The 57671-nt window shown below is 70.9% G+C and carries 48 protein-coding genes and 1 tRNA gene (2 of these 49 running past the window's edge); 33 read left to right on the forward strand and 16 right to left on the reverse strand.

Going from position 1 to position 57671, the window contains the following annotated elements; genetic code table 11:
- Positions 1-2503, forward strand: the 3' portion of a protein-coding gene (gene uvrA / locus NQO67_RS25495; RefSeq protein ID WP_255952583.1) for an excinuclease ABC subunit UvrA. Its footprint begins 410 nt before the window's first position; only the last 2503 of its 2913 coding nucleotides appear in the window; its start codon lies off the left edge, out of view; it ends in the stop codon at positions 2501-2503.
- Positions 2504-2576: 73 nt separating this feature from the next.
- Here the strand turns inward: uvrA and NQO67_RS25500 are convergent, their stop codons facing one another.
- Complete coding sequence (locus NQO67_RS25500; protein WP_255952584.1) at positions 2577-3911, reverse strand: MFS transporter; 1335 nt, start codon at positions 3909-3911, stop codon at positions 2577-2579.
- A gap of 111 nt (positions 3912-4022) precedes the next feature.
- On the opposite strand from NQO67_RS25500, the gene NQO67_RS25505 reads away from it, so the two are divergent.
- Complete coding sequence (locus tag NQO67_RS25505; protein WP_255952585.1) at positions 4023-4334, forward strand: ArsR/SmtB family transcription factor; 312 nt, start codon at positions 4023-4025, stop codon at positions 4332-4334.
- 289 nt (positions 4335-4623) lie between these two features.
- Here the strand turns inward: NQO67_RS25505 and NQO67_RS25510 are convergent, their stop codons facing one another.
- Positions 4624-5550, reverse strand: coding sequence for a carbohydrate kinase family protein (locus NQO67_RS25510; RefSeq protein ID WP_255952586.1), 927 nt, complete (start codon positions 5548-5550; stop codon positions 4624-4626).
- 183 nt (positions 5551-5733) lie between these two features.
- Positions 5734-6681 carry a helix-turn-helix domain-containing protein gene (locus NQO67_RS25515; RefSeq protein WP_255952587.1) on the reverse strand — a complete coding sequence of 316 codons (948 nt, stop codon included), beginning with the start codon at positions 6679-6681 and terminating at the stop codon, positions 5734-5736.
- 617 nt (positions 6682-7298) lie between these two features.
- On the opposite strand from NQO67_RS25515, the gene uvrC reads away from it, so the two are divergent.
- The 9 genes from uvrC to NQO67_RS25560 all read left to right on the forward strand — a co-directional run bounded on the left by uvrC (position 7299) and on the right by NQO67_RS25560 (position 17564).
- Entirely contained in the window at positions 7299-9626 is a 2328-nt protein-coding gene (gene uvrC, locus NQO67_RS25520) for an excinuclease ABC subunit UvrC (protein WP_255952588.1), read from the forward strand.
- Positions 9623-10702, forward strand: a complete 1080-nt coding sequence (gene rapZ, locus NQO67_RS25525; protein ID WP_255952589.1) for an RNase adapter RapZ — start codon at positions 9623-9625, stop codon at positions 10700-10702. Before uvrC ends, rapZ begins: the two co-directional genes overlap by 4 nt.
- Positions 10699-11808: a gluconeogenesis factor YvcK family protein gene (locus tag NQO67_RS25530; protein WP_255952590.1), complete on the forward strand. Its 1110-nt coding sequence runs from the start codon at positions 10699-10701 to the stop codon at positions 11806-11808. The genes rapZ and NQO67_RS25530 overlap by 4 nt, the downstream gene beginning before the upstream one ends.
- Positions 11799-12788, forward strand: a complete 990-nt coding sequence (gene whiA / locus NQO67_RS25535; RefSeq protein ID WP_255952591.1) for a DNA-binding protein WhiA — start codon at positions 11799-11801, stop codon at positions 12786-12788. The genes NQO67_RS25530 and whiA overlap by 10 nt, the downstream gene beginning before the upstream one ends.
- Positions 12789-13299: 511 nt before the next feature.
- Positions 13300-14304 (forward strand): type I glyceraldehyde-3-phosphate dehydrogenase, encoded by a 1005-nt coding sequence (gene gap, locus NQO67_RS25540; protein WP_255952592.1) that lies wholly within the window; start codon positions 13300-13302, stop codon positions 14302-14304.
- A 253-nt stretch (positions 14305-14557) separates the two neighbouring features.
- Complete coding sequence (locus NQO67_RS25545) at positions 14558-15769, forward strand: phosphoglycerate kinase (RefSeq protein ID WP_255952593.1); 1212 nt, start codon at positions 14558-14560, stop codon at positions 15767-15769.
- Positions 15770-15777: 8 nt separating this feature from the next.
- Positions 15778-16563, forward strand: coding sequence for a triose-phosphate isomerase (gene tpiA / locus NQO67_RS25550; protein ID WP_255952594.1), 786 nt, complete (start codon positions 15778-15780; stop codon positions 16561-16563).
- 213 nt (positions 16564-16776) lie between these two features.
- Complete coding sequence (gene secG / locus NQO67_RS25555) at positions 16777-17001, forward strand: preprotein translocase subunit SecG (protein ID WP_255952596.1); 225 nt, start codon at positions 16777-16779, stop codon at positions 16999-17001.
- 227 nt (positions 17002-17228) lie between these two features.
- Positions 17229-17564: an RNA polymerase-binding protein RbpA gene (locus tag NQO67_RS25560; RefSeq protein ID WP_119105043.1), complete on the forward strand. Its 336-nt coding sequence runs from the start codon at positions 17229-17231 to the stop codon at positions 17562-17564.
- Between the two features lie 194 nt (positions 17565-17758).
- Here the strand turns inward: NQO67_RS25560 and NQO67_RS25565 are convergent, their stop codons facing one another.
- Positions 17759-19003, reverse strand: coding sequence for a chitinase (locus NQO67_RS25565; RefSeq protein WP_255952597.1), 1245 nt, complete (start codon positions 19001-19003; stop codon positions 17759-17761).
- A gap of 385 nt (positions 19004-19388) precedes the next feature.
- Between NQO67_RS25565 and pgi the strand changes: the two genes are divergently transcribed.
- On the forward strand, positions 19389-21041 hold the full coding sequence (pgi, locus tag NQO67_RS25570) for a glucose-6-phosphate isomerase (RefSeq protein ID WP_255952598.1): 1653 nt from the start codon (positions 19389-19391) through the stop codon (positions 21039-21041).
- A gap of 205 nt (positions 21042-21246) precedes the next feature.
- Positions 21247-22443, forward strand: coding sequence for an exo-alpha-sialidase (locus NQO67_RS25575; protein WP_255952599.1), 1197 nt, complete (start codon positions 21247-21249; stop codon positions 22441-22443).
- Between the two features lie 823 nt (positions 22444-23266).
- Here the strand turns inward: NQO67_RS25575 and pgl are convergent.
- From pgl to tkt, 5 genes are all read right to left on the reverse strand, one after another.
- Positions 23267-24052 carry a 6-phosphogluconolactonase gene (gene pgl, locus NQO67_RS25580; RefSeq protein WP_255952600.1) on the reverse strand — a complete coding sequence of 262 codons (786 nt, stop codon included), beginning with the start codon at positions 24050-24052 and terminating at the stop codon, positions 23267-23269.
- The gene (opcA, locus tag NQO67_RS25585; RefSeq protein WP_255952601.1) at positions 24049-25125 is read right to left on the reverse strand and encodes a glucose-6-phosphate dehydrogenase assembly protein OpcA; all 1077 of its coding nucleotides are present in this window, start codon (positions 25123-25125) and stop codon (positions 24049-24051) included. Before opcA ends, pgl begins: the two co-directional genes overlap by 4 nt.
- Positions 25122-26678, reverse strand: coding sequence for a glucose-6-phosphate dehydrogenase (gene zwf / locus NQO67_RS25590; protein ID WP_255952602.1), 1557 nt, complete (start codon positions 26676-26678; stop codon positions 25122-25124). Before zwf ends, opcA begins: the two co-directional genes overlap by 4 nt.
- Before the next feature lie 5 nt (positions 26679-26683).
- Entirely contained in the window at positions 26684-27802 is a 1119-nt protein-coding gene (gene tal / locus NQO67_RS25595; protein WP_255952603.1) for a transaldolase, read from the reverse strand.
- A gap of 82 nt (positions 27803-27884) precedes the next feature.
- The gene (tkt, locus tag NQO67_RS25600; protein ID WP_255952604.1) at positions 27885-29987 is read right to left on the reverse strand and encodes a transketolase; all 2103 of its coding nucleotides are present in this window, start codon (positions 29985-29987) and stop codon (positions 27885-27887) included.
- A 357-nt stretch (positions 29988-30344) separates the two neighbouring features.
- Here tkt and NQO67_RS25605 point away from each other — a divergent pair, with 357 nt between their 5' ends.
- Together NQO67_RS25605 and NQO67_RS25610 are read left to right on the forward strand one after the other, a co-directional pair.
- Entirely contained in the window at positions 30345-31334 is a 990-nt protein-coding gene (locus tag NQO67_RS25605; RefSeq protein WP_374119094.1) for a heme o synthase, read from the forward strand.
- Between the two features lie 102 nt (positions 31335-31436).
- Positions 31437-31823, forward strand: a complete 387-nt coding sequence (locus NQO67_RS25610) for a hypothetical protein (RefSeq protein ID WP_255952606.1) — start codon at positions 31437-31439, stop codon at positions 31821-31823.
- A gap of 164 nt (positions 31824-31987) precedes the next feature.
- Here the strand turns inward: NQO67_RS25610 and NQO67_RS25615 are convergent, their stop codons facing one another.
- The 3 genes from NQO67_RS25615 to NQO67_RS25625 form a co-directional block, all read right to left on the reverse strand.
- Complete coding sequence (locus NQO67_RS25615) at positions 31988-32983, reverse strand: COX15/CtaA family protein (RefSeq protein ID WP_255952607.1); 996 nt, start codon at positions 32981-32983, stop codon at positions 31988-31990.
- 119 nt (positions 32984-33102) lie between these two features.
- Positions 33103-33870, reverse strand: coding sequence for an ABC transporter permease (locus tag NQO67_RS25620; protein WP_255952608.1), 768 nt, complete (start codon positions 33868-33870; stop codon positions 33103-33105).
- Positions 33871-33964: 94 nt separating this feature from the next.
- A complete protein-coding gene (locus tag NQO67_RS25625; RefSeq protein ID WP_255952609.1) occupies positions 33965-34888 on the reverse strand; it encodes an ABC transporter ATP-binding protein in 924 nt (307 codons plus the stop codon).
- Between the two features lie 226 nt (positions 34889-35114).
- Here NQO67_RS25625 and NQO67_RS25630 point away from each other — a divergent pair, with 226 nt between their 5' ends.
- From NQO67_RS25630 to dapD, 10 genes are all read left to right on the forward strand, one after another.
- A complete protein-coding gene (locus NQO67_RS25630) occupies positions 35115-35894 on the forward strand; it encodes a helix-turn-helix transcriptional regulator (protein WP_255952610.1) in 780 nt (259 codons plus the stop codon).
- Positions 35891-37312, forward strand: coding sequence for a Fe-S cluster assembly protein SufB (gene sufB, locus NQO67_RS25635; protein WP_255952611.1), 1422 nt, complete (start codon positions 35891-35893; stop codon positions 37310-37312). Before NQO67_RS25630 ends, sufB begins: the two co-directional genes overlap by 4 nt.
- Before the next feature lie 203 nt (positions 37313-37515).
- Positions 37516-38757 (forward strand): Fe-S cluster assembly protein SufD, encoded by a 1242-nt coding sequence (gene sufD / locus NQO67_RS25640; RefSeq protein WP_374119095.1) that lies wholly within the window; start codon positions 37516-37518, stop codon positions 38755-38757.
- Entirely contained in the window at positions 38754-39086 is a 333-nt protein-coding gene (locus tag NQO67_RS25645) for a non-heme iron oxygenase ferredoxin subunit (protein WP_255952612.1), read from the forward strand. The genes sufD and NQO67_RS25645 overlap by 4 nt, the downstream gene beginning before the upstream one ends.
- 6 nt (positions 39087-39092) lie before the next feature.
- Complete coding sequence (sufC, locus tag NQO67_RS25650; protein ID WP_255952613.1) at positions 39093-39857, forward strand: Fe-S cluster assembly ATPase SufC; 765 nt, start codon at positions 39093-39095, stop codon at positions 39855-39857.
- A gap of 11 nt (positions 39858-39868) precedes the next feature.
- Positions 39869-41137: a cysteine desulfurase gene (locus NQO67_RS25655; RefSeq protein ID WP_255952706.1), complete on the forward strand. Its 1269-nt coding sequence runs from the start codon at positions 39869-39871 to the stop codon at positions 41135-41137.
- 15 nt (positions 41138-41152) lie between these two features.
- Positions 41153-41629, forward strand: coding sequence for a Fe-S cluster assembly sulfur transfer protein SufU (gene sufU / locus NQO67_RS25660; RefSeq protein ID WP_255952614.1), 477 nt, complete (start codon positions 41153-41155; stop codon positions 41627-41629).
- Positions 41626-41964, forward strand: coding sequence for a metal-sulfur cluster assembly factor (locus NQO67_RS25665; protein WP_255952615.1), 339 nt, complete (start codon positions 41626-41628; stop codon positions 41962-41964). The genes sufU and NQO67_RS25665 overlap by 4 nt, the downstream gene beginning before the upstream one ends.
- A gap of 235 nt (positions 41965-42199) precedes the next feature.
- Positions 42200-42520, forward strand: a complete 321-nt coding sequence (locus NQO67_RS25670) for a DMT family transporter (protein ID WP_255952616.1) — start codon at positions 42200-42202, stop codon at positions 42518-42520.
- 117 nt (positions 42521-42637) lie between these two features.
- Positions 42638-43627: a 2,3,4,5-tetrahydropyridine-2,6-dicarboxylate N-succinyltransferase gene (dapD, locus tag NQO67_RS25675; protein ID WP_255952617.1), complete on the forward strand. Its 990-nt coding sequence runs from the start codon at positions 42638-42640 to the stop codon at positions 43625-43627.
- Positions 43628-43753: 126 nt separating this feature from the next.
- On the opposite strand, the gene NQO67_RS25680 is transcribed toward dapD, so the two are convergent.
- Positions 43754-44548, reverse strand: coding sequence for a maleylpyruvate isomerase N-terminal domain-containing protein (locus tag NQO67_RS25680; protein ID WP_255952618.1), 795 nt, complete (start codon positions 44546-44548; stop codon positions 43754-43756).
- Positions 44549-44690: 142 nt separating this feature from the next.
- Between NQO67_RS25680 and lipB the strand changes: the two genes are divergently transcribed.
- Entirely contained in the window at positions 44691-45476 is a 786-nt protein-coding gene (gene lipB, locus NQO67_RS25685) for a lipoyl(octanoyl) transferase LipB (RefSeq protein ID WP_255952619.1), read from the forward strand.
- 244 nt (positions 45477-45720) lie between these two features.
- Here the strand turns inward: lipB and NQO67_RS25690 are convergent, their stop codons facing one another.
- Positions 45721-46416, reverse strand: a complete 696-nt coding sequence (locus NQO67_RS25690; protein WP_255952620.1) for a hypothetical protein — start codon at positions 46414-46416, stop codon at positions 45721-45723.
- Positions 46417-46719: 303 nt separating this feature from the next.
- On the opposite strand from NQO67_RS25690, the gene NQO67_RS25695 reads away from it, so the two are divergent.
- Together NQO67_RS25695 and NQO67_RS25700 are read left to right on the forward strand one after the other, a co-directional pair.
- Positions 46720-47463 carry an ArsR/SmtB family transcription factor gene (locus NQO67_RS25695; RefSeq protein ID WP_255952621.1) on the forward strand — a complete coding sequence of 248 codons (744 nt, stop codon included), beginning with the start codon at positions 46720-46722 and terminating at the stop codon, positions 47461-47463.
- A 60-nt stretch (positions 47464-47523) separates the two neighbouring features.
- On the forward strand, positions 47524-48255 hold the full coding sequence (locus NQO67_RS25700; protein ID WP_255952622.1) for an SRPBCC family protein: 732 nt from the start codon (positions 47524-47526) through the stop codon (positions 48253-48255).
- A 56-nt stretch (positions 48256-48311) separates the two neighbouring features.
- On the opposite strand, the gene NQO67_RS25705 is transcribed toward NQO67_RS25700, so the two are convergent.
- Positions 48312-50234 (reverse strand): DUF8508 domain-containing protein, encoded by a 1923-nt coding sequence (locus NQO67_RS25705; RefSeq protein ID WP_255952623.1) that lies wholly within the window; start codon positions 50232-50234, stop codon positions 48312-48314.
- 286 nt (positions 50235-50520) lie between these two features.
- Between NQO67_RS25705 and NQO67_RS25710 the strand changes: the two genes are divergently transcribed.
- The 4 genes from NQO67_RS25710 to NQO67_RS25725 all read left to right on the forward strand — a co-directional run bounded on the left by NQO67_RS25710 (position 50521) and on the right by NQO67_RS25725 (position 56094).
- Positions 50521-52095, forward strand: coding sequence for a hypothetical protein (locus NQO67_RS25710; protein WP_255952624.1), 1575 nt, complete (start codon positions 50521-50523; stop codon positions 52093-52095).
- Between the two features lie 373 nt (positions 52096-52468).
- A complete protein-coding gene (locus NQO67_RS25715; RefSeq protein ID WP_255952707.1) occupies positions 52469-53917 on the forward strand; it encodes an alkaline phosphatase PhoX in 1449 nt (482 codons plus the stop codon).
- A gap of 99 nt (positions 53918-54016) precedes the next feature.
- Positions 54017-54112 (forward strand) — tRNA-Lys (locus NQO67_RS25720).
- A gap of 365 nt (positions 54113-54477) precedes the next feature.
- Positions 54478-56094, forward strand: coding sequence for a TROVE domain-containing protein (locus NQO67_RS25725; protein WP_255952625.1), 1617 nt, complete (start codon positions 54478-54480; stop codon positions 56092-56094).
- Between the two features lie 55 nt (positions 56095-56149).
- Here NQO67_RS25725 and cax read toward each other — a convergent pair whose 3' ends face one another.
- Complete coding sequence (cax, locus tag NQO67_RS25730) at positions 56150-57283, reverse strand: calcium/proton exchanger (protein WP_255952626.1); 1134 nt, start codon at positions 57281-57283, stop codon at positions 56150-56152.
- Positions 57284-57646: 363 nt separating this feature from the next.
- Between cax and rph the strand changes: the two genes are divergently transcribed.
- Positions 57647-57671, forward strand: partial view of a rifamycin-inactivating phosphotransferase gene (rph, locus tag NQO67_RS25735; RefSeq protein WP_255952708.1) — the 5' portion only. 2597 nt of this gene lie beyond the right edge of the window; 25 of the gene's 2622 nt are visible here — the first part of the coding sequence; the start codon lies at positions 57647-57649; the stop codon falls past the right edge of the window.

Consider the following 57671-nt stretch of genomic DNA (forward strand, 5'->3'; position numbering starts at 1 on the left):
CGACAAGGTTCTGGAACTGCCCGAGGGCAGCCGCTTCCAGGTCCTCTCACCGCTGGTGCGGGAGCGCAAGGGCGAATTCGTCGACCTCTTCTCCGACCTCCAGACCAAGGGCTACAGCCGTGCTCGGGTCGACGGCACGACCATCCAGCTCAGCGACCCGCCCAAGCTGAAGAAGCAGGAGAAGCACACCATCGAGGTGGTCGTCGACCGCCTCACCGTCAAGGACGGCGCCAAGCGCCGCCTCACCGACTCGGTGGAGACCGCGCTGGGCCTGTCCGGCGGCATGGTCGTGCTCGACTTCGTCGACCTGCCGGAGGACGACCCCGAGCGCGAGCGGATGTACTCGGAGCACCTCTACTGCCCGTACGACGACCTCTCCTTCGAGGAGCTGGAGCCCCGCTCCTTCTCCTTCAACTCGCCCTTCGGCGCCTGCCCGGACTGCACCGGTATCGGCACCCGCATGGAGGTCGACCCCGAGCTGATCGTCCCGGACGAGGAGAAGTCGCTCGACGAGGGTGCCATCCACCCGTGGTCGCACGGTCACACCAAGGAGTACTTCGGCCGTCTCGTCTCGGCCCTGGCCGACGCGCTCGGCTTCCGCACCGACATCCCCTTCGGTGGCCTGCCGCAGCGTGCCAAGAAGGCCCTGCTGAACGGCCACAAGACCCAGATAGAGGTCCGCTACCGCAACCGCTACGGGCGCGAGCGGGTCTACACCACCCCCTTCGAAGGCGCTGTGCCCTTCGTCAAGCGGCGGCACAGCGAGGCGGAGAGCGACGCCAGCCGCGAGCGCTTCGAGGGCTATATGCGCGAGGTGCCGTGCCCCACCTGCGAGGGCACCCGCCTCAAGCCGATCGTCCTCGCGGTGACGATCATGGGGAAGTCCATCGCCGAGATCTCCGCCATGTCGATCAGCGACTGCGCGGAGTTCCTCGCCAAGCTCACCCTGAACGCCCGCGACAAGAAGATCGCCGAGCGCGTCCTCAAGGAGGTCAACGAGCGCCTGCGCTTCCTCGTCGACGTCGGCCTGGACTACCTGTCGCTGAACCGCGCGGCCGGTACGCTCTCCGGCGGCGAGGCCCAGCGCATCCGGCTGGCCACCCAGATCGGCTCCGGCCTGGTCGGTGTCCTCTACGTCCTGGACGAGCCGTCGATCGGGCTGCACCAGCGCGACAACCACCGGCTCATCGAGACCCTCGTCCGCCTGCGCGACATGGGCAACACGCTGATCGTCGTCGAGCACGACGAGGACACCATCAAGGTCGCCGACTGGGTCGTCGACATCGGCCCCGGCGCGGGCGAGCACGGGGGCAAGGTCGTCCACAGCGGCCCGTTGAAGAAGCTGCTGGAGAACAAGCAGTCCATCACCGGTGCCTATCTGAACGGCGAGCGGTCGATCCCGCTGCCCGCGATGCGGCGGCCCGTGGACCCCTCGCGCCGGCTCATCGTGCGCGGCGCCCGGGAGAACAACCTCCAGGACATCGACGCCGGCTTCCCGCTGGGTGTCTTCACCGCCGTCACAGGAGTCTCAGGATCCGGCAAGTCCACGCTGGTCAACGACATCCTCTACACCCACCTCGCCCGCGAGCTGAACGGCGCCCGCAACGTCCCGGGCCGGCACACCCGCGTCGACGGCGACGACCTGGTCGACAAGGTGGTGCACGTCGACCAGTCACCCATCGGCCGCACCCCGCGGTCGAACCCGGCCACGTACACCGGGGTCTTCGACCACGTCCGCAGGCTCTTCGCGGAGACCACCGAGGCGAAGGTGCGGGGCTACCAGCCGGGCCGGTTCTCGTTCAACGTGAAGGGCGGCCGCTGCGAGAACTGCTCCGGCGACGGCACCATCAAGATCGAGATGAACTTCCTCCCGGACGTCTACGTCCCCTGCGAGGTCTGCCACGGCGCCCGGTACAACCGGGAGACCCTGGAGGTCCACTACAAGGGCAAGAACATCGCCGAGGTGCTCGACATGCCCATCGAGGAGGCGCTGGACTTCTTCGAGGCGGTCCCCGCGATCGCCCGCCACCTGAAGACCCTGGATGACGTCGGCCTCGGCTACGTCCGCCTGGGCCAGCCGGCGCCCACCCTGTCCGGTGGCGAGGCCCAGCGGGTGAAGCTCTCCAGCGAGCTGCAGAAGCGCTCCACCGGCCGGACCGTCTACGTGCTCGACGAGCCCACGACCGGCCTGCACTTCGAGGACATCAGCAAGCTCATCTCCGTGCTGTCCGGCCTGGTCGACAAGGGCAACACGGTGATCGTCATCGAGCACAACCTCGATGTGATCAAGACTGCCGACTGGGTCGTCGACCTGGGTCCCGAGGGCGGCAGCGGTGGCGGCCTGATCATCGCCGAGGGCACTCCGGAGGACGTTGCCGGCATCCCCGCCAGCCACACCGGCAAGTTCCTCCGCGACATCCTCGACCCGGAGCAGATCAGCGACGCCACACGGGCCACCACGAAGAAGGCTGCCCGCAAGCGGACGGCGACCCGCAAGGCGTAGATCCGCACGGCACGGCAGGAAGCGGCCCGCCGCGGGGAGCGGTCGATCCCGGTGCAGCCTTCAGCCGTCGGGCTCAGACGTCGGACGGCACGGGAGATTCGGCGTCGGATGCCCTCTCCCGAGCTGGCGAGCGGGAATCGGCGGCGCGGGGGCCCGCGGCCACCACCGGCGTGGGCGCGGCGGGGGCCTGTGCGGCGCGGCGCAGCGCGGCGGTGGTGAGCAGCACCGACAGCAGCGCCAGCGCGGTGACGGTAGCGGCGTAGCCGACGGCTGTGGCGCGTAGCCCGGCAGCCGGTACCGCGAGCCCGGCTGCGACGGCCGGGACGCTGTTGGCCAGGTAGCAGACGACGTAGACCGAGGCGAAGAGCTGGGCGCGCCTGTCATGTGCGGTCTGCGCCAGCATGCGAAGGGCGCCGAGGAAGGCGGTTCCGAAGCCGGATCCGGCGACGGCGGTCGCGGCGAACAGCAGGGCCATGGACGGGGCGAGGAGCGCCGGCAGGGTCAGGGCGGTGCCGGCGGCCAGAGCCGTGGAGCCGAAGAGCATCATCCGCAGCGGGGTGAGGCCACGCAGCAGGACGCAGGCGACGGCGGCCGCTCCGGGAAGGAGGGCCACGACGAGCCCGGCGACGAGGTGGTTGCCGGTGTGGAGGATGTCGGCGGTGAGCGAGGAGCCCAGGGAGAGATAGAGGCCGCCTATCGCCCAGCTCGCGATCATGGAGGGTACGGCGGTCCCGAAGGCTTTGCGGTCGGCCTGCGGGACCGACACCCGGGGGCGCAGCGAGGCCAGCGCACCGGGGCGGCGCGGTGAGGTCTCGGGCACCAGCAGCACCGCCATGGCCAGGGCCACGGAGACGACCGTGAGCAGGCTGAAGAGCACGATGTGCGGGGACGGGGCGTACTGCGTGAGCGCTCCGCCGGCCAGGGCGCCGGCGGCCAGGCCGACGGTCGTGCCGGCGATGTTGAGCAGCGAGCCGAGCCGCGACCCCGGGCGTTGCAGGTCGATCAGTCCGGCGCTGATCGCTCCCAGGGCGGCGCCGGTGGCGAGGCCTTGCAGGGCCCGTCCGGCGACCAGCTGTCCCTCTCCTCGGGCGGTCAGCAGTACGGCCATCGCCGCGGCTTCGCCGAGGATGGCGGCGGCCAGGACCGGGCGGCGGCCGAGGTGATCGGAGAGGCCTCCGGCGACCAGCAGCGCGCTCAGCAGGCCCAGGGCGTAGACGGCGAAGACGATGGTGACGGAAGCGGGCGACAGGCCCCACTGCCGGGCGTACTCGGAGTAGAGCGGGGAGGGTGCGCTACTGGCTGCCATGAGCATGATCTGAGCGGTGCCGAGCAGCCAGAAGCCCGCTGCGGGCGAGAGGGTGGGCCCTCGGCCGGCGGAGATCGAAGTGGGCGGGAAAGGGGTGGGCATGAGGGGGCTCCCACAGGAAAGTTCCAAGAAACTCGAACGATGAGAACGTACGCCAGTCTCGCGCAAAGTTCCAAAAAATTCGAACCGTAACTGTTCCAGTACCCTCGAACCGTGAGTGGATCGACGCGCGAGTTCGCCCACCCCGAACCCGCCCACCTGGAACTGACCGCCGTGCTCTTCGCACTGAGCGACCCCGCCCGGCTGGAACTGGTGCGGCGGCTCGCCGACCGCGGCCCCCTGGAGGTGGCCGAGTGCCAGCCCGAGTCCGGGCCGGTGCCGAAGTCGACGCTCTCCCACCACCTGAAGACGCTGCGCGAGGCAGGCGTCGTCCGCAATGTCCCCCAGGGCCGCCAGCGCCTGGTCAGCCTGCGCCGCGACGACCTCGACACCCGCTTCCCGGGCCTCCTGGACGCCGTCCTCTAGGTCCTGTCGTCAAACTCCCGTCGTTGCCCGAAGGGCGGTCCGGCGGCGTCAGGTGCGTGCTCTGGGGGTCCCCCCTGCTCGAAGAGCTTGGGGGAGTGCCGGGCGCGAGTCCGCGTACGCATGGGGGCACCTCCCACGCCGTTCAGGCAGTGGGGGAGTACGTGGGCTTGTGCCCGGTGCGGCGAGAGTGCGTGCATGACGCCGCCGGGCAGACGGGAGTTTGACGACAGGGCCTAGCGCCCCACCCCACCGCCCCGGGGCCACGCGGCGGGTGGGGGCACCGTAACGGTCACACGCCCGCCTGCGCGGGTCCCGCTGCCACCTCCGACGCCAGTGGCGGCTGTGCGCCGGCCCGGGAGCAGGTGATCGCGGCAGCGCGCGCGGCGTAGCCGAGGACGTCGCGCCAGACGGCCTCGCCCAGCGCGCCCGCGGCGTCGACGGACAGCGCGCCGTGCGCGTCGAGCCGGTGCAGCAGGGCGGCGTTCACGGTGTCCCCGGCGCCGATCGTGTCCACGACCGTCACCTGCTCACCGGGGACCGACCACTCCCCGTTCCGTGTCAGCACGGTCAGCCCGTCGCCGCCGCGCGTCAGTACCACCGCCGCGGGCCCCGTCGCCAGCCATTCTCCGGGATCGCCGCCGAGCCAGTCCGCGTCCTCCTCGGAGAGCTTCAACAACCCCGTGAACGGCAGCCAGGAGCGGAACCGGGCCCGGTAGGCGTCCGCATCCGTGATCAGACCGGTGCGGATGTTCGGGTCGAGCGCCGTGAACACGCCCTGCTCGGCGGCGCTCCGCAGCAGTTTCTCGTAGGCACTCGCCCCCGGCTCGAGCACCAGGGAGCAGGTGCCGAAGGAGATCGCCCGGGTTCCCTCGGGAAGCGCGGCCGGCGCTGCGAAGAGCCGGTCGGCGGTGCCCCCGACATAGAACGAGTAGCCGGCGGAACCGTCCGCGTCGAGCGAGGCGACCGCCAGCGTCGTCGGCTCGGGGCCCCGCTGTACGCAGGACACGTCCACGGCGGCCGCCCGCAGCCCGTCGAGCAGCGCCTCCCCGAAAGCGTCCTGCGACACCCGCGAGCAGAAGGAGACCGAAGAACCGAGCCGTCCCAGTGCCACCGCGGTGTTGTAAGGACCACCGCCGAGCCGCGGTGACAGGGCGGCCAGCCGCCCCGGGGTCTCCGGAACAAGATCGATCAGGGCCTCACCTGCGACGACGATCACCAGCGGATCCTTTCAGGACGAGCCACGGTCATTGCTGACCCGAGCGGTACGGTGGCCTGGCCGGCGCGGGAGAGCAACCGGGCGAGCACCACCGACATGGATGGTGGTACGTCGCGCCACCGGCGTCACCAGCACCCCCCACCTCAGCCGGTGTGTCCGAGGCCGAGGCCGCGTGCCCCGCGCTCACCCCCACACCCAGCCGATGCCCAGCAGCCCGGCCGGTACCTCGGGCTCCACGATGTGCACGCAACGGTGCCCGCTGCTCAGGGCGAGATCCCGCTGGGCGTTGCGTGTCCCGGCCGCCGCATGCTGGGCGAACCGGTGACAGCGCACCGGCAGCGTCTCCTCGGCGAAGCGCACCTGGAGCACGTACTGGCCGCCGCCGAAGCCGAAACCGCGCACGTACTCGTGGCAGGGCCCGGCGGTGCCGTCCTCGAAGGAGTACCGGAACACATGCGTCTCACCCGAACGCAGCCGGACATCGAAGAGCAGCTCGGCCACCAGCACACCGGCCTCAGGGCACCAGTGCACCCGGCCCGTGCGGCAGTTCTCCAGGGCACGCACCGTCACTCGCTCCGGGGCGCAGCCCGGATCGCCGCGGTGCACGGCGACATAGCGGTCCACGCCGTCCGCGCGGGCGCGCACCACGTGTTGCGAGTCGTGACCGAGTAGTTCGCGCCGTGGACCTATGCGCACCCGCTCGTGGTGCCCCACGGTGTGCAGCCCGCCGTCCGGTGGCAGACCCAGCTCGTCCAGCAGCCGGCGCACCGTGTCGGCTGACCCTGTCAGGGCGCGGGAGGAGTGCGCGGCGGACCGCTGCGCGCCCACCGCCGGCGCCGGCTGCGCCAGCAGCCGGATCAGGGACTCCGCCGGCAGCCGCAGAATCTCCTCCAGGGCCCGCACCGCCCGCAGGGACTCGTTGCGCTGCGGGCGGCGGGCGCCCTGCTGCCAGTAACTCAGACTGGTCACCCCGACGTTGACGCCGCGGCGGGCCAGATGGTGCTGGACCCGTTGCAACGACAGGCCCCGCGCGTTGATGGCAGCTCGCAGGGCCACGTGGAAGGGGCCCGTGCTCAGCGTCGCATCCAGCTCCGCCGTGGCGGCGTCCGCGAGGTGTGTGCCGTGCCGCATGCAGGGGCCTCTCTGTGCGTGGTCGTGCCGCCAGGCCGGGCCGTTCGGGTCGGTCGGAAGGCCGGTGGGAGCGCAGAACCGGCCCGTGGGAAGGCCGGTCGGTCGATCCGTGCGCAGCGGCGCCGCCGAGTGCCGCCGGTTTCGGCCCCGGGCCACCCGCATTCAATCGCGTTGATCTGGACCCGACAACGCCTCCGAGGCTCATCCGCATCATCCGGCTCGCATCCGGCGCGATCCGTCCCATTCACCGTGCGTCCATGGGCTGGCGCGCAGTGGACGCGATGCGTAGAGATTCGAGCGACGCCGCCGCACACCGACGCACGCGGGCGTACGCCACTGCGGGCGTACGCCACTGCGGGCGTATGCCACTGCGGGTGTACGCCACTGCGGGTGTACGCCACTGGCGCCCGCCGCTGACGCCCGTCCGGGACGACCCGAGGGCTGGTTCCCCGGCCCGCGCCGGGCCACGACCCGGCGGCCGGCCGGGCCCTGCTCGCCGGCCAGGCGTCCGTTCGGGGCGGGGTCGTCCCGTCCCGCCCGTGCCGTGCGCCCGAGGGTGCGCCCTGTGGCGGGGTGACGACGGCATGTTGTCGGTGCCCGCCGTTAGGGTGTGAGACATGGCAGACCCCTCCAGCTACCGCCCCAAGCCGGGACAGATCCCCGACTCCCCGGGGGTCTACAGGTTCCGTGACGAGCACCGGCGGGTGATCTACGTCGGCAAGGCGAAAAGCCTGCGCCAGCGCTTGTCGAACTACTTCCAGGACCTGTCGGGACTGCACCCGCGCACGCGCACCATGGTCACCACGGCCGCCTCCGTGGAGTGGACCGTGGTCTCGACCGAGGTCGAGGCGCTTCAGCTGGAGTACTCCTGGATCAAGGAGTACGACCCCCGGTTCAACGTCAAGTACCGCGACGACAAGAGCTATCCCTCCCTCGCGGTGACGATGAACGAGCAGTTCCCGCGCGTGCAGGTCATGCGCGGCCAGAAGCGCAAGGGCGTGCGGTACTTCGGCCCGTACTCGCACGCCTGGGCGATCCGCGACACGGTCGACCTCCTGCTGCGCGTCTTCCCCGTGCGCACGTGCTCCGCCGGGGTGTTCAAGAACGCGGCCCGTACCGGCCGCCCCTGCCTGCTCGGTTACATCGGCAAGTGCTCCGCGCCCTGCGTCGGCCGGATCTCCCCGGAGGACCACCGGGAACTCGCCGAGGAGTTCTGCGACTTCATGGCCGGCCGCACCGGCGCCTACCTGCGTCGCCTGGAGCACCAGATGGCGGAGGCCTCCGAGGAGATGGAGTACGAGCGCGCGGCCCGGCTGCGCGACGACATCGGGGCCCTGCGCCGGGCCATGGAGAAGAACGCGGTCGTCCTGGCCGACGCCACCGACGCCGACCTGATCGCGCTCGCCGAGGACGAGCTCGAGGCGGCCGTGCAGATCTTCCATGTGCGCGGCGGACGGGTGCGCGGCCAGCGCGGCTGGGTCACCGACAAGGTCGAGGCGGTCACCACCGGCGACCTCGTCGAATCCGCCCTCCAGCAGCTCTATGCGGAGGAGAGCGGCGACGCGGTGCCCAAGGAGGTGCTGGTGCCCGTGGTGCCCGAGCCCGGGGCGCCGGTACAGGAGTGGCTCACCGGCCGGCGTGGTGCACAGGTGTCGCTGCGGGTGCCGCAGCGCGGCGACAAGCGGGCCCTCATGGAGACCGTGCAGCGCAATGCCCAGCAGGCCCTCGTCCTGCACAAGACCAGGCGCGCCTCCGACCTCACCACCCGCTCCCGAGCCCTGGAGGAGATCGCCGAGGCCCTGGACCTGGAGAGCGCCCCGCTGCGTATCGAGTGCTACGACGTCTCCCACTTCCAGGGCGACGACGTGGTGGCATCGATGGTGGTCTTCGAGGACGGGCTGGCCCGCAAGAGCGAGTACCGCCGCTTCCAGATCAAGGGCCGGGCCGGAGACCAGCAGCTCTGGCACGGCACGGGGCAGGACGACGTCCGTTCCATGCACGAAGTGATCACACGACGCTTCCGGCGCTACCTCGCGGAGAAGGAGCGGACGGGGGAGTGGGCCGAGCAGGACGCGGCCGGGGCCGAGGACCGCGCCGTGCCTGCCGAATCCCACCCCGGCGAGCCCGCCGAGCGTGCGTCCCACCCCAGCGGGCCGGCCGGGCCCACCGAGCCCACGACCGGCCAGGAGGCCCCCGAAGCGCCCTCCGACACGCCCCCGGCATCCGGTCCCGTCGAGGCCGACACTCCGGGCGACCGGCCGGCCGATGCGCTGGCGAACGGTGCGCAAAGGCACACTGACGCGCTGGCGAACGGTGCGGAACGACAGGCCGATGCGCTGGCCGATGACGCAGAGGCCGACGGCCCATCGGCGCTCACCGACGAGGACGGCCGCCCCAGGCGGTTCGCCTACCCCCCGCAGCTGGTCGTCGTGGACGGTGGGCAGCCCCAGGTCGCCGCCGCCCAGCGCGCCCTGGACGAGCTCGGCATAGACGACGTCGCGGTGTGCGGTCTCGCCAAGCGCCTCGAAGAGGTGTGGGTGCCCGGCGAGGACGACCCGGTCGTGCTCCCGCGCACCAGCGAGGGCCTGTACCTGCTCCAGCGGGTACGCGACGAGGCGCACCGCTTCGCCATCACCTACCAGCGCAACAAGCGCGCCAAGCGCTTCAAGGCGGGCCCGCTCGACAACGTGCCCGGTTTGGGCGAGACGCGCAAACAAGCGCTGATCAAGCACTTCGGGTCGGTGAAGCGACTACGATCCGCGACGATCGACCAGATCTGCGAGGTTCCGGGCGTGGGCCGCAAGACCGCCGAGACGATCGTCGCGACCTTCGCGCAGGCGGCTCCCGCCGCCCCCGCCGTGAACACGGCGACCGGAGAGATCATTGAAGACGAGGCGCCCGTCTCCACGGGCGTCCCGGACGACCCACGGGGCCAGGAGACATGACGGACCACGAAGAGAAGGCGGCACAACCCGCTCCCGGCGCACGCGGCGGGCACGACGACGCACGCGACGCCCGCGAGGGGCGCGACAACGGCCCGCCCGGCGAGCACCCCGATTCCGGGGCCGGCACACCGGACCCGCCCCACGCCCCGGACCCGGCTTCCGACGCGCCGACCACCCCCGCACCAGCGCCCGAGGAGGCCCCGGCCGGGGACACGGCGATCCCCGAACTGGTGATCATCTCCGGCATGTCCGGCGCCGGACGCTCCACGGCGGCCAAATGCCTGGAGGACCTTGGCTGGTTCGTCGTCGACAATCTGCCACCGGCGCTGATCCCCACCATGGTCGAGCTCGGCGCCCGCTCCCAGGGGAACGTGGCGCGTATCGCCGTCGTCGTCGACGTGCGCGGCCGCCGCTTCTTCGACAATCTTCGCGAATCCCTCGCGGACCTGGAGGCACGGCACGTCACCCGGCGCATCGTCTTCCTGGAGTCCTCCGACGACGCGCTCGTGCGCCGCTTCGAGTCCGTGCGCCGCCCGCACCCCCTCCAGGGTGACGGCCGGATCACCGACGGCATCGCCGCCGAGCGCGAGCTCCTGCGTGAGCTGCGCGGCGACGCCGACCTGGTGATCGACACCTCCAGCCTGAACGTGCACGAGCTGCGCGCCAAGATGGACGCCCAGTTCGCCGGCGACGAGGAGCCCGAGCTGCGGGCCACCGTCATGTCGTTCGGCTTCAAGTACGGCCTGCCGGTCGACGCCGACCTCGTCGCCGACATGCGCTTCCTGCCGAATCCGCACTGGGTCCCCGAGCTGCGCCCCTTCACCGGGCTCAACGAAGAGGTCGCCGCCTACGTCTTCAACCAGCCCGGCGCCAAGGAGTTCCTCGACCGCTACGCCGAGCTGCTCCAGCTCATCGCCGCGGGCTACCGCAGGGAAGGCAAGCGCTACGTGACGGTGGCCGTGGGCTGCACCGGCGGCAAGCACCGCTCCGTGGCCGTGTCGGAGCGGCTGGCCGCCCGGCTCGCCGCCGAAGGCGTGGAGACCGTCGTCGTCCACCGGGACATGGGCCGCGAATGACCGACCGCACACCGAGTCCCTCCCCGCTGCCCTCAGGACAGCGGGGAAGGCTCGCCAGGCTCCGCCGCGGGGTGCTGCCCGGGCAGAGCGAGACGGGCCGCATGAGCGTCCGCCCGGGGCGCATGGCGCGCGGGCGGCGCGGCACCCAGCCCAAGGTCGTGGCGCTCGGCGGCGGCATGGGCCTGTCCGCCTCGCTCGCCGCGCTGCGCCGCATCACCGGCGACCTCACCGCCGTCGTCACCGTCGCGGACGACGGCGGCTCCAGCGGCCGGCTCCGTGCCGAACTGGGCGTGCTGCCGCCCGGTGACCTCCGCAAGGCGCTCGCCGCGCTGTGCGGCGACGACGACTGGGGCCAGACCTGGGCCCGGGTCATCCAGCACCGCTTCCAGTCACAGGGCGAGATGCACGGCCACGCGGTCGGCAATCTGCTGATCGTCGCCCTGTGGGAGCAGCTGGGTGATCATGTGCAGGCCCTGGACCTGGTCGGCAAGCTGCTCGGCGCGCAGGGCCGGGTGCTGCCGATGTCCGCGGTCCCGCTGGAGCTGACGGCGCAGGTGCGCGGCCACGATCCGGCGCTGCCCGACGCCGTCGCGACGGTGCACGGCCAGGCCACCGTCGCGCTCACCCCCGGTGAGGTGCAGTCCGTGCATCTCGTGCCACACGACCCGCCGGCCGTCCCCGAGGCCGTCGAAGCGGTCCTGGACGCCGACTGGGTGGTGCTCGGCCCCGGCTCCTGGTTCAGCTCGGTGATCCCCCACCTGCTGGTGCCCGATCTGCTCAAGGCCCTGGAGGAGACCAAGGCGCGCCGGGTGCTCTCCCTCAACCTTGCTCCCCAACCGGGCGAAACCGAAGGCTTCTCCCCGCAGCGTCATTTGGAGGTTTTGGGGCGACACGCCCCTAAACTCGCCCTGGACGTGGTGCTGGCCGACAAGGCCGCCGTGCCCGACAGCGACTCCCTGACCGAGGCGGCGCGCGGGTTCGGTGCCGCGGTCGAGCTGGCGCCCGTCGCCCGGCCCGACGGCAGCCCTAGGCACGATCCGGAGCTGTTGGCCGCCGCGTACGACCGTATTTTTCGGATGCATGGAAGGATCGGCCCATGGCGATGACGGCAGCGGTGAAAGACGAGATCTCCCGGCTCCCCGTCACCCGGACCTGCTGCAGAAAGGCGGAGGTCTCGTCGATCCTGCGGTTCGCGGGCGCACTGCACCTGGTGAGCGGGCGGATCGTGATCGAGGCGGAGCTGGACACGGCGATGGCGGCGCGCCGCCTCAAGCGGGACATCCTGGAGATCTTCGGACACAGCTCGGAGCTGATCGTGATGGCTCCGGGCGGGCTGCGACGCGGTTCGCGTTACGTCGTACGGGTGGTTGCGGGGGGTGACCAGCTGGCCCGTCAGACGGGTCTGGTGGACGGCCGGGGCCGCCCCATCCGCGGCCTGCCGCCGCAGGTGGTCTCGGGGGCCACCTGCGACGCCGAGGCCGCCTGGCGCGGCGCGTTCCTCGCGCACGGTTCGCTCACCGAGCCCGGCAGGTCGTCCTCCCTGGAAGTGACCTGCCCAGGACCCGAGGCCGCGCTGGCGCTGGTCGGTGCCGCCCGGCGGCTCCAGATCTCCGCCAAGGCCCGCGAGGTGCGCTGCGTGGACCGCGTGGTGGTGCGCGACGGTGACGCCATCAGCGCGCTGCTGACCCGGCTCGGCGCCCATGACTCCGTGCTGGCCTGGGAGGAGCGCCGGATGCGCCGCGAGGTGCGGGCCACCGCCAACCGCCTGGCCAACTTCGACGACGCCAACCTGCGCCGTTCCGCCCGCGCCGCGGTCGCCGCAGGAGCCCGTGTGCAGCGCGCCCTGGAGATCCTCGGCGACGAGGTACCCGAGCACCTCGCGGCCGCCGGACGGCTCCGCATGGAGCACAAGCAGGCCTCCCTGGAGGAGCTGGGCGCCCTCGCCGACCCCCCGCTCACCAAGGACGCCGTCGCCGGCCGCATCCGCCGCCTGCTCGCCATGGCCGACAAGCGCGCCCAGGACCTGGGCATCCCCGGGACGGAGTCCAACCTCACCGAGGAGATGGCGGAGAACCTGGCGGGCTGAGCCCACGCCGGCCACCGGCACGACGCGCACCGCGCACCGCACGCCGCCGGCCGCGCCCACCCTCCGCCACACCCGCGCCGCGAGCCCCTGCCCACCCCGACGCCACCCGCACATCCCGCCGCGCGGCCACCGGCACCGTTCGCGCGCCCCGAGCGCGGGCCCCCCGCCCACCGGCGCTTGCGAAAGAGCGCCCCCATGGCATCACCCGGGCCGGGCACCACCCGGGACCCTGGACCCGACCACCCGACCCCCCCCACCCGCGCCGGGCACCGGAGCGCGGACCGCCAGCGGCCCCCTTTGCGTACCGTCAGCCGACCCTGGACCTCCCTTCACCTACTCGCCGGTAGCTCATGGAAGAGGGGATCCCTTCGGACATTCCGGGCGTTTCAGCGGCCTGTTCGATGTCACTCGGCGGCCCCGGGAGAGGTAGGGTCGTACCCGGTCGGGGACAGGACATCCCATACAACTCGCCGGCCCCGCACAACCGGCGCACCAACGAGGAGATCGGTACGTGACGATCCGCGTAGGCATCAACGGCTTTGGCCGCATCGGTCGTAACTTCTTCCGCGCGCTGCTGGAGCAGGGTGCAGACATCGAGGTTGTGGCCGTCAACGACCTGGGTGACACCGCGACCACCGCCCACCTGCTGAAGTACGACACCATCCTCGGCACCCTCAAGCAGGAGGTGTCGCACACCGCCGACACCATCACCGTCGGTGACAAGACCATCAAGGTGCTCTCCGAGCGCGACCCCGCGAACCTTCCGTGGGGCGACCTGGGCGTTGACATCGTCGTCGAGTCCACCGGCATCTTCACCAAGCGCGACGACGCCGCCAAGCACCTCACCGCCGGCGCCAAGAAGGTCATCATCTCGGCTCCGGCCAAGGACGAGGACATCACCATCGTCATGGGAGTCAACCAGGACTCCTACGACCCGGCGAAGCACAACGTCATCTCCAACGCCTCCTGCACCACCAACTGCGTGGCGCCCATGGCGAAGGTCCTCGACGAGAACTTCGGCATCGCCAAGGGCCTCATGACGACGGTCCACGCGTACACGAACGACCAGCGGATCCTGGACTTCCCGCACAAGGACCTGCGTCGCGCCCGGGCCGCAGCGGCGAACATCATCCCGACGACCACCGGTGCCGCCAAGGCCACCGCCCTGGTCCTGCCCCAGCTGAAGGGCAAGCTCGACGGCATCGCGATGCGCGTCCCCGTGCCGACCGGCTCGGTCACCGACCTGGTCGTCACCCTGGACCGCGAGGTCACCAAGGACGAGGTCAACGCCGCGTTCCAGAAGGCCGCCGAGGGCGAGCTGAAGGGCCTGCTGTACTACACCGCGGACCCGATCGTCTCCTCGGACATCGTCTCCACCCCGGCCTCCTGCACCTTCGACTCGCTGCTGACCATGGCGGACGGCAACCAGGTCAAGATCATCGGCTGGTACGACAACGAGTGGGGTTACTCGAACCGCATCGTCGACCTCACCGTCTTCGTCGGCGACCGGCTCTGACCGATCGCCGACACGGCAGGCAGACGGCAGGCACAGCAATGCACTAGACAGGGTCCGGACGTGCGCGATGGAGCGCCGCCCGGACCCTGTTCTCGTGTGTGCGGCCCGCCTGTTCGCCGGCCGCACCGCCGGCCGCACCGCGGGCCGCTCGGAACCGGTGACGGGCGCGGGCCGTCCGTGCGGTCCCGGCGCCCGGGTGGCCCGGAGCACAGCGCCACTCAGAGCCCTCCTAGGAGCTTAGGGAAGCCCACTCATGAAGACGATCGACGAACTTCTCACCGAAGGGGTCGACGGCACGCGGGTCTTCGTCCGCGCCGACCTGAACGTCCCCCTCGCCGACGGCACCATCACCGACGACGGCCGGATCCGTGCCGTCCTGCCCACCGTCAAGGCGCTCGCCGAGGCGGGCGCCAAGGTGATCGTCGCCTCCCATCTCGGCCGTCCCAAGGGCGCGCCCGACCCGGCCTTCTCGCTGCTGCCCGCCGCCGTGCGGCTCGGTGAACTGCTCGGCACCCACGTCGCGTTCGCCCAGGACACCGTCGGCCCCGCCGCGCACGACGCGGTCAAGGGCCTGGAGCCCGGCCAGGTGGCGGTGATCGAGAACCTCCGCTTCAACCCCGGTGAGACCAGCAAGGACGACACCGAGCGCGCCCAGTTCGCCGACCAGCTCGCCGCCCTCGCCGACGCCTACGTGGGCGACGGCTTCGGCGCCGTGCACCGCAAGCACGCCTCCGTCTACGACCTGCCCGCCCGGCTGCCGCACTACGCGGGCTACCTCATCGCCACCGAGGTCGGCGTCCTGAAGAAGCTCACCGAGGACGTCAAGCGCCCCTACGCGGTCGTCCTGGGCGGTGCGAAGGTCTCCGACAAGCTCGGCGTCATCGACCATCTCCTGGAGAAGGCCGACCGCATCCTCATCGGGGGCGGCATGGCCTACACCTTCCTCAAGGCCAAGGGCTACGAGGTCGGCGCCTCACTGCTCCAGGAGGACCAGATCCCGGCCGTCCAGGACTATCTGCGGCGCGCCGACGCGCGCGGCGTGGAGTTCGTGCTGCCCACCGACATCAAGGTGGCCGCCGAGTTCCCCGACCTGAAGACCAAGGCGCCCGCACACCCCACGACCGTCGCCGCCGACGCCATCCCCGGCGACCAGATGGGCCTGGACCTCGGCCCCGAGACCGCGAAGCGGTACGCAGCGAAGCTCGCCGACGCGGCCACCGTCTTCTGGAACGGCCCGATGGGTGTCTTCGAGCACCCCGACTACGCCGAGGGCACCAGGGCGGTCGCCCAGGCCCTCGTCGACTCCCAGGGGTTCACCGTCGTCGGTGGCGGTGACTCTGCCGCGGCCGTCCGGATTCTGGGCTTCGATGAGAATGCTTTCGGCCATATCTCGACCGGTGGTGGCGCCTCCCTCGAATACCTTGAGGGCAAGACGCTGCCCGGCCTCGCCGCACTGGAGAACTGACACCTCATATGTCGAACAACACCACCCGCACGCCCTTCATGGCGGGCAACTGGAAGATGAACCTCAACCACCTCGAGGCCATCGCCCACGTCCAGAAACTCGCCTTCGCCCTCTCCGACAAGGACTACGACGCCGTCGAGGTCGCCGTCCTGCCACCCTTCACCGACCTGCGCTCCGTGCAGACCCTGGTCGACGGCGACAAGCTCGGGATCAAGTACGGCGCCCAGGACATCTCCGCCCACGACTCCGGTGCCTACACCGGTGAGATCTCCGGCCCCATGCTCGCCAAGCTGAAGTGCAGCTACGTGGCCGTCGGCCACTCCGAGCGCCGCCAGTACCACGGCGAGACCGACGAGCTGTGCAACGCCAAGGTGAAGGCCGCCTTCAAGCACGGCCTGACGCCGATCCTGTGCGTCGGCGAGGCCCTGGAGACCCGCAAGGCCGGCCAGCAGGTGCCCTTCACGCTGAACCAGCTCGACGGCGCCCTCAAGGACGTCCCTGCCGAGCAGGCCGAATCCATCGTGATCGCCTACGAGCCCGTCTGGGCCATCGGCACCGGTGAGGTCGCCACCCCCGAGGACGCCCAGGAGGTCTGCGGGGCGATCCGCGGCCGGCTCGCCGAGCTGTACTCCCAGGACCTGGCCGACCAGGTCCGCATCCAGTACGGCGGCTCCGTGAAGTCCGGCAACATCGCCGCGATCATGGCGCAGGCCGACGTCGACGGTGCCCTGGTGGGCGGCGCCTCGCTGGACTCCGAGGAGTTCGTCAAGATCGTGCGGTTCCGCGACCAGTAGCACCCGACCGTCCCGGTCGTGACCACGGGTGCGTGCCCACTGGCTCAGGGTGCGCACCCGTGACGGCCCGACCGGTCACGACTACCGGCGGTGTGTAGGCGTTGACAGCGATCCGTCGTACCCTGTCGGGGGCCGGGCAGGCAGTGCGCCCCGAGAGGCACTGTCCGTGCGGCCCCGTGTCGTCCATCCTTATCCGAGGAAGTTGGTCCAGCCGTGGTTCTGGGGTTCTCGATCGCCCTGATTATCTTCAGCCTGCTGCTGATGCTGCTGGTGCTGATGCACAAGGGGAAGGGCGGCGGCCTCTCCGACATGTTCGGTGGCGGCATGCAGTCGTCCGTCGGTGGCTCGTCGGTCGCCGAGCGCAATCTGGACCGCATCACGGTGGTGATCCTGCTGCTGTGGACGGCGTGCATCGTCGTGCTCGGCATCCTGATGTGACACCACGGCCGCGGACGGCGGCCCGCGGTGACACGAGTGCACGCACCTACCCGCGTCCCCTTGTCACGTAGGCATCCCCAGGCGCGGCCTATGATGAGGCCCGCGTGCGGGGGACGGGGTAACTCCTCTCACTGGACGCGCGTTGGGCCTTACGTAGACTTGAGGCCCCGCAGTGGAGCGGAGAAGTGGACTCGCTCCGCGGCACCATCACGCAGGGAGTTACGACCGTGGCAAGTGGCAACGCGATCCGTGGAAGCCGGGTCGGAGCGGGGCCGATGGGCGAGGCCGAGCGCGGCGAGTCCGCGCCACGTCTCCGCGTCTCCTTCTGGTGCTCGAACGGGCACGAGACCCAGCCGAGTTTCGCAAGCGACGCGCAGGTCCCCGAGACCTGGGACTGTCCACGCTGCGGCTTTCCGGCCGGGCAGGACCGGGACAACCCGCCCGACCCGCCGCGCACCGAGCCGTACAAGACACATCTTGCCTATGTGCGCGAGCGACGCAGCGACGCCGACGGGGAAGCAATCCTCGCGGAGGCGCTCGCGAAACTCCGCGGCGAGATCTAGCCATTGAGGCCCGCCAGGACGCTTGGGCGTCCTGGCGGGCCTCCTGCGTTCCGTCTGCGCGCCTCTGTAGCCGCCGGAGCGCTACTCCTGCGTGCCCGTCCCGTGCGCCGCGCCCGTGCCCTCCTGAGGCCATGAGTCCGCGGTGCGGCGCAGTCGTGTGACCACGCCGCACCGTACGGCGACAGGCATGCGGCTCAGCAGGGGCCGAGGTCCTCCCAGTTGCCCCACTCGCCGGTGTCCTTCGGCGCGGTGCCGGTCGTCCACCACCGGGCCTGCCAGAGGTGACCCTCGTACGACACCTGGTCGCCGGCCGTGTAGACGGCGCTGGCCTCATAGGGGGCCGCCGTGCACGTCCCGTCGCCTCCGTCGTCACCGCCGTTCCCGCCGGTGTTGCCGGTGCCGCCGGTGAACGGCTCGAAGATGTGCGAGAAGGCCCAGGTGTCCTGCTCGATGCCGGAGCAGCCATCACTGGCGCCGCCGCCCGGGCAACCGCCGTTGTCGCGTTGCAGCGCCCAGAACGCGATCGTGTCGACGCCCTTGGAGACCGCCCAGTCGTAGACCTCGGTGGCGTCGGCCAGGGTGAAGGTCTCCGCCGGGCCGTAGTCGTCGACGCCCGGCATCTCCGTGATGCCGACCATGCCCCAGAGGTCGGCGGACGAGGTGTTCGGGTAGAGGCCGGCCAGTTGGTCGTGCAGCCCCTGGGCGGCCGACTGGGTGTCGTCCGCCATCTGGTGCGGGTCGGCGCCGTCGTAGTAGTCGAACGTCATGATGTTGGCGACGTCCACCCGGGTGCCGTTGCTCACGGCGTTGCGCAGGACGGCGAGCGCGTCGGAGGCCAGCCCGCCGGTCGTCGTCGGCAGGGTGTAGGAGACCTGGAGCGTGCGCCCGTTGGCCGCCGCCCAGTCCTCGACCTGCTTGATCGCCTTGTTCCGCCGGTCGATGCCCGCGCTGTTGTTCAGCGAGTCGGCCTCGATGTCCATGTCGAGTCGGGTGATGTCGTAGGCCGAGATCACCTGCTCGTACACGGCGGCGATCTTGCTCACGTCGGTGCAGCTGTCGGCGATCTCGGTGTTGGTGGTGTCCGCGGTGTAGCCGCCGAACGAGGGGATGACGTCGCCGCCCCTGTCCTGGATGGTCGCGATGTCGTCGCCGAAGGTGGCCGAGGTGAGCGGGGACCCGCTGTCACCGTTCCAGTAGGCCGTGCAGGATCCGGCGGACGCCGTCTGGATGAACGCCATCGTCAGGTGTGAGGCTCCCGACTCGGCGCTCAGCGCGGCGGGGCTGTCGCCGTTCCAGGCCTCGAAGTACGGGGCGAAGACATGGGCCGGCAGCGGCGTCGCCGCCTGGGCGGTGCCCGTGCTCAGCGCGGTCAGCCCCGCACCGGCCAGGGCCAGTGCGGCCGCCGTCAGCAGGGCTCTGAGCGATCGTGTGCGTCTCATGGCGTGTCCCAGCGGTGAGTGGGGGAGTGGGAAGTGCCCGTGGCCGCCCGCCGGCTCCGTGCGCCGACGGGCCGGGCGACAGTGCTCGACACAGAAGTAGGCCAGCGCCCCCGGGATGGTCAATGGTCTGGACCAAATTGGATGAGACCAATTTTCGGGCCATGTCGCTGACCAGCGGTTCACCCGTACGCCGGGGTGTCGCCGCAGGGGCCATGTGCCCGGCCGGGGCGCCATGCCGCGCACCCGTTGCGACACCTTCGGCACCTATAGTGTGTGGGCCCGCGGGAATGTGGGGACCCCGTTGCCCGGTGGCTCCTGCCGGGGTCGGTGGCTCCGGCGGGCGGGCGGTACGCACGGCTCGTACGAGAGAAGGCTGAAGTCCGACATGAACGCAGACAGCCGAGCCAGGCTCAACCAGACGCCCGCGTGGACGGCTCTGGTCAAGCACCGTGAAGAGCTGGGAGACGTGCAGCTGCGCGAGCTGTTCGACGCCGACCCCGAGCGCGGCACGAGGTACACCCTCCAGGTCGGCGATCTGTACATCGACTACTCCAAGCACCTCGTCACCGACGAGACGCTGGGCCTGTTGCAGGAACTGGCCGCCGCCACCGGCGTGGCCGAGCTGCGTGACGCGATGTTCCGCGGTGACAAGATCAACACGACCGAGCACCGTGCCGTGCTGCACACCGCTCTGCGCCTGCCGAGCGACACCGTCGTCGAGGTCGACGGTCAGAACGTCGTCCCCGAAGTGCACGCCGTGCTCACGAAGATGCGCTCCTTCTCCGACCGCGTCCGGTCGGGCGAGTGGACCGGCCACACCGGAAAGCGCATCAAGAACGTCGTCAACATCGGCATCGGCGGCTCGGACCTCGGCCCCGCGATGGCCTACGAGGCGCTGCGCCCGTACGCGGACCGGGGCCTGACCGTCCGTTTCGTCTCGAACGTGGACGGCGCCGACCTGCACGAGGCGCTGCGGGACCTGGACGCCGCCGAGACGCTGTTCATCATCGCCTCGAAGACCTTCACCACCATCGAGACGATCACCAACGCCACGTCCGCGCGCACCTGGCTGCTCTCGGAGCTGAACGCCGGTCAGGAGGCCGTCGCCAAGCACTTCGTGGCGCTGTCGACGAACGCCGAGAAGGTCGCCGACTTCGGCATCGACACGGACAACATGTTTGAGTTCTGGGACTGGGTAGGGGGCCGCTACTCCTACGACTCCGCCATCGGCCTCTCCCTGATGATCGCCATCGGCCCCGACCGCTTCCAGGAGATGCTGGACGGCTTCCACCTGGTCGACCGCCACTTCCGCGCGGCCCCGCCCGAGCAGAACGCGCCGCTGCTGATGGGTCTGCTCGGCATCTGGTACGACAACTTCCACGACGCCCAGTCCCACGCGGTGCTGCCGTACTCGCACTACCTGTCCAAGTTCACCGCGTACCTCCAGCAACTGGACATGGAGTCCAACGGCAAGCACGTCGACCGCGACGGCCACGAGGTCGACTGGCAGACCGGCCCGGTCGTCTGGGGCACCCCCGGCACCAACGGCCAGCACGCCTACTTCCAGCTGCTCCACCAGGGCACCAAGCTCGTACCCGCCGACTTCATCGGCTTCGCGGAGCCCGTCGCCGACCTCGCGCCGGCGCTCGTCCCGCAGCACGACCTGCTGATGGCCAACTTCTTCGCCCAGACCCAGGCGCTGGCCTTCGGTAAGACGCCCGACGAGGTCCGCGCGGAAGGCGTGCCCGAGGACCTGGTCCCGCACAAGACCTTCAAGGGCAACCGCCCGACCACCACCATCCTCGCGAGCACCCTGACCCCGTCCGTACTGGGCCAGCTCATCGCCCTCTACGAGCACAAGGTCTTCGTCCAGGGCGCGGTGTGGAACATCGACTCCTTCGACCAGTGGGGCGTCGAACTCGGCAAGGTCCTCGCCAAGCGCATCGAGCCGGCCCTCACGGAAGGTGCGGCGGTGCCCGGTCTCGATCCGTCCACCACCGCGCTGGTGGGGCGGTACCGGAAGATGCGCGGGCGGTAGGCGCAACGGCGCACGCGGGCCGCACGGCTCCTCGCCCGGCAGGTCGCTGCCGGGCGGGGAGCCGCCGCCTTTTCCTGGCCGGAAGGCGAAGCCTGGAGGGCGGCTCGAGCGTCCCCGCGGCCCCGGCCATCTTTACATCGTTGTAAACGACTCCTACGCTGACGCTGCCCCGGTTCCTCCTCCCCCCCCACCAACCGGAGTTCCCATGATCGTCGGCTCCCGGCGGATCACCGCCTCCGCACGCCTCACGCGTCACTCGGCCCTGACGGCGCTCCTGCTCGTCCTCGTCGCAGGGCTGCTCAGCTTCCACGCACCTCCCGCGTCCGCCGCGAGCGGCACGCTGCTACGGGACGGCACCGGGCTGTACCCGCGTGCCGTGCGGCTGGAGCACAGCGGTGCCGACAACGGGCGGATCCTCGCGTCCGTGGTCACCTTCGACGGCAACAACGGGTTGGGCGCCGTCTACGAGAGCACCGACGACGGCGGGTCCTTCCGCCAGGTCGGCACGGTCGGCGATCCCCAGGCGGCCGGCGGCCGGGGCCTGTGCTGCTCGACGCTGTTCGAACTGCCGCAGCAGGTCGGCGGGTTGCCGGCCGGCACGCTGCTGTGGGCCGCGTCCGTCGGACAGGACACCGCAGACCGCCGCATGTCGATCCGCGTCTTCGCCAGCACGGACGTGGGCCGCAGCTGGTCGTACCTGTCCACCGTCGCCACCGCACCGAACGACCGCGGGCTGTGGGAGCCGGAGTTCTCCGTCGACGCGCAGGGCAACCTGGTCTGCCACTACTCCGACGAGACCGACGGCACGCACAGCCAGAAACTGGTGGCCGCCCGCACGTCGGACGGTGTCACCTGGACCGGTCACCACGACACCGTGGCCAGCGCGCTCGGCTCGGACCGGCCCGGGATGGCGGTCGTGCGGAAGCTGCCGAACGGCAGCTACTTCATGACGTACGAGATCTGCGCCGCCGCGGGCCAGTACGTGTGCGTGGTGCACTACCGGACCTCGGCGGACGGCTGGGACTGGGGCGACCCGACCTATCTCGGCATCCGCCCCGAGACCGCGGACGGCAAGTACTTCAAGCACGCCCCGACGGTCGCGTGGTCGCCCGAGCCGGGCAATCCGCAGGGGAAGCTGTTTCTGGTCGGCCAGGTGATGTACAACCGGGACGGCACCGTGGCCTCCGGGAGCGGGCGCACCATCTGGACCAACAGCGCCGGTGGCACGGGTGCGTGGCGTGAGGTGGCCGCGCCGGTCGCGGTGGACTCGTCCACCGTCGACTACTGCCCCAACTACAGTTCCGCGCTGTTGCCCTCGGCGGATGGCACGCGGGTGTTGGAGATCGCCACGGACTATGCCGGTACGGTGTGCAAGCCGTACTTCGCCACGGGCGCCGGCTGAGGCCTGTCCGGCGACCACGTCGTCGGTCGCCGCCCTGCGGTCCGGGGTGCGCCCGTGCGGTCCGGGGTGCCCCCGGGGCTTCGTCGCGGTCTTCCCGCTACCTCGTGGCTTGTCGCGCAGTTCCCCGCGCCCCTTGTGCGTGGGCGCCCTTGTCCGCCGGTGCGGCTTGGCCGGTGCTCGGTCGCCAGCTGTTCGCCCTGGGGCGGGGGCGCGGGGGGATGCACGTGCTCGATCCGGCGCGGCACCGTACGCCGTCCGGTATGGGCCGTTCAGCGCCGGCTGCTGCGCGCGCACATCCCCCCGCGCCCCCTCCCGCCTCGTACGCGACTGCCCTCCCGGTGGCACCACCTGTGGCCCCGATCGGGGAAAGCCGCCGACGGCGAGGAGGGGACGTGGGGGTATGTGCGCGCAGGATCCGGCGCAAGTGCCGGGCTCTGAAACGGTCAACGTCCAGGTGCCGGACCGAGCACGTACATACCCCCACGTCCCCGACCCCCACCGCACAGCGGGCGCCCCCCGCAGAGGGACGGCCCACGGCGCCCACGAAAGAGGGGCGCGGGGAACTGCGCGACAGGCCACGACGCGCCGGTCAGACCGGGACGGGCCCCGGGGGGCACCCCGAGCCGCCCCCGGGCGAGGGCTCGTCGGGGCCTGCCCGGTGGCGCACGGCGCTCGCGAATGAGGGGCGCGGGGAACTGCGCGACAGGCCACGGCGTGGCCGTCAGACCGGAACGGACGCCAGGGGGCACCCCGAGCCGTCCCCGGCGTGGCCGTCAGACCGGAACCGGCCCGGGGGGCACCCCGAGCCGCCCCGGGAACGGGGTCACGGCGAAGCCGGCGGGTAGAGCCCCCGCGGCAAGCGGGCCGCTGCTGCCGCGTCCAGAAGCCACAGCGTGCGGGCCCGCCCGTACGCCCCCGCGGCCGGGGCGAGGATCTCGCCGGCCCCCGACAGGGCGATCTCCACGGCCCGTGCCTTGTCCTCGCCCGCGGCCAGCAGCCACACCTCGCGAGCCGCACGGATGGCGGGCAGCGTGAGGGTGACACGCGTGGGCGGCGGCTTGGGTGCGCCGTGCACCCCGACCACCGTGCGCTCGGTCTCGCGCACCGCGGGCAGCTCGGGGAAGAGGGACGCCACATGCGTGTCGGGGCCGACGCCCAGCATCAGGACGTCGAACGTCGGCACCGGCCCGTGGTCCTCCGGGCCCGCGGCGGCGGCCAGCGCCGTGGCGTACGCGGCTGCCGCGGCCTCCACGTCCCGCCCGTAGGCACCGTCGGACGCGGGCATGGGGTGCACGCGTGCCGGGTTCAGGGGCACCGAGTCGAGCAGGGCCTTGCGGGCCTGCGTGTCATTGCGCTCCGGGTCGTTCTCCGGGAGGAAGCGTTCGTCGCCCCACCACAGGTCGAGACGGGACCAGTCGACCGCGTCCCGGGCGGGCGCAGCGGCGAGGGCGGCCAGCAGGCCGTTGCCGTTGCGCCCGCCCGTCAGGACGACCGAGGCCGTACCGCGGGCGGTCTGCGCATCCACGATCTTCGTGATCAGCCGAGCCGCCGCGGCCTGCGCCATCAGCTCCTTGTCGCGGTGGACGACGAGCTGAGGAGCCGTGGTCACTTCGCCGCCGCCTTCTTCGAGCGCGGCTTGGCCTTCGTGTCGGACGCCGATTCCTCCACCGGGCCCTTCACGGGCGGCTCCGCCTGTGCCTGCGGGGCCTGTGCCGCATCGCCACCGGAGTGCCCCGGCGACATCGCGCCGCGCCCGGCGTCCGACAACCGTTCCACCCCGTACCGCAGGGCCGAGGCGTAGGTGTCGTCCGGGTCGAGCCGGCGCAGCTCCTCCGCTATGAGTTCCGCCGTCTCACGCCGGTGCAGCGCCACCGCCCGGTCCGGCTGGCCGTGGATGGACAACGTCGCCAGCGAGCCGTCCGCACGGTCCAGCACGATCGGCCCGCAGTCCGTCTCCATCCGGACGGCCGTCAGGCCGGGGCCGGCGGACAGCGCACGCTCGACGGGTACGGAGAGCCGATCCGCGAGCCACATGGCGAGCAGCTCCACGCTCGGGTTGAACTCCTCGCCCTCCACCACCGCGGCGGTGACCTGGCAGGCCACCTGGTCCAGGGCCGCTGCCAGCATCGAGCGCCAGGGTGTGACACGGGTCCAGGACAGATCCGTGTCGCCGGGCGTGTAGGTCCCGGCGCGTGCCTCCAACTCCTCAGCCGGTGAGGCGGCTGCGTAGGTGTCGGTGACACGGCGCTGCGCCAGGGCGCCGAGCGGGTCCTGGGCCGGGTCGAGCGGTGCGTTCACCGGCCACCAGACGACCACGGGGGCGTCCGGCAGCAGCAGCGGCAGCACCACGGACTGGGCGTGGTTGACCACCTCGCCGTACAGCCGCAGCACCACCGTCTCGCCGGTGCCGGCGTCCGCGCCGACCCGTACCTCGGCGTCCAGCCGGGAGTGGGTACGGTCACGGGGCGTACGCGAGACGCGCTTGACGACCACGAGGGTGCGCGAGGGGTGCTCGCGCGACGCCTCGCTGGCCGCCTTCAGCGCGTCGTAGGCGTTCTCCTCGTCGGTGACGATGACCAGGGTGAGCACCATGCCGACGGCGGGGCTGCCGATCGCGCGCCGGCCCCGGATCAGGGCCTTGTTGATCTCGCTGGCCGTGGTGTTCGTCAGGTCGATGTTCATGGCCGACGCCAGCTCCGTCCGTCTCGTTCGAGCATTTCGTCCGCCTCGGCGGGTCCCCAGGTGCCCGCCGGATACTGCGCCGGCTTGCCGTTCTTCTCCCAGTGCTCCTCGATCGGGTCGAGGATCTTCCAGGACAGCTCGACCTCGGAGGTGCGCGGGAAGAGATTGGCGTCGCCGAGCAGTACGTCGAGGATCAACCGCTCGTACGCCTCGGGACTGGACTCGGTGAAGGACTCGCCGTAGGCGAAGTCCATGGACACGTCCCGCACCTCCATCGAGGTGCCGGGCACCTTGGACCCGAACCGCAGGGTCACGCCCTCGTCCGGCTGGACGCGGATGACCAGGGCGTTCTGCCCCAGCTCTGCGGTGGCGGTGGAGTCGAAGGGGGAGTGCGGGGCGCGCTGGAAGACCACCGCGATCTCGGTGACACGGCGGCCGAGGCGCTTGCCGGTGCGCAGGTAGAACGGCACACCGGCCCAGCGGCGGTTGTCGATCTCCAGCTTCACCGCCGCGTAGGTGTCGGTCTTCGACTTGGGGTCGATGCCCTCTTCCTGGAGGTACCCGATGACCTTCTCACCGCCCTGCCAGCCCCCCGTGTACTGGGCCAGCACGGTGTCCTCGCCGAGGTCCTTCGGGAGCCGCACCGCACCCAGCACCTTCGTCTTCTCGGCGGCCAGCGCGTCCGCGTCGAAGGCGGCGGGCTCCTCCATCGCGGTGAGCGCCAGCAGTTGGAGCAGGTGGTTCTGGATGACGTCACGGGCGGCGCCGATGCCGTCGTAGTAGCCGGCACGGCCACCGATGCCGATGTCCTCGGCCATGGTGATCTGCACGTGGTCGACGTAACTGCGGTTCCAGACCGGTTCGAAGAGGGTGTTGGCGAACCGCAGCGCCAGGATGTTCTGGACGGTCTCCTTGCCCAGGTAGTGGTCGATGCGGAACACCTGGTCCGGGCCGAAGACCTCGTGGACGATCGCGTTCAGCTCCTGCGCGGACGCCAGGTCGTGCCCGAACGGCTTCTCGATCACGGCGCGCCGCCAGGAGTCCTCCGACTGGTCGGCCAGGCCGTGCTTCTTCAGCTGCTGCACGACCTTCGGGAAGAACTTCGGCGGGACCGACAGGTAGAAGGCGAAGTTGCCGCCCGTGCCCTGGGCCTCGTCGAGTTCGTTGAGGGTCGTCCGCAACTCCTCGAAGGCCGCGTCGTCGTCGAAGGTGCCCTGGACGAAGCGCATCCCCTGGATGAGCTGCTGCCAGACCTCCTCCCGGAACGGCGTCCGGGCGTGCTCCTTGACCGCGTCGTGGACCTCCTGGGCGAAGTCCTCGTGCTGCCACTCGCGGCGTGCGAACCCGACCAGGGAGAAGCCCGGCGGCAGCAGGCCGCGGTTGGCCAGGTCGTACACCGCCGGCATCAGCTTCTTGCGGGACAGGTCACCCGTGACACCGAAGATCACCAGGCCCGACGGCCCCGCGATGCGCGGGAGCCGTCGGTCTGCGGGATCACGCAAGGGGTTCGCCCTGGCGGAAGAGGGGACTGGATCTCGGAGGGTGCCGGTCACGGCGCTCAGCCCTCCGCGGGGGTGAGGCGGTTCAGCTCGGCCTCGGTGGATGAGAGCAGGTCGTTCCACGAGGCGGCGAACTTCTCGACGCCCTCGTCCTCCAGCACCTGCACCACATCGTCGTAGGACACGCCGATCTTCCCCAGCGCGTCCAGGTCGGCCTTGGCCTGCTCGTACGTGCCGGCGATCGCGTTGCCCCCGGCCTCGCCGTGGTGGGCCACCGCTTCCAGGGTGGCCTCCGGCATGGTGTTCACCGTGCCGGGCGCGACCAGGTCGTCGACGTACAGGGTGTCCTTGTAGTCCGGGTTCTTCACACCGGTGGACGCCCACAGTGGACGCTGCCGGTGGGCGCCGGCGCGCTCCAGGGCCTCCCAGCGGTCCGAGCCGAAGACCTCTTCGTAGGCCTGGTAGGCCAGCCGGGCGTTGGCCACGGCCGCCTTGCCCTTGAGCGCCTTGGCCTCGGCGGTGCCGATCTTGTCCAGGCGCTTGTCGATCTCGGTGTCCACCCGGGACACGAAGAAGGACGCCACCGAACGGATCTTGGACAGGTCGAGGCCGGCGGCCTTGGCCTTCTCCAGGCCCGCGAGGAAGGCGTCCATCACGGCGTGGTAGCGCTCCAGCGAGAAGATCAGCGTGACGTTGACGCTGATGCCGAGGCCGATGACCTCGGTGATCGCCGGGAGGCCCGCCTGGGTGGCGGGGATCTTGATGAAGGTGTTCGGCCGGTCCACCAGCCAGGCGAGCTGCTTGGCCTCGGCGACGGTGGCCCCGGTGTTGTGGGCCAGCCGCGGGTCGACCTCGATGGAGACCCGGCCGTCCTGACCGCCGGTCGCGTCGAAGACCGGCCGGAGGATGTCGGCGGCGTCCCGGACGTCCGCCGTGGTGATCATCCGTACGGCCTCTTCCACCGTGACCTTGCGTGCCGCGAGGTCGGCGAGTTGCTGCTCGTAGCCGTCGCCGCTGCTGATCGCCTTCTGGAAGATCGTCGGGTTGGTGGTGACGCCCACGACGTGCTGCTCGTCGATCAGCTCGGCGAGGTTGCCGGACGTGATGCGCTGGCGCGACAGGTCGTCCAGCCAGATCGCCACGCCTTCGTCGGAGAGGCGCTTCAGTGCGTCTGTCATGGAAATTGCATCTCCTGCTTCTGGGAGTCGGTGGTATAGCGGCGTTTCGTTGTGTAAAGCGTCGTAGCGTCCTATACCAGCGTCAGCGCTGGGCGGCGGCCAGGGATTCCCGGGCCGCGCTGGCCACCGCTTCGGCCGTGAAGCCGAACTCGCGGAACAGCACCTTCCCGTCCGCGGACGCACCGAAGTGCTCCAACGAGACGATCCGTCCCGCGTCGCCGACGAAACGGTGCCAGGTCAGGCCGATCCCGGCCTCCACCGACACGCGAGCCCGCACCGACGGCGGCAGCACCTCGTCCCGGTACCCCTGGTCCTGCTCGTCGAACCACTCGACGCACGGCATCGACACCACGCGGGTCGGCACGCCGTCCGCCTGGAGCTGCTCGCGGGCCGCCACGGCGATCTGCACCTCGGAACCGGTGGCGATCAGCACGACCTCCGGAGCCGTGCTCTGCCCGGTGGGCCCTTCGGCGTCCAGCAGCACGTATCCGCCGCGCACCACGTTCTCGTTCGGCTCGTACGCCGGCACGCCCTGGCGGGTCAGGGCGAGACCGTGCGGGGCGCCCTTGCCGAACTGCTTGGTGTAGCGGCGCAGGATCTCACGCCAGGCGATCACGGTCTCGTTGGCGTCCGCCGGACGGACCACGTTCAGGCCGGGGATCGCGCGCAGGCTGGCCAGGTGCTCGACGGGCTGGTGCGTCGGGCCGTCCTCGCCCAGACCGATGGAGTCGTGCGTCCACACGTACGTCACCGGCAGGTGCATCAGCGCCGACAGCCGCACCGCGTTGCGCATGTAGTCGGAGAACACCAGGAAGGTGCCCCCGTAGATACGGGTGTTGCCGTGCAGCGCGATGCCGTTCATGGTCGCGGCCATCGCGTGCTCGCGGATGCCGAAGTGGATCGTGCGGCCGTACGGGTCCGCGGTCGGCAGCGGGTTGCCCGCCGGCAGGAACGAGGAGTTCTTGTCCAGGGTGGTGTTGTTCGACCCGGCGAGGTCGGCGGAGCCGCCCCACAGCTCGGGCACGACCTCACCCAGCGCCTGGAGCACCTTGCCGGAGGCGGCACGGGTGGCGACGGACTTGTCCGTCTCGAAGACCGGCAGCGCCCCCTCCCAGCCGGCCGGCAGCTCGCCCGCGGCGACCCGGTCGAAGCGCGCGGCACGCTCCGGGTCGGCGGTGCGCCAGGCCGCGAAGCCCTTCTCCCACTCGGCGCGGGCCTCCTGGCCACGGTCGAGCAGGCGGCGGGTGTGCGCCAGCACCTCGTCGGGGACCTCGAAGGCCTTCTCCGGGTCGAAGCCGAGCACCCGCTTGGTGGCGGCGACCTCGTCGGCACCCAGCGCCGAGCCGTGCGCCGCCTCGGTGTTCTGGGCGTTCGGGGCGGGCCAGGCGATGATCGAGCGCATCGCGATGAACGAGGGCCGCTCCGTCTCCGCCTTCGCCGCCTGGATCGCCGCGTACAGCGCCTGCGGGTCGAGGTCGCCGTCCTCCTTGGGCTCGACGCGCTGGACGTGCCAGCCGTAGGCCTCGTACCGCTTTACGGTGTCCTCGGAGACCGCGGTCTCGGTGTCGCCCTCGATCGAGATGTGGTTGTCGTCCCAGAGCAGGATCAGATTGCCCAGCTTCTGGTGGCCGGCCAGCGACGAGGCCTCGGCGGAGATGCCTTCCTGGAGGCAGCCGTCACCGGCGATCGCAAAGATGTGGTGGTCGAACGGCGAACTGCCGGGCGCCGTCCGGGGGTCGAAGAGCCCGCGCTCGTAACGGGCGGCCATCGCCATGCCCACGGCGTTGGCGACGCCCTGGCCCAGCGGCCCCGTGGTGGTCTCCACGGCGGCCGTGTGGCCGTACTCCGGGTGGCCGGGGGTCTTCGAGCCCCAGGTGCGGAAGGCCTTGAGATCGTCCAGCTCCAGGCCGAAGCCGCCCAGGAAGAGCTGGATGTAGAGGGTCAGGGACGAGTGCCCTGCGGACAGTACGAAACGGTCCCGGCCGGTCCAGTTCGGGTCCGCCGGGTCGTGCCGCATCACCTTCTGGAAGAGGGTGTACGCGGCCGGGGCCAGGCTCATCGCCGTGCCGGGATGGCCGTTGCCGACCTTCTGTACGGCGTCCGCGGCCAGGACACGCACGGTGTCGACTGCTCGCTGGTCCACCTCGGTCCACTCGAGATCTGTGATCGTCGGCTTGGTGCTCACCCTGAGTCAGGGCTCCTCTCCGCAAATGCTCGGAACTACCGGCGCTCTTCGCTCCCTGCCGCTTCCTCGCGGTGCTTCGCGTTCACCGGCCGCGTCGAGCGTACCGCTGGGGGTGGCCCGCCCTTCGCCCCGTTCCGGCCTTCGTCCGATGGCCGTCGGGTGGCCCGGTCCGGGTCCCCGCCCCTCCGGTCCCGCTGGTCCCGGCGTGTCGGCAGGCCTGGTGGCGCGGCATCAACACGACGGACCCCCGCGAAGGGCGAGGGATGGGCAACGTCTACAGTGGCGTGGTACGCGCGAGCCTTCACCGGGACCTCACAAACCATGGCTCGCTGGAATGTGTCTTTCACAGGGGTGTGCGTGACGGCCGTTGAATCCCGTCCAGCGGGAGCTGAGTCCCGTCCTGGGGGTGCCTCCCATGCCGAAGAGGCCGCGGGGGAGCGCGGGACGAACGCGGTGCGCCGGTCGTTCGGAGCCCGGGTCAAGGCGTTCGTGGCGCTCACCAAGCCGCGCATCATCGAACTGCTGCTGATCACCACCGTCCCGGTGATGTTCCTCGCCGCCCAGGGCGTGCCGGACCTCTGGCTGGTCGTGACGACCTGCATCGGTGGCTACCTCTCCGCGGGCGGCGCCAACGCGCTCAACATGTACATCGACCGCGACATCGACGCCCTCATGGCGCGCACGGCGCAGCGTCCGCTGGTCACGGGCATCGTCTCGCCACGCGAGGGCCTGGTCTTCGGCCTGTCGCTGGCCGTCATCTCCACCGCGTGGTTCGGGCTGCTCGTCAACTGGCTGTCCGCCTGGCTGTCCCTCGGTGCGCTGCTCTTCTACGTCGTCGGCTACACGATGATCCTCAAGCGGCGCACGTCCCAGAACATCGTCTGGGGTGGCATCGCCGGCTGCATGCCCGTCTTCATCGGCTGGTCCGCGGTGACCGACTCGCTCTCCTGGGCGGCGGTCGTCCTCTTCCTCGTGATGTTCTTCTGGACGCCGCCGCACTACTGGCCGCTGTCCATGAAGGTGAAGGACGACTACGCCAGGGTGGGCGTACCGATGCTCCCGGTGCTCGCCTCCAACAAGATCGTGGCCCGGCAGATCGTCATCTACAGCTGGGTGATGGTCGCCGTCTCCCTTCTGCTGACGCCGCTCGGTTACACCGGCTGGTTCTACACGACGGTGGCGCTGCTCACCGGCGGCTGGTGGCTGTGGGAGGCGCACGCGCTGCTGAACCGCGCCAAGGCGGAGCAGTCCGGCGCGAAACTGAAGGAAATGCGCCTGTTCCACTGGTCGATCACCTATGCGTCGCTGCTGTTCATCGCGGTGGCGGTGGACCCGTTCCTGCACTGACGGGAGCGCATCGGCGCCCTGCGTCCGGTCCCGCCGAGCGTGGTGGTGAGCGTGACGCCCCACACGTCGACCCGCAGATTACCCGCCGGTAGCATCCTGTGCATGGCAGACACACAGCAGGCTGAGGACAACGGCGAGAACGGCACCGGCGGCGGCCTCCGCGGCGCGGATCGCCGAGCCGCGCGGGACGCACGTCGTGTCACCCGACTGGCCCGCGAGATCCGCGCCTTCGCCGGCGCGCACGGCGGCGCCGAGGGACAGATCGCCTACCTGGGCCGCAAGGGCGCCCGGATCGTGCTGGTCGGCGAGGACGGCAGGTGGGGCGACCTCGTGGCACCCAGCCACGCCCTCGCCCGGCAGGCCACGGAGAAGGCCGGCATCACCGTCCACGAGGACTTCGCGGGCGACCTTGCGGCCAAGGTGCGCACGGGCCCGTACGAGTGGTCCCGGATGGCGGGGATCCAGCTGGGCGGGGCGGCGGGGAAGTAGCGGGTCGGCGCGGCCGGGAAGAAGCGCAAGACGGGAGCAGGGCGCGGGACGGGGGTACCGCCCACGCCTTCAAGGCAGCGGGGGAGCGACCGGCAGCACGTTGCGGGTCGAGCAGGAAGCCGTGGTGCGCCCCGGCGCGTCCCCGCGGTACCGGATACCCGGGCTCACACCGCCGAGAGCTGGGAGTCCTGCTGCGCGGGCACGCCCGGCGCGGTCCAGGGGCGTTCGCGCATCGACAGCAGGACCCGCAGCGCCCCGACCCACACCAGTGCCGATCCGAGCATGTGCACCGCGACCAGGGCCTCGGGCAGGTCGGTGAAGTACTGCACATAGCCGATCACGCCCTGCGCCAGCAGCACCAGGAACAGCAGCCGGGTGCGGCGCAGCGGGCCGGCCGGGGCGTCGACGGCCTTCAGGGCGAACCACAGCGCGAGGGTGAGGATCACCACGACCCATGCCAGCGTCGCGTGCACCAGGCTGACGGCCTCCCAGCTCACGTGCATACGCGGCACTTCGCTGGAGTCGCCGGCGTGCGGCCCGGCGCCGGTGACCACCGTGCCCACGGCGACGAGCAGCCCCGTCGCCACCATCAGGACCCACGCCAACCGCACCAGGGACTTGCCGACCAGCGGCCGGGCCGGCTCGTCACCCTCGCGGCTGCGCTGCCACATCAGCGTCGCGACGGCCAGCAATGCCGAGGTCAACAGGAAGTGGCAGGCCACGGTGTACGGGTTCAGACCCACCAGGACGACGATGCCGCCGAGCACCGCGTTGCCCATGACCAGCCAGAACTGCGCCCAGCCGAGCCGGGTCAGGCTGCGCCGCCCGGGCTGCGCCGACCGCGCGGCGATGATCGCCCAGCCGACCGCGGCGCACAGCACGTACGTCAGCATCCGGTTGCCGAACTCGACGGCGCCGTGGAAGCCCATGGCCGGCGTGGCGGTCAGCGATGCGTCGGTGCACTTGGGCCAGGTGGGGCAACCCAGGCCGGAGCTGGTGAGCCGGACGGCGCCGCCGGTGACCACGATGACGATCGCCATGACGAGAGCGGCCAACGCGGCCCTCTGCACGGTCCGGGGGGCAGGAGTCCAGCGCTCGGCGATGAAGGCGAGCGGATTGCGTACGGCTTGCACGACGTCGTCTCGGGTCACTTGGGGCACCGAACCATCGTAAGGGGCTGCTTGTGCACGCCTTCACGAGGGGATGTTCCACGCAGAAGCCGCAGGTCCGCCCCCGGGTCCGGGCGCGTCAGCGCGGGCTGACGCGGGTCGTCCCGACGTCACTCCCAGCGGAAGAGCGCGGCCGCGGCGCCGAGGCCGAGGACGGCCCACACGCCGAGGATCCCGAGGTCCCCCCAGGGGGTGGAGGCCCCGTGCTGCAACACGTCCCGCAGCCCGTCCGAGAGCGCGGAGAGCGGCAGCAGCCCGAGCACCGCCTGGGCCGCGTCCGGGAACCTGTCGAGCGGCACGAGGACGCCGCCGCCGACCAGCAGCAGGATGAAGACCAGGTTGGCCGCGGCCAGCGTCGCCTCCGCCTTGAGGGTGCCGGCCATCAGCAGCCCGAGCCCCGAGCAGGCCGCCGTGCCCAGCACGAGCAGCAGCAGCACGGCAGCGGGGTTGCCGTGCGGCGACCATCCCAGGGCGAGGGCGATCAGCGTCAGGAGGATCACCTGAAGGGCCTCGGTGACCAGCACCGACAGGGTCTTCGCGGTCATCAGCCCCCAGCGCGGCAGCGGCGAGGTGCCCAGCCGCTTCAGCACGCCGTAGCGCCGCTCGTAGCCGGTCGCGATGGCCTGGCCGGTGAAGGCGGTGGACAGCACGGCGAGCGCGAGGATGCCGGGTGCCAGGAAGTCCACGGACCTGCCCGCGCCGGTGTCCACGATGTCCACGGAGCTGAACAGCACCAGCAACAGGGTGGGGATGACCACGGTGAGCAGCAGCTGCTCGCCGTTGCGCAGCAGCATCCTCGTCTCCAGGGCGGCCTGGGAGACGATCATCCGGGACAGGGGTGCCGCCCCGGGCTGCGGTGTGTACGTACCGGCGCTCATCCGCGCGGCTCCCTACCGGTCAGTTCCATGCTGTGTTCTCCCTCGGCCCGTTCCCTGCTGTGCGAGGGCCGGTCGACGGCCGCCCCGAGCGCTGTCATCCCCGCAGCTCCCTGCCGGTGAGCTCCAGGAACACGTCCTCCAGAGTGTGGCGTTCGACCGCGATCCGGTCCGGCATCACGCCGTGCTGGGCGCACCAGGAGGTGACGGTGGCCAGCAACTGGGGATTGACCTTTCCGGTGACCCGGTACGAGCCCGGGGTGAGCTCGGCGGCGGCGGCGTCCGTGGGCAGCGCCTTGAGGAGGGACGCCACGTCCAGGCCGGGGCGTCCGGTGAAGCGCAGGGTGTTCTCCGCGCCGCCGCGGCACAGCTCCTCGGGGGTGCCGTGCGCGATGACGTGCCCCGCGTCGACGATCGCGACATCGTCGGCGAGCTGCTCGGCCTCGTCCATGTAGTGCGTGGTGAGGATCACGCTGACGCCGTCGCCGCGCAGCTCCCGCACCAGGTCCCAGGTGGCGTGGCGGGCCTGCGGGTCGAGGCCGGCGGTGGGCTCGTCGAGGAAGACCAGCTCGGGGCGGCCGACCACGGCCATGGCGAGCGCCAGGCGCTGCTGCTGCCCGCCGGAGAGCCGCCGGTAGCCGGTGCGACCGCAGCTGCCGAGACCCAGGCGTTCGATCAGCGCGTCGACGTCCAGGGGGTGCGCGTGCAGCCCCGCCACATGGCGCAGCATCTCGTCCGCGCGTGCGCCGGAGTAGACGCCGCCGGACTGGAGCATCACGCCGATGCGCGGGTGCAGTGCGCGGGCCTGGCGGTGCGGATCGAGCCCGAGGACGCTGACCGTGCCGGCGTCCGGCTTGCGGTAGCCCTCGCAGCTCTCCACCAGGGTGGTCTTGCCGGCGCCGTTCGGGCCGAGTACGGCGGTGATGCCGGGGTGCACGGTCAGATCGAGACCGTCGACTGCGGTCTTCGTGCCGTACCGCTTGACCAGGCCGCTCACATGGACCACCGGCTCACTTCGCATGCCGGAAGTCTAGGTTCGTACCGCGGATGCGGATCCGGCGGGGCGGCCACCTCCTGCGGCATGTCGGGGCACACGGTGGCGGCCGGGCGCACGGCGTAGCGGCCCTGACCGGGCGTTCCCGCAGGTCCCGGACTGTGTGAGTTAGGTAACCCTAAGTGGCGCACGGCACGCCAGTTGGTCCCCAGTTGGCTTGTCACGCTCTGAAGAATTACGCAACAATGGCGTTGTGAAAAACGTCGGCGAGGGTCCGCAGGAGGAGCTCGCGGCCAGTGCACGTGTGGACATCTCCACGCGTGACCGGGTCGCGCGATCCATCCTGGACCACGGCCCCTCGACGGTGGCAGACCTCGCCCAGCGCCTGGGGCTCACTCCGGCCGCAGTGCGCAGGCATCTGGATGCGCTGGTCGCCGATAATGTCGTCCAGCCTCGTGACCAGCGGGTCTACGGCGCACGTGGCCGTGGTCGCCCTGCCAAGGTGTTCGCGGTGACCGACTGTGGCCGCGATTCATTCGAACAGTCCTATGACAAGCTCGCGGCCGACGCGCTGCGCTGGATCGCCCGCTCGGCGGGCGGTGGGGCAGCAGGAGAAGCCGCCGTCGCCGCCTTCGCACGTGATCGTGTCGAGGCCCTGGCGAGGAGCTACCGCGTCGCCATCGAGGCCGTTTCCCCCGAGTCGCGCGTCGAGGCGCTGGCCCGGGCGCTCACGGCCGACGGGTACGCTGCCACAGCGCGCAGCACTCCGGGGCCGCGGCCTGGTGAGCAGCTTTGCCAGCACCACTGCCCGGTCGCCCATGTCGCGGAGCAGTTCCCGCAGCTGTGCGAGGTCGAGACGGAGGCGTTCTCGCGCCTGCTGGGTACCCATGTGCAGCGGCTGGCCACCATCGCCCACGGTGATGGTGTCTGTACGACGTTCGTCCCGGGCGACCCCGGTGAGAACCGCACGCCCGAGACCGCTCACACCGACGTTCATCCATCCGAAAGCACGGCCGGGAGGAACCCCGCATGACTCTCCCCACGGAGACCGCCCACCCTGAGCTGGAAGGCCTGGGCAAGTACGAATTCGGCTGGGCCGACTCCGACGTGGCCGGTGCCGCCGCCAAACGCGGCCTGAGCCAGGACGTCGTCAAGGACATCTCCAACAAGAAGTCCGAGCCGGAGTGGATGACCAAGCTCCGTCTCAAGGGCCTCAGGCTCTTCGAGAAGAAGCCCATGCCGAACTGGGGCTCGGACCTGTCGGGCATCGACTTCGACAACATCAAGTACTTCGTGCGCTCCACCGAGAAGCAGGCGGAGAGCTGGGAAGACCTCCCCGAGGACATCAAGGCCACCTACGACAAGCTCGGCATCCCGGAGGCGGAGAAGCAGCGCCTGGTCGCCGGTGTCGCCGCGCAGTACGAGTCGGAGGTCGTCTACCACCAGATCCGTGAGGACCTGGAGGAGCAGGGCGTCATCTTCCTGGACACCGACACCGCGCTCAAGGAGCACCCCGAGCTCTTCAAGGAGTACTTCGGCACCGTCATCCCCCCGGGTGACAACAAGTTCGCCGCGCTGAACACGGCGGTCTGGTCCGGCGGCTCCTTCATCTACGTGCCGAAGGGCGTGCACGTGGAGATCCCGCTCCAGGCCTACTTCCGGATCAACACGGAGAACATGGGCCAGTTCGAGCGGACGCTGATCATCGTCGACGAGGGTGCCTACGTCCACTACGTGGAAGGCTGCACCGCGCCGATCTACAAGTCGGACTCGCTGCACTCCGCGGTCGTCGAGATCATCGTCAAGAAGAACGCCCGCTGCCGCTACACCACCATCCAGAACTGGTCGAACAACGTCTACAACCTGGTCACCAAGCGCGCCGTCGCCTACGAGGGCGCGACCATGGAGTGGGTCGACGGCAACATCGGCTCCAAGGTGACCATGAAGTACCCCGCGATCTACCTGATGGGCGAGCACGCCAAGGGCGAGACGCTCTCCATCGCCTTCGCGGGCGAGGGCCAGCACCAGGACGCGGGCGCCAAGATGGTCCACATGGCCCCGAACACCTCGTCGAACATCGTCTCCAAGTCGGTGGCGCGAGGCGGCGGCCGTACGTCCTACCGCGGCCTGATCGAGATCGGCGAGGGCTCCGCCGGCTCGAAGTCCAACGTGCTCTGTGACGCCCTGCTCGTCGACACCGTCTCCCGTTCGGACACCTATCCGTACGTCGACGTCCGCGAGGACGACGTGTCCATGGGCCACGAGGCGACCGTCTCCAAGGTCTCCGAGGACCAGCTCTTCTACCTGATGAGCCGCGGCCTGTCGGAGGACGAGGCGATGGCGATGATCGTGCGCGGGTTCGTCGAGCCGATCGCCAAGGAGCTGCCGATGGAGTACGCCCTGGAGCTCAACCGGCTGATCGAGCTGCAGATGGAAGGCGCCGTGGGCTGACCATCCCGCAGCGCCCACAGAGGTCGCGGGGCTCGGAGGCTGGGCCCCGCGAGTGCCGCCGCAGGGCGGCGGGGACTTTCGGTGCGCACACCGCACCGACGGTGAGCGACACGTACCGACGGTGCGCGACAGCACGCGGAGAGTCCACAAGCCGCCATCGGCGGACGAGCACGACGAGGCAGAAAGCGAGCAGAACCCAAGCCATGGCCGAGGCCCAGAATCCCCCTGCGGACCAGCGACGTGCGACGGTCCAGGGAGGACCCCCACCGGTGGCGTCCGCCACCGCCGGCTCGATCGCGACGGCCGCAGAGTCGACTGTCGCCACGCGCATGAGTGCGCCGCCGTCCTTTGACGTGGCGGACTTCCCGGTACCGCACGGGCGCGAGGAGGAATGGCGCTTCACCCCTCTCGAGCGGCTCCGCGGCCTGCACGACGGCACCGCCGTCGCCACCGGATCCGGTGTGAAGGTCGAGGTCAAGGCGCCCGACGGGGTCATCGTCGAGACCGTGGGCCGCGATGACGAGCGGCTCGGCCGGGCCGGCACCCCGGTGGACCGGGTGGCCGCCCAGGCCTACTCCGCCTTCGAGAAGGCCTCGGTCGTGACCGTCCCCAAGGAGACGGTCCTCGACAGCCCGGTGCGCATCACGGTGCACGGCGAGCCCGTCGACGGGAAGCCGGCCACCGCCTACGGCCACCAGCTCATCGAGCTGGGCGACTTCGCCGAGGCACTGGTCGTCCTCGATCACACCGGTGACGCGGTGCTCGCCGCCAACGTGGACTTCGTCCTCGGCGACGGCGCCAAGCTCACCGTCGTCACCGTCCAGGACTGGGACGACCAGGCGGTACACGTCGGCCAGCACAACGCACTGCTGGGCCGGGACGCCACCTTCAAGTCGGTGGTGGTCACCTTCGGCGGCGACCTGGTCCGGCTGTACCCGCGGGTGACGTACACGGGTCCCGGCGGCGAGGCCGAGCTGTTCGGCCTGTACTTCACCGACCGCGGCCAGCACCAGGAGCACCGCCTCTTCGTCGACCACAACACCCCGCACTGCAAGTCCAACGTCGTCTACAAGGGCGCGCTCCAGGGTGACGACGCGCACGCGGTGTGGATCGGTGACGTCCTCATCGAGGCCGCCGCCGAAGGCACCGACACCTACGAGATGAACCGCAACCTGGTCCTCACGGACGGCGCCCGCGTCGACTCCGTACCGAACCTGGAGATCGAGACCGGCGAGATCGTCGGCGCCGGTCACGCCTCCGCCACCGGCCGCTTCGACGACGAGCAGCTGTTCTACCTGATGGCGCGCGGCATCCCGGAGCACGAGGCGCGCCGCCTGGTGGTCCGCGGGTTCTTCGCCGAGCTGGTCCAGCAGATCGGCCTGCCGGACGTCGAGGAGCGTCTGATCGCCCGCATCGAAGAGGAGCTGGAGGCGTCTGTCGGATGACCGGTTACGTACGAGTCTGTGAGCTGGGCGAGCTGGAGGTGGACACCCCGAAACGGGTGGAGATCGACGGCACACCCGTCTCACTGGTCCGCACCGATGACGAAGTGTTCGCGATCTACGACATCTGCTCGCACGCGAACGTCTCGCTGTCCGAGGGCGAGGTGGAGGACGGCCAGATCGAATGCTGGCTGCACGGCTCCTGCTTCGACCTGCGCACCGGCAAGCCGTCCGGCCTTCCCGCGACGCGCCCCGTCCCCGTATACCCCGTCAAGATCGAAGGAGACGGCGAAGCAGCGGCTGTGCTCGTCTCCCTCACCCAGGAGTCCTGAGCACCCATGGCTACGCTTGAAATCCGAGACCTGCACGTCACCGTCGAGGCCGAGAACGCCACGAAGGAGATCCTCAAGGGCGTCGACCTCACCGTCAAGCAGGGCGAGACGCACGCCATCATGGGCCCCAACGGCTCCGGCAAGTCCACCCTCGCCTACTCGCTGGCCGGCCACCCCAAGTACACCGTCACCGGCGGCACCGTCACCCTCGACGGCGAGGACGTCCTCGCCATGAGCGTCGACGAGCGGGCCCGCGCGGGCCTGTTCCTGGCGATGCAGTACCCCGTCGAGGTCCCCGGCGTCTCCGTCTCCAACTTCCTGCGCTCCTCCGCCACCGCCATCCGCGGTGAGGCACCCAAGCTGCGGACCTGGGTGAAGGAGGTCAAGGAGGCCATGGCGCAGCTCCAGATCGACCCGGCCTTCGCCGAGCGCAACGTGAACGAGGGCTTCTCCGGCGGTGAGAAGAAGCGCCACGAGATCCTCCAGCTCGAACTGCTCAAGCCGCAGATCGCGATCCTCGACGAGACCGACTCCGGCCTCGACGTCGACGCCCTGCGGGTGGTCTCCGAAGGCGTCAACCGGGTCCGGGAGTCCGGCGCGGTCGGCACCCTGCTCATCACCCACTACACGCGGATCCTGCGCTACATCAAGCCGGACTACGTGCATGTCTTCGCCTCCGGCCGGATCGCCGAGTCCGGCGGCGCCGAGCTTGCCGACAAGCTGGAGGACGAGGGCTACGAGGCCTATGTGAAGGGGGGCGTATCCGCGTGACGGACACCCGCGTGACGGACACCCGCGAGGCGCTCACCGGGCTGCTCGACACCGAAGCACTCCGCAAGGACTTCCCGATCCTGGACCGTCTGGTCCACGACGACCGCAAGCTCGTCTACCTGGACAACGCCGCGACGTCCCAGACGCCCCGCCAGGTCCTCGACGTCCTCGACGAGTACTACGAGCAGTACAACGCCAACGTCCACCGCGGTGTGCACGTCCTCGCCGAGGAGGCCACCGCGCTCTACGAGGGCGCCCGGGACAAGATCGCCAGCTTCATCAACGCCCCCAGCCGCGACGAGGTGATCTTCACCAAGAACGCCTCGGAGTCCATCAACCTGGTGGCGAACATGCTCGGCTGGGCCGACGAGCCCTACCGCGTCGACCACAACACCGAGATCGTCATCACCGAGATGGAGCACCACTCCAACATCGTCCCGTGGCAGCTGCTGGCGCAGCGCACCGGAGCGAAGCTGAAGTGGTTCGGCCTGACCGACGAGGGCCGTCTCGACCTGTCGAACATCAACGAGATCATCACCGAGAAGACCAAGATCGTGTCTTTCGTGCTGGTCTCCAACATCCTGGGCACGGTCAACCCGGTCGAGCAGATCGTGCGCCGCGCCCAGGAGGTCGGCGCGCTGGTCCTCATCGACGCGTCGCAGGCCGCCCCGCACATGCCGCTGGACGTGCAGGCGATCCAGGCCGACTTCGTGGCCTTCACCGGCCACAAGATGCTCGGCCCGACGGGGATCGGCGTGCTCTGGGGCCGCCAGGAGCTCCTGGACGACCTGCCCCCGTTCCTCGGTGGCGGCGAGATGATCGAGACGGTGTCCATGCACTCCTCGACCTACGCCCCCGCCCCGCACAAGTTCGAGGCCGGCACGCCCCCGATCTCCCAGGCCATCGGCCTGGGCGCCGCGGTGGACTACCTGAGCGCGATCGGCATGGACAAGATCGCCCAGCATGAGCATGCGCTCACCGAGTACGCGGTGCGCCGCCTGGCCGCGGTGCCCGACCTGCACATCATCGGGCCGACCACGGCCGAGGACCGCGGTGCGGCGATCTCCTTCACGCTCGGCGACATCCACCCCCACGACGTGGGTCAGGTCCTCGACGAGCTGGGCATCGCCGTCCGGGTGGGGCACCATTGTGCTCGACCGGTCTGCCTGCGCTACGGAATTCCTGCGACCACGCGAGCGTCGTTCTATCTGTACTCCACGCCTGCCGAGATCGATGCCCTGGTCGACGGCCTGGAGCACGTACGGAACTTCTTCGGCTGAGAGGCTGGCTGCCAGGTGAAGCTCGATTCGATGTACCAGGACGTCATCCTGGACCACTACAAGCACCCGCACGGTCGTGGTCTCAGGGATGGCGACGCCGAGGTGCACCATGTCAACCCGACCTGCGGCGACGAGATCACCCTGCGCGTGAGGTACGACGGCTCCCGCATCGCGGACGTCTCGTACGAGGGCCAGGGGTGCTCGATCAGCCAGGCCAGTGCCTCGGTGCTCAATGAGCTGCTGGTCGGCAAGGAACTGGACGAGGCACAGCGGATCCAGGGCGTCTTCCTGGAGCTGATGCAGTCCAAGGGGCGCATGGAACCGGACGAGGAGATGGAGGAGGTCCTCGAGGACGCGGTGGCGTTCGCCGGGGTCTCCAAGTACCCGGCCCGCGTGAAGTGCGCCCTGCTGAGCTGGATGGCATGGAAGGACGCGACGGCCCAAGCCCTGGGCACCTCAGAGGCTCAGGCACAGGAGGCAAGGACCGCATGAGCGAGAACGACTCGGCCACCATGACCCCGGCATCGGAGGAGGAACTCCGCGAGGCGCTCATGGACGTCGTCGACCCCGAGCTGGGCATCGACGTCGTGAACCTCGGCCTGATCTACGGCATCCACATCGACGAGGCGAACGCCGCCACCGTCGACATGACGCTGACTTCGGCGGCGTGCCCGCTGACCGACGTCATCGAGGACCAGGCCCAGGCCGCCACCGAAGGCATCGTCACCAAGCTGACGATCAACTGGGTGTGGATGCCGCCGTGGGGCCCCGACAAGATCACCGACGACGGCCGCGAGCAGCTGCGGGCGCTGGGGTTCAACGTCTGACCGGTCACCGGTCTTTCCCGAGGGCCGCTCTCCGCGCCCATCCGAGGCACGGGAGGCGGCCCTTCGGCGTCTCGGACGCGTGCTTACCCGCGGCATCGGGACCGGGCCGTCCTGTCGCTACCGCCGTCTCGCTGCCGTCCTGTCGCCCTGCCGCGCTGCCGTCCTGTCACGCTGCCGTCCTGTCACGCCACGCCCGACACAGGCCGTCCCGTCGCTCTGTGTACGCTCGCGAACCATGGGATATCTGCTGCTGACAGGGGCCATAGCCGCCGAGGTGGCAGGCACCACCGCGATGAAGTACAGCGCCGGGTTCACCAGGTTGGCACCCTCGCTGGTCACGGTCACCGGCTATCTCGTCGCCTTCTTCCTGCTCGCACAGACCCTCAAGACCATCGAGGTGGGCACCGCCTACGCCATCTGGGCCGGTATCGGCACGGCGGCCATCGCCGCGATCGGCATGGTCTTCCTGGGGGAGGCGGTGAGCGCGGTGAAGCTCGCCGGGGTCGTACTCGTCATCGCCGGGGTCGTCCTGCTGAACATGGGCGGGGCGCACTGAACCGGAGCCGGGGGAGGCCGTGCCGGTGCCGGGACGGGGAGTGACCGGCTGACCGGCTGGCGAGACACCAGGGTGCACCGTTCGCCTCGTCAGCGCCGTACCGGTTAGGTTGCCGGCATGACCGAAACGACTGCTCCTCGTTCCACCGGTGCCGTTGCCGCGGGTCTGGCCACCTTCGCGTCCGACGGTACCGTCCTCGACACCTGGTTCCCCGCTCCCGAACTCAACCCCGATCCCGGTCCGGCCGGCACCGAGCGGCTGAGCGCCGAGCGGGCCGTGGAACTGCTGGGTCCGAACGCGGCAGAGGCCATCGGCCCCGACGCGCGCCGCGGGGTCGAGATCGTGGCCGTCCGCACGGTCATCTCCTCCCTGGAGGACAAGCCGCTCGACACGCACGACCTGTACCTGCGGCTGCACCTGCTGAGCCACCGCCTGGTCAAGCCGCACGGCCAGAGCCTGGACGGCATCTTCGGCCTGCTCGCCAACGTCGCCTGGACCTCGCTCGGCCCCGTCGCGGTGGACGACCTCGAGAAGGTCCGCCTGAACGCCCGCGCGGCCGGCCTGCACCTGTCGGTGACGTCGGTGGACAAGTTCCCCCGCATGACGGACTACGTCGCCCCGAAGGGCGTACGCATCGGTGACGCCGACCGGGTGCGGCTCGGGGCGCACCTCGCCGAGGGCACCACCGTGATGCACGAGGGCTTCGTCAACTTCAACGCGGGCACCCTCGGCACCTCCATGGTCGAGGGCCGCATCTCCGCAGGTGTGGTCGTCGGCGACGGCTCCGACATCGGCGGTGGCGCCTCCACCATGGGCACCCTCTCCGGCGGCGGCAACGTGATCATCACCATCGGGGAACGCTGCCTGATCGGCGCCGAGGCCGGCGTCGGCATCGCTCTGGGCGACGAGTGCGTGATCGAGGCCGGTCTGTACCTCACCGCAGGCAGCCGTGTCACCCTGCCCGACGGCCAGATCGTCAAGGCCCGTGAGCTCAACGGCGCCTCGAACATCCTCTTCCGCCGCAACTCGGTCACCGGCACCATCGAGGCCCGCCCGAACAACGCGGTCTGGGGCGGACTCAACGAGATCCTGCACAGCCACAACTAGGGCCTGCGCGCCGCACCACCAGGGCCCCGCGCCGCCACGACGTCACGCGGGGCGGGGCACCAGGGGCGGGGCACCGGGCGTGGGGCGTCGTCCACGCCCGATCGCGGCCCTGCTGCTCGCCGTCGACTACGCGTTCCCGTCCGTGTGCGCCTGCGGCGCCTCGTCGTGCGGTGCCGAGTACCAGCGCCACTCGGTGCGCCGGGGGCGACCGTCGAGCGCGATCCGGCCGGTCGCCCACAACAGGGTGGGCCACGGTTCGGCGATACCGGCCGGGACCTGCGGGAACAGCCGGGCGATGACCCCCGCGCACAGGTCGGCGGGCGGGGTCCAGCCGATGCCCAGGCCCTCGGCGATGTCGTAGGTGTGCAGCAGCGTCTCCACGATGCCCATCGCGGCAAAGCCTTCGGGGTCCGCCACGCCGTAGACGTGATACGCACGGGTGGTCGGCGGCCGGCTGCGCAGCATCGCCGCCAGCATCCCGGCACACGCCTCAAGGCCCTGGAACAGTCCGGCGGTGCCGGCTTCGCGGTCCAGGAAGACGATGTTGACCGGTCCCTCGGGCCGGCGCTCGCCCCAGGCGAACGGAAGGGGCCCCGACAACGGCGGCCGCTCCGGAGCCAGCTGGGCGGCGTAGTAGAGCAGGCTGTCCGCCAGGTGTTCCACGGTCTCCCAGCAGTCCCAGCGCAGGGACCCGGCGGGAACGCTCCAGTCCTTCTCCCGTGCCGCGCCCAGCGCCGAGATCGCCAGCTGAACGGCCCGCTCGAGGTCGGACGCGGTGAGGGGGCTGCGGCCCGGCGCGTCGGACGAGTCCGGGTCCGACGAGTCCGAGTCCGACAAGGCGTGCGGGGCGGGCGGGTGCGGATGCGGGCTCTGTGAGGGGCGCGGGCCACGCGAGCCAGGTGTTTCGGCCGTTTCGGTCATGGCCGGGACGGTAACAGCGCCCCACGGGCATCCGTCGACCTTTTCCCGCGACCGGAACACCCGGTCGGCCGGGGCCGGAATGCCGGGTGGTGGTGCGGGGTTGCTTCCATGGCAGGGCCGTACGGAGTCCGGGAGGCGGCGGATGGGCGAGCAACAGGCGGTGGCCGACGGGCAGACGGCACCGGACGTCGAGCGGATCGAGCCGATCGCGCGCACCGAGCCCACGATCGAGCGGATCGAGCGGATCGAGCCGATCCAGCGGATCGAGCGGATCGAGCGCGTCGACCTCGGTGAAGTGCCGTACCCGGACGCCATCGACGCCATGCGTGGATGGGTGGACCAGCGGCGCGCGGGAGAGATCGGAGACCGTCTGGTGCTGCTGTCGCATCCGCCCGTGATCACCTACGGTTCCCGGACGCCGCCCGCCGAGTTGCCCGTCGGCTCGTCGATCCCCCTCGTCCCGGTGGACCGCGGCGGCCAGGCCACCTACCACGGACCTGGGCAGCTCATCGGATACCTGGTGCTCGACCTGCGCGACCGTGGTCCTGCCGACATCGTGCGCTGGGTGGAGCACGGGCTGGTCGAGGCATGTGCCTTGCTCGGCTTCGAGACGGTGCGCCGCGACACGCCACGAGGAGCGCAGAGCCTGGTCGGCGTGTGGACGCCGGCCGGCGAGAAACTGGTGTCGATCGGCATGCTCCCCCACTGCCCAAAGGGCGTGGGAGGTACCCCCAGGGCGGGCGTCACCAGCCACGGCTTCGCGTTGAACGTCACCTCGGACCTGACGGAGTTCACCCGGTTCACGGCGTGTGGGCTGCCGGACGTGGCCATGACGTCGCTCGCCGAGATGGCGGCGGCCCAGCAGCGGCCCGCGCCCGACGAGCGGACGGTCAGGGACGCGGTGGCCGCGGCGTTCGGCGCACGCTGAGAACGGGGCGGGGTGGGCCCGCGGCGCCTCCGACGGACCATCAGCCGGGATTTCGGGCAGGTGCTCGCTTCGGCGTTCACTCCGCTCCGGTCCGCTCCGGGCGCGGACATGGCTCCCGGTGCGGGCACCAGCGCGTCTCATGCTGCGGCGGGGAGCGGTCGGGGCACGACCTCGGCCTGACGAGACCGGCGGTGCGGTGCCCACCGGCGCCGCCTCGTCCGCCCCCGCCGCTCCCCGCAGCGGTTCAGCTCACCGACCAGACCGCGGTGATCTTGCTCCCCGGACCGGGCGGGGTGCCGAAGATCCCCATGTAGTGCGGCTTCTTGCCGGTGGGAACGAGGAACGGCTCGCAACCGGTGCGGGCGGTGCCCTTGCTCCACTTCTGGCCGAAGTCGTCCTCGGTCTTGAGGAAGCAACCGGCGACCTTCGGATCGTCTCCCAGATCGGGGATGACCACCGGGGTGTTCTCGTCCGCGTACAGCGCCAGGGCGTGCGCGGCCTCCTTCATGAGGTCCGTGTCGCCCTTCTCGTACGTGAAGTCGGCCTGGAGGTAGTACAGGGTCTGGCTGCGGACGGGCTTGCCGTCGTTGCCGGTCTCCAGCTTGTGGGGCTTGAGCGTGAACGTGACGTTCGTGCCGCCCTTCCAGAACGTCACACTCAGGGCTTCCTGGGAGGACGCGACGGCACCTTTCGGGACGTGGTTCTTCGGGTCGTCACCGGGGTTCCAGTCGCCGGCGGAGCCCCCGGACCCGTCCGAGCCCCCGGAGCCGGTGGACGGTGTCGCCGTGCCGGTGTCCCCCTTGCCGCCCGCGTCGGACGAGGCGCTGCCGCTGGAATCCGGTGCGGTGGAGTCCGCCGCGTCGTCGCGGCACCCGGTTAAGGCCAGTGCCAGGACGGCAGCGGGGAGGGCGATCTTGGATATCCATGCGGTACGCGGCACCGTTTTTCCCTTTGCTTCTCTGTGTCTTCATCGCTTGATCGTCATTGCCCGGGACCGCGATGCGGCGCTCTTGCCGGCTCGCTTCGTGGTCCCCTGCGGCACGGGACTGTAATCGTTTTCACGGAGGGCGTGCGGCGCGACGGGTCCGCCATGACAGAGCCGTTACAGGGTCCATACAAGGTCCGCTCAGCCGCCCGACGTCACCTGATTGCCCCGCCCGCGACCGGCCCCCGGCCCGCGCCTCGGCTCGCCGACAACTTCAGCAGGCTGGACAAAAATATTTTTCGGTGCGACGGTGGACACATGTGGGACGTGACCGTGATCGAGGACCCGGCGGCGGCTGCCGCCTCGCTCGACCCCATGCGGCTCAGGCTGCTGGCCGAGCTGGCGGCGGGGCCCGCCTCGGCGACCATGCTGGCCGGCAAGGTCGGGCTGGCCCGGCAGAAGGTGAACTACCACCTCAGGACGCTGGAGCGGCACGGCCTGGTGGAGCTGGCCGGGGAGCGCCGCAAGGGCAATGTCACCGAGCGGCTGATGCGGGCCACCGCCGCGTCGTACGTCATCTCACCGCTCGCCCTCGGCGCCGTGCAGCCCGATCCGGCCCGCGCTCGCGACCGGCTCTCGGCGCGCTGGTTGCTCTCCGTCGCCGCCCGACTCGTGCGCGACGTGGGCACGCTCATCGCGGGCGCCACCAAGGCCCGCAAACCGCTCGCCACCTACGCGCTCGACGGGGAGGTGCGGTTCGCGTCGGCCGCCGACCGGGCGGCCTTCGTCGAGGAGCTCACCCAGGGCGTGGGCGCCCTCATCCGCAAGTACCACGACGGTACGGCGCCGGGCGGTCGCGAGCACCGGGTCGTCATCGCCCTGCACCCCACCGTCAAGGGCGACCCCGCGACCCGGGCCAGCCGTCCCGCGGCCGGCGAGCCCCCCGCGGCTGAGGGGACCACGGCCGTGCAAGCCGCCGGGGCCCCGGAGGCCCCGGAGGTCGCGGAGGCCGCTGAGTCCTCTGGGAGTCCTGAGCCCCCAAGGGCCGCTGAGGCCCCGTAGTCCTCGACGGGTGACGCGAGCGTCCCCCGCTTCCCCTGCTGAACGTTTTGGAGACCCACCATGGAGAAGGAATTCGAGATCGTCCGCGAGTTCGAGGTGGCCGCCTCACCCGAGGAGGTCTGGGAGGCGGTCACCACCGGTACCGGCGGCTGGCTGTGGCCGATGGAGTACGAGCCGCGCGAGGGCGGCGCCGCACCGTTCGGCGGCACCATCGTCCGCTGGGACCCGCCGCACCGCCTCACCAGTCGTGTCGAGGACGTCGAGGGCATCTCCGTGCAGACCCTCAACCAGCTGGACCACACCATCGAGCCGCGTGAGGACGGCCGGCACGCCTGGGTGCGCTACGTGCACAGCGGCATCTTCACCAACGACTGGGAGAACCAGTACGACGGCGCCGCCAAGCACACCGACTTCTACCTGCACACCCTGCGCCAGTACCTGACGCACTTCGCCGGCCGTCCCGTCGCCTTCGCCACGCTGGACGGCCCCGGTGCCTCCAGCGCACCCGACGCATTCGAGGCCGTCGGCCGCGCGCTGGGTCTGCCGGAGAGCGCGCCGGCGGGCACCAAGGTGCTCGCCCACGGTCCCGGCGGGCAGTCCTTCGACGCGGTCGTCGACTACCGCGAGCCCCAGTTCATCGGCCTGCGCACGGACGGTGCCCTGTACCGCTTCTTCGGCCGCAACCACTGGGGCGCCCCGGTCGGCATCAGCGTGCACGACTTCACCGAAGGTGCCGACGCCACGCGCACGGGGCAGGCGTGGGAAGGCTGGCTGGCGCAGCTGTTCGGGTGATGCGAGAGCGGGTCGGCTCCGTCCAGAGCCGACCCGCCACGGCCGGCACCGACCGGCTACGGTCGGAACCGCAGCACCTGCGGATCGTGGTCGCTGTTCTGGTCCGCGAACTCGGCGTTGATGTGCACGCTGTCGTAGTCGAACGAGCCGCCTCGCACCGCCGGGCTCACCAGGATCTGGTCGAGGACCTGACTGTTGCCCTGGTAGTCGTAGGTGTAACGCTCCTCCTCGGGCAGCGACTTGATGGCCGACCAGAGTGCGCCGCCGGACTCCAGGAGCTGCGTGGTGTCGGAGAACTCGAAGTCGTTGAGGTCGCCGATGGCGAGTACCTCGGCGTCGCTCTGGGCGGCGAGGATCTTGCTTGCGAACGCGTTGACCTCGGTCGCCTGCTGGTGCCGCTCGGTCTCCGAGCCACGGGTGGGCGGCTGGTACTGCGAGGTCAGCGACTGGTCGCCGCCCTTGGACGCGAAGTGGTTGGCGATCACGAACACCGTGCGGCCCCGGAAGACGAACTCGCCGGCCAGCGGCTTGCGGCTGTCCGTCCAGGCGGCGCTGCCCGGATCGATCCGCCCCGGAGACGCGGTGAGCGCCGCCGTGCCGTCCGCCGCCTTCGTCACCCCCACGGCGGTGGTCGAGTCGCCGCCGGGCCGGTCGGTGAACGAGACCCGGTCCGGGTTGAAGAGGAACACCTGCCGGATGTTGCCGCCGGGCTCGCCGCCGTCCTCGTCGTTCACCGGATCGATCGAGCGCCACTCGTAGTGCGGCCCGCCGGCGGCGACCACCGCGTCGATGAACTTGCCCACCGTCTGGTCGGCGGCCACCGTGCCGTCGTCCGTGGCGCCGTTGTTGTCCTGGATCTCCTCCAGCGCCACGATGTCCGGCGAGGACAGATGGGTGACCACGCCGTCCGCGAGCCGGTCGAACTTCTGCTGGGCGTCCGTCGGCGCCAGGTTCTCCACGTTGTACGTCGCCACCGCCAGCTCGTCGTCCTGCTGCGGGCGGGTGACCTCGCGCTCGGGGCTCGCACCGGTGACCGTTCCGATGGTGCGCGCCACCAGCGTGTACCCGCCGTACTCGTTGTAGTCCAGCGGTCCCTCGGTGCTGCCGTCGAGCGTCTGGCCCACGTCGGCGGTGGGGAAGGCCTGCTGGGCGGTGGGGATCAGCGACTGGATCTGCAACCGCCCCGAGTTCTGCGCGGTGTACGAGCCGTAGACCGCGCCGCCGCGCGCATCGGGGTGCTCGTCCGGCTTGACCGTCACCCACAGCTCCGCGTACGGATCCGTGGCGGTGACCACGCGGGAGGAACCGATGCGGACGTCCATGCCCTCCAACGACTCGTAACGGTCCAGGGCATAGCTGCCCGGCTGCAACGCCAGGCCGTTGATCGAACCGTTCGCGGCCGGATCGCCCGCCGGCGTGTAGGCGTCGGGAACCGTGTCCGCGTCAAGGGTGACCGGCGCCGGCAGGGCATGGCCGGACGAGACCACCGTCACCGTCGGCTTCCCGATCTCCGTGATCGACTGGTTCCCGGACGAGGTACCGCCCGGCACGTACTCGGAGACCGTCCCCGAGACCCGTACCTCGTCGCCCACCGCGACCGTGGGCGCGGCGCTGGTGAAGACGAAGACGCCCTCGCTGGTGGCCGGGTCGGAGTCCGGCTCCGGGTCCTGGAACCAGAAGCCCTTCGACGAGCCGTACGTCCGTGTGCCCGTCACGATGCCGGGCACATCGGTGACCTGCGTCCCCGCGAGCGGCGAGATCCGGGTGCTGCCCTGGACGTCGTGGATGCGGACCTGGGCGTCCGGGTGCTCGGGGTGCGCCGGGTGTCCGGGATGACCGGGGTGCAGAGAGTCCTGCTGTGCCGAGCCGACCGGGAGCGCCTGCGCCGCCGCGGGCGTGGTGAGCGCCACACCGGTCACGGTGGAGCAGACGGCGGCGACGGTGAGTGCGGCGATCCGCGACGAGGTCTTGAGCGGCAAGGTGTGCCTCCGGGACGGGGGATCGGGGGGATCGGGGGAGCTGGCTGAGCGGTGGCGTGACGGCGCCGGTAGCGGGGGCGGTACCGGTGGGGGGCGGCGGGTGCGTTGCCGGTGGGGGTGGGGCGGGCGCATGGCTGCCTCTACGCGCGTCAATCTCTTCCGTTGCCGGGGTGTTGTCAAGGTCTCCCTTATGTACAGGCGTTGACGAGGACGTGAAACGGGGGACGGCGTCGTCCGTCTAGGCTGAGGGCGGCGGGCGTACGTACATCCCGAGGAGGCCTGGCCGATGTCGGACAACCCCCTGCCCCCGGTGCGGCTGCGCCCCGAGGCGGAGCTGGCGCGGGACGCACTCGCCACCGAGCTGATCGCGCGTGCCGCGCGACTCGCCCTCTGGGCGAGCCCCGGCACCCCCGTGACGCCCGGCGGTGCGCTCGACGCGACCCGGCTGCACGCCGCGGCCGCGGAGCTGGGGCTGGCCGACGACGCGGACGGCAGCGCGGCCGCCGGCCGGGCGTGGCGGGTGGCGCTCGACGCCGGCCTGGTGCTGGCCGGGCCGCGCAAGGAGGGCGGGGGAGACACCGTCATCGCAGGTGGCAGCCTGTCCCGGCTGACCAGGGGCGCCCCCGGGGAGATCCTGGAGCTGTGGCTCGACGTACTGGAGCGGGTGGTCGCCGACGCGGGCCGAGGGGAGGCCGGTACGGAGGATTCCGCGGGTGCCGCGGGTACCCGGAATCCTGGGGGGCTCGACGGGTTCGAGGGAACCGACGGACTCCACGGGCTCGGCGGATGCGATCGGCCTGCCGGCCTCGACCGGGCCGGGGCGGGAGAGTTCCTCGACGGGGTGCTCGGCAACCTCTACCTGCTCACTGCGGGCGAGGGCGGGCCCGACGACGGGCCGGTGCCGCTGCCCGCGCTGGCGGCCTCCATGATCGTCCCCGAGGGCATGACGGAGCCCACCGATGACGTCCTCGAACAGGTCTCGGAGGCGATGCTCCGGCTCGACGGCCCGTTCCGGGCGTTGCAGTCCGTGGGACTCGTGGAGTACCGGCCCGTCGACGAGGCGCTGAAGGCGGAGGGACACGCCGAGGTGCCGGACGGTTCCGCGGGGACGTCCGACGCTCCTGCGGGAGGCGAAAAGGGCGCAGGTGAGCGGGGGACGGCCACGCACGCCGGAGCGGACACCGTCGACGACAGCGACGTCGTCCGGTACGGCATGGTGCGTCTCACCCCGCTGGGCCGCTTCGGGCTGCGCAGGCGTCTGCTGAAGGCCGGGTACGACGCGCCGGTCGTCGGCGCCCTGGCGGACCGGGACGCCGATGCGCTGCTGCACGGCACCGCAGGCTTCCCGCCGGCCGCCGCGCACGACGAGATCGAGCAGTGGCTCGCCCGCCGCGTGCCGCTCGACGGGGCGCGCGAGCTGCTGGCCGCGGCGCGTGGCGGCGACGACGGGGCGCCGCTGCGGCGGCTGCACTGCCAGCAGGCGCTCTCCCTGGTCGGCCGGGAGGCCGAGCCCGCGCTGCGGGACGTGCTCGACGACCCCGAGCTGGGCGGTCTTGCCCGGGTCTGGCTGACCGAGCAGGGCGCCGCCGACGTGCCGCCGCCCACCGAACGGATGATCTTCTGGCTGACCGTCGACACCCTCGCGGCGCAACTTGCCGCCGAAGGCACCTCGGCGGAGCTGGAGGACCTGGTGGAGGGTCTGGCACGGCAGCACGGCGGCTTCTTCGACACCGCCTGGCGGGTGGACCATCCCGCGACGGCTCGGGTCCTGGACGTGATGGGCCGCCTGCACCCCGACAAGCGGATCGCCAAGCAGGCCCGCACGGCGGCCTTCAAGGCCCGGTCGCAGCACGGCGGCTGACTCTGGCCGGATCCGGCACGGCGGCTGACTCCGGGCGACGCTCCCGGGTCGAGCGTGCGCTGCCGTAGCGCATCCCTGTGCCCCATCGGACACCCCTGCGTCCGTATCGGACACCCCTGCGTCCGTATGACACGTATGACACGTACCCCTGCGTCCGTGCGGACACGGGGCGTGCGACGCCCCGTGTCCGCACGGTGTTCATGTGTCCGTTCGGTGCGTTCACGTCCCCGCGTGGGGCCCTCGCGTGAGTTTCGACGCCGTTCAACCGCCGTTCTCCTCGGCACGCGAACGTGTGGCCGTACCACCCTTGTGCCGCCCCTCACGCGTCACCCTCAGTCCCATGACTGAAGATCACGACTTCACAGGAGCTGTCATGTCGCTCACCCGCAGGGAGTTCACCAGACGTTCCGCCGCCACCGGGGCCGGCGTCGCGCTCGTCGGCAGCGCCGGCGTGCTGGCCACCGCGCCCGGGGCGCTGGCCGCGCAGGAGCCCCGGCACGATGGTCACGGGCAGGGGCACGGCGACCACGAGGTCGGCTACGGGCCCCTCGTCGACGACCCGGACGGACTGCTCGCGCTGCCCGCCGGCTTCACCTACCGGGTGATCACCCGCACCGGCGTCACCACGCTCGAATCCGGCGAGTCCACCCCGTCGAACCACGACGGCACCGCCACCTTCGCCGGCCCGCGCGGCACCACCCTGCTCGTCAACAACCACGAACTCGCCGGCCCGCGTGCCTCCTGGCCCCACCCGGTGCCGTTGACCGACGGCCTGGTCTACGACCCGGCCGCGTCGGGCGGCTGCACCGTCGTCGAGGTGCGGCGCGGCGGCGCGGTCGCCGAGTGGGTCGGCCTGGCCGGCACGAACACCAACTGCGCGGGCGGGCGCACCCCGTGGGACACCTGGCTGAGCTGCGAGGAGACCGAGGACCGCGCCGGTCAGAACGGCATGACCAAGGACCACGGCTATGTCTTCGAGGTCGATCCCGCCGACCGGCGCGCCAACCGCGCCCCCAAGCCCATCAAGGCCCTCGGCCGCTACGCCCACGAGGCCGTCGTCGTGGACCCCGCACGCGGCCGGCTCTACCTGACCGAGGACGCCGCCGGGCCCAACGGGCTGTTCTACCGCTGGACTCCGCCGCGCGGCTTCCACCACGGCCGCGGCCGGCTGCGCACCCTCGCCGACGACGCGGGAGTGCTCCAGGCCTTCAAGTGCTTCGACTCCGGCGGGCGGTTCGTCGACGACCTGTCGCGTGCCACGCGGATCGGCACGGTGTACGGCGTCGACTGGGTGGACGTGCCCGACCGGGACGCCACCTCGGTGTCCGTGCGCAAGCAGTTCGGCGACGGGGAGATCACCCGGGCCCGCAAGCTGGAGGGCCTGTGGTGGGCGGACGGCGGTGCGTACGTCGTCTCCTCGTTCGCCCGTGAGGAGAGCCCGGTGCAGCACGACGGGCAGGTGTGGTTCTACCACCCGGGCCGGCGCACCCTCACCCTGAAGGTGCTCATCGGCCGCAACCCCGATCCGGCCCTCGAGGGCGCCTTCGACGGCCCGGACAACATCACCGTCTCCCCGTACGGCGGCCTGGTCATCGCGGAGGACGGCGAGGGGCTCCAGCATCTCTTCGGCGCCACGGAGAGCGGCCGTACGTACCCCATCGCGCGCAACCAGCTCAACATCGGCACCGCCGAGGAGCCGGAGTACAGCGAGTTCACGGGCGTGACGTTCTCGCCCGACGGCAGCACGCTGTTCGCCAACATCCAGGTGCCCGGCATCATGCTGGCGATCAGCGGCCCCTGGAAGCGCCAGCCGTCCGGCTGACGCCACGGGCGTGCCGCCGGGAGCCGGGAGCCGGGATCTGAGATCTGAGATCTGAGATCTGGGATCCGGTGGCCGGGAAAAACCTTTGGCGGCATCCGCGCCCGTGCACCTACAGTCATTCTCGTCCAGGTGCGAAGGCAGGACCTACTTCCACTCTTAATGGGGAGGTCGCAGGTTCGAATCCTGTCTCGGGCTCACCTGCCCGAGTAGCTCAGTGGTAAGAGCACCTTGTCGGTTCCGCCGATCTCGATCTCTGGACGCTCAGGACTTCTTTGCACCACAGCACCTCCCGGTGCGCAGGCCGCGGTTACTTCGTTTGGGTCGAATCCGAACCGCTGCCGAGGAGATCTCGGGAGGCCACGGCATCGGGTGCCCGGTGCGCAGGCAGCGGTTACTTCTTCGGATCAAAGGGTTGCGGGTTCGAATCCCGTCACCGGCTCAGGGCCGGTGTAGCTCAATCGGGTAGAGCATTTGACTACAAGTCCGCAGCCGACACTGATCTCGGGCACCTTCTTCGTGGCGTCTCCCGAAGCACCACCAAGGAATTCGGGGGAATTCTCATGACTCGTTTCAACAGCAAGTCCGCGAAGGCGCGCACCGTGTCGCCGGTCCGTACGACCGGCGCCCGCACCCGCACCCACCAGGGCGGTACCGGATATGTGCGGGACGCGCGCAGCGAACTCTTCCTGCTGGCCGTCTCCAATCTCGTCGCCCAGGAGACGTACTACGAGACCGGGCAGGCCCGTGACGACCGGTTCGCCAAGCTGGTGCGCCGGCTCGCGGTGACCGACCCGGCGTGGACCGCCGGCCTGCTCGGCTGGCTGCGCGGCCCGGGCGGCATGCGCACCGCGGCGCTGGTGGGCGCCGCCGAGTACGTCAAGGCGCGGCTCGACGCCTCGACGGCCGAGGACGCGACGTCCGGCGCGACGCAGCCCGGCGCCGTGTCGAACCGCCAGGTCGTCGCCTCCGTGCTGCAGCGCCCCGACGAGCCCGGCGAGTTCATCGGCTACTGGACCGCGCAGTACGGCCGTGCCCTGCCGAAGCCCGTCAAGCGTGGCGTCGCCGACGCGGTGCGCCGGCTCTACAACGAGCGGACGCTGCTGAAGTACGACACTGCCTCCAAGGGCTACCGCTTCGGGGACATCCTCAACCTGGTGCACGCGGCACCCGACCCGGACAAGCCGTGGCAGGGCGCGCTGTTCAGCCATGCCCTGGACCGGCGTCACCACCCGGAGACTGCCGTGCCGCCGGCGTCCAGCCCGATGCTCGCGGCGCACCGCGAGCTGATGGCGGTGCCGGTCGCCGAGCGGCGCGCGGTGCTGACCGCGCCCGGCGGGGCCGAGCGGCTCAAGGCGGCGGGCATCACATGGGAGGCGCTGGCCGGGTGGCTCCAGGGGCCGATGGACCGGGCTGCGTGGGAGGCCGTCATCCCGTCGATGGGGGCCATGGCGCTGGTGCGCAACCTGCGCAACTTCGACGAGGCCGGGGTGAGCGACGAGGTCGCCGCCCGGGTGGCCGCGCAGATCGGCAACCCGGTACAGGTGGCGCGTTCGCGGCAGTTCCCGTTCCGCTACCTCGCGGCGTACCAGCACGCGCCGTCGCTGCGGTGGGCGTATCCGCTGGAGCAGGCGCTCGGGCACTCGCTGGCGAACGTGCCGGCGCTGCCGGGGCGCACGCTCATCCTGGTCGACCGTTCCGGTTCGATGTTCTACTCGCGGCTGTCGGACCGGTCCGAGCTGAACCGGGCCGACGCGGCGGCCGTCTTCGGGACGGCGGTCGCGATGCGGGCCGCCCGGGCGGACCTGGTGGAGTTCGGCAGCACCAGCGCGCCGGTGAAGTACCGCACGGGCGAGTCGGTGCTGAAGGTGCTGGAGCGCTTCGGCGATCTGGGCGGCACCAACACCGCGCAGGCCGTCCGGTCCCACTACCGCAAGCACGACCGGGTGCTGATCGTCACCGACGAGCAGGTCTCCGGCCACGGCGACGACCCGACCGGGCAGGTGCCGGCGGACGTCCCCGTCTACACCTGGAACCTGGCCGGCTACCGGCCGGGGCACGGCCCCTCCGGGGACGGCAACCGGCACACCTTCGGCGGGCTTTCGGACGCGGCGTTCCGCATGGTGCCGCTGCTGGAGGCGGGACGCGACGCACGCTGGCCGTGGCAGGAGGGCGGCTGACCGGCCGTGAGGAGGCGCCGCCGCCGGATGGTTCCGGCGGCGGCGCTCCAGGCCGTCAGCCCCACCAGAAGGCGGTCGCGATGATCCCGTAGAGGACGACCAGGGCGGCGCCCTCCAGCCAGTTGGACTCGCCGTCCAGCACCACCACGACGGTCACCACGACGGCCAGCAGCAGCGAGACGAGCAGCAGCGGCGGCAGGACCAGCGTGAACGAGGCGCCCACCAGCGGGGAGAGCAGCACCAGCGCCGGAGCGACCATCAGCGCGATCTGCAACGGGCTCTGAAGGATCACCGACAGGGCGTAGTCGGCACGGTTCTGGTAGGCGAGCTGGATACCGACGACGTTCTCCACGGCGTTGCCGGCGATGGCGACGATCACCAGACCGGCGAAGGCCTGCGAGATGCCCAGGGAGTCCATGGCCGGGGTCAGCCCGGCCACGAACCAGTCGGAGACGAACGCCGCGCCGACGCCGGCGACGGCGAGCATGGTGAAGGCCTGCCACAGCGGCCACCCGGGCCCCTCGTGCGCGGGCTCCGCGGCCTTCGCCGCCCCGCCTTCCGCCGTGGGGCCGTCCTCTCCGGCGCCCGCGGTGCCGGCGGCAGCGCCGTCGCCCGCGCTGGTGTCCGAGCGCTTGAGCGCGGCCGGCAGGGAGGCGACGAACAGCAGCAGGAGCAGGATGGAGACCACCACGGACAGCGCCCGCTCGTGCCCGGCCGCCGGGGTGTGCAACTCGGCGGTGAGGGCCGGGACGGCGAGTGCGGCGACCGCGAGGACCAGCAGCATCGAGATACGGCGGGCGGCGGACTTCTCGAAGTGCTGGCTGCCGTGCTTCAGCCCGCCCGCCAGGAAGGCGATGCCGAGCACCAGCAGGACGTTGGCCAGGATCGAGCCGACGATGGTGGCGGTGGCCACCTCGTAGAGCTTGCTCTTCAACGCGAACAGCACCACGAACAGCTCGGGCAGGTTCCCCAGCGCACTCTGCACCACGCCGGTCGCGCCCGCCCCCAGCCGGTCGCCGAGCGCCTCGACGCTGTGGCCGACCAGGGTGGCCAGCAGCGCCAGGGCGACCGCCGACAGGACGAACGGGGCGATCGTGCCACCTATGTTCCCGTAATACGTGACCGCGGCGACCAGCACCGCGAGCACCGTCAGGCCGACCAAACGCACATCAGATCGCGTGAAGACCATGGGCAGATCATGCCGTACCCGGAAACGGGGCCTTGAGGCGGCCTGTCGTAGGTGCCGCCCGTGATCGTGACCGCCGGCGGGCGACAAAAGACGAAGGCAAGGAGACAGCTCTCCTTGCCACTCTCAACTTATAGCGCCATGGGGGGCTTGCGGCAAGCCCCGGGGTGCGGCGCACAATCGTCGGCCGAAGCCACCACCAGCGAAAACGGGCGCACGACGGGCGTGTGTTGGGTCGACGTACGGGGGATGCGGTGGGGTCGAATCAGTGGGTGGGACTGGCAGTCGGTTGCGGATGCTCGGGGTGCCGGGGCTTCGATCGGCCACTGCCGTGCAACGGAGCAAGGCTGCCGCGAAGGGATCGCAGTGATCGAGCAGTACGTGTTGGACC

Origin of the sequence: Streptomyces odontomachi (assembly GCF_024435355.1) — a bacterium.
Classification (GTDB): Bacteria; Actinomycetota; Actinomycetes; order Streptomycetales; family Streptomycetaceae; genus Streptomyces; species Streptomyces odontomachi.

Excerpts from the sequence above, each read along its gene's own strand:
- NQO67_RS25500 (WP_255952584.1), bottom strand. The coding sequence starts at position 3,911 with ATGCCCACCCCTTTCCCGCCCACTTCGATCTCCGCCGGCCGAGGGCCC.
- NQO67_RS25515 (WP_255952587.1), bottom strand. The coding sequence starts at position 6,681 with ATGCGGCACGGCACACACCTCGCGGACGCCGCCACGGCGGAGCTGGAT.
- uvrC (WP_255952588.1), top strand. The coding sequence starts at position 7,299 with ATGGCAGACCCCTCCAGCTACCGCCCCAAGCCGGGACAGATCCCCGAC.
- rapZ (WP_255952589.1), top strand. The coding sequence starts at position 9,623 with ATGACGGACCACGAAGAGAAGGCGGCACAACCCGCTCCCGGCGCACGC.
- NQO67_RS25530 (WP_255952590.1), top strand. The coding sequence starts at position 10,699 with ATGACCGACCGCACACCGAGTCCCTCCCCGCTGCCCTCAGGACAGCGG.
- whiA (WP_255952591.1), top strand. The coding sequence starts at position 11,799 with ATGGCGATGACGGCAGCGGTGAAAGACGAGATCTCCCGGCTCCCCGTC.
- NQO67_RS25545 (WP_255952593.1), top strand. The coding sequence starts at position 14,558 with ATGAAGACGATCGACGAACTTCTCACCGAAGGGGTCGACGGCACGCGG.
- tpiA (WP_255952594.1), top strand. The coding sequence starts at position 15,778 with ATGTCGAACAACACCACCCGCACGCCCTTCATGGCGGGCAACTGGAAG.
- NQO67_RS25565 (WP_255952597.1), bottom strand. The coding sequence starts at position 19,003 with ATGAGACGCACACGATCGCTCAGAGCCCTGCTGACGGCGGCCGCACTG.
- pgi (WP_255952598.1), top strand. The coding sequence starts at position 19,389 with ATGAACGCAGACAGCCGAGCCAGGCTCAACCAGACGCCCGCGTGGACG.
- NQO67_RS25575 (WP_255952599.1), top strand. The coding sequence starts at position 21,247 with ATGATCGTCGGCTCCCGGCGGATCACCGCCTCCGCACGCCTCACGCGT.
- opcA (WP_255952601.1), bottom strand. The coding sequence starts at position 25,125 with ATGAACATCGACCTGACGAACACCACGGCCAGCGAGATCAACAAGGCC.
- tal (WP_255952603.1), bottom strand. The coding sequence starts at position 27,802 with ATGACAGACGCACTGAAGCGCCTCTCCGACGAAGGCGTGGCGATCTGG.
- NQO67_RS25610 (WP_255952606.1), top strand. The coding sequence starts at position 31,437 with ATGGCAGACACACAGCAGGCTGAGGACAACGGCGAGAACGGCACCGGC.
- NQO67_RS25620 (WP_255952608.1), bottom strand. The coding sequence starts at position 33,870 with ATGAGCGCCGGTACGTACACACCGCAGCCCGGGGCGGCACCCCTGTCC.
- NQO67_RS25625 (WP_255952609.1), bottom strand. The coding sequence starts at position 34,888 with ATGCGAAGTGAGCCGGTGGTCCATGTGAGCGGCCTGGTCAAGCGGTAC.
- sufB (WP_255952611.1), top strand. The coding sequence starts at position 35,891 with ATGACTCTCCCCACGGAGACCGCCCACCCTGAGCTGGAAGGCCTGGGC.
- sufD (WP_374119095.1), top strand. The coding sequence starts at position 37,516 with ATGGCCGAGGCCCAGAATCCCCCTGCGGACCAGCGACGTGCGACGGTC.
- NQO67_RS25645 (WP_255952612.1), top strand. The coding sequence starts at position 38,754 with ATGACCGGTTACGTACGAGTCTGTGAGCTGGGCGAGCTGGAGGTGGAC.
- sufC (WP_255952613.1), top strand. The coding sequence starts at position 39,093 with ATGGCTACGCTTGAAATCCGAGACCTGCACGTCACCGTCGAGGCCGAG.
- NQO67_RS25665 (WP_255952615.1), top strand. The coding sequence starts at position 41,626 with ATGAGCGAGAACGACTCGGCCACCATGACCCCGGCATCGGAGGAGGAA.
- NQO67_RS25670 (WP_255952616.1), top strand. The coding sequence starts at position 42,200 with ATGGGATATCTGCTGCTGACAGGGGCCATAGCCGCCGAGGTGGCAGGC.
- dapD (WP_255952617.1), top strand. The coding sequence starts at position 42,638 with ATGACCGAAACGACTGCTCCTCGTTCCACCGGTGCCGTTGCCGCGGGT.
- NQO67_RS25680 (WP_255952618.1), bottom strand. The coding sequence starts at position 44,548 with ATGACCGAAACGGCCGAAACACCTGGCTCGCGTGGCCCGCGCCCCTCA.
- lipB (WP_255952619.1), top strand. The coding sequence starts at position 44,691 with ATGGGCGAGCAACAGGCGGTGGCCGACGGGCAGACGGCACCGGACGTC.
- NQO67_RS25695 (WP_255952621.1), top strand. The coding sequence starts at position 46,720 with ATGTGGGACGTGACCGTGATCGAGGACCCGGCGGCGGCTGCCGCCTCG.
- NQO67_RS25700 (WP_255952622.1), top strand. The coding sequence starts at position 47,524 with ATGGAGAAGGAATTCGAGATCGTCCGCGAGTTCGAGGTGGCCGCCTCA.
- NQO67_RS25710 (WP_255952624.1), top strand. The coding sequence starts at position 50,521 with ATGTCGGACAACCCCCTGCCCCCGGTGCGGCTGCGCCCCGAGGCGGAG.
- NQO67_RS25715 (WP_255952707.1), top strand. The coding sequence starts at position 52,469 with ATGTCGCTCACCCGCAGGGAGTTCACCAGACGTTCCGCCGCCACCGGG.
- NQO67_RS25725 (WP_255952625.1), top strand. The coding sequence starts at position 54,478 with ATGACTCGTTTCAACAGCAAGTCCGCGAAGGCGCGCACCGTGTCGCCG.
- cax (WP_255952626.1), bottom strand. The coding sequence starts at position 57,283 with ATGGTCTTCACGCGATCTGATGTGCGTTTGGTCGGCCTGACGGTGCTC.